This window comes from Streptomyces shenzhenensis (assembly GCF_021462265.1).
Lineage (GTDB): Bacteria > Actinomycetota > Actinomycetes > Streptomycetales > Streptomycetaceae > Streptomyces > Streptomyces shenzhenensis.
In genome coordinates this window covers 1-57,671 of sequence record NZ_JAJONF010000043.1, presented here as the reverse complement: position 1 = coordinate 57,671, position 57,671 = coordinate 1, and the positions used below count along the sequence as shown (strand labels likewise).

47 protein-coding genes and 5 pseudogenes (1 of these 52 running past the window's edge) are annotated in these 57,671 nt (G+C 71.7%); 20 read left to right on the top strand and 32 right to left on the bottom strand.

Annotated features, from left to right (window positions below; all coding sequences use genetic code 11):
* From LQ326_RS37045 to LQ326_RS37035, 3 genes and pseudogenes are all read left to right on the top strand, one after another.
* On the top strand, positions 1-492 hold the 3' portion of the coding sequence (locus LQ326_RS37045) for an SDR family oxidoreductase (protein WP_234543464.1). Its footprint begins 291 nt before the window's first position; 492 of the gene's 783 nt are visible here — the last part of the coding sequence; the start codon falls outside the window, past its left edge; its stop codon occupies positions 490-492.
* A 41-nt stretch (positions 493-533) separates the two neighbouring features.
* Positions 534-1,053 (top strand): annotated as a pseudogene (locus tag LQ326_RS37040) (SDR family NAD(P)-dependent oxidoreductase).
* A 29-nt stretch (positions 1,054-1,082) separates the two neighbouring features.
* Complete coding sequence (locus tag LQ326_RS37035; RefSeq protein ID WP_234543463.1) at positions 1,083-1,313, top strand: tautomerase family protein; 231 nt, start codon at positions 1,083-1,085, stop codon at positions 1,311-1,313.
* Between the two features lie 465 nt (positions 1,314-1,778).
* Here LQ326_RS37035 and LQ326_RS37030 read toward each other — a convergent pair whose 3' ends face one another.
* The gene (locus LQ326_RS37030; protein ID WP_234543462.1) at positions 1,779-2,075 is read right to left on the bottom strand and encodes a DUF6207 family protein; all 297 of its coding nucleotides are present in this window, start codon (positions 2,073-2,075) and stop codon (positions 1,779-1,781) included.
* Between the two features lie 9 nt (positions 2,076-2,084).
* Here LQ326_RS37030 and LQ326_RS37025 point away from each other — a divergent pair.
* A pseudogene (locus tag LQ326_RS37025) lies at positions 2,085-2,754 on the top strand (MmyB family transcriptional regulator).
* 615 nt (positions 2,755-3,369) lie between these two features.
* Here LQ326_RS37025 and LQ326_RS37020 read toward each other — a convergent pair.
* From LQ326_RS37020 to LQ326_RS37005, 4 genes are all read right to left on the bottom strand, one after another.
* On the bottom strand, positions 3,370-3,738 hold the full coding sequence (locus tag LQ326_RS37020; RefSeq protein ID WP_234543461.1) for a hypothetical protein: 369 nt from the start codon (positions 3,736-3,738) through the stop codon (positions 3,370-3,372).
* Positions 3,735-4,346: a TetR/AcrR family transcriptional regulator gene (locus LQ326_RS37015; protein WP_234543460.1), complete on the bottom strand. Its 612-nt coding sequence runs from the start codon at positions 4,344-4,346 to the stop codon at positions 3,735-3,737. The genes LQ326_RS37020 and LQ326_RS37015 overlap by 4 nt, the downstream gene beginning before the upstream one ends.
* The gene (locus LQ326_RS37010) at positions 4,339-5,166 is read right to left on the bottom strand and encodes an alpha/beta fold hydrolase (protein WP_234543459.1); all 828 of its coding nucleotides are present in this window, start codon (positions 5,164-5,166) and stop codon (positions 4,339-4,341) included. The genes LQ326_RS37015 and LQ326_RS37010 overlap by 8 nt, the downstream gene beginning before the upstream one ends.
* Positions 5,167-5,426: 260 nt before the next feature.
* Positions 5,427-6,164, bottom strand: coding sequence for an SDR family oxidoreductase (locus LQ326_RS37005; protein ID WP_234543458.1), 738 nt, complete (start codon positions 6,162-6,164; stop codon positions 5,427-5,429).
* Between the two features lie 92 nt (positions 6,165-6,256).
* On the opposite strand from LQ326_RS37005, the gene LQ326_RS37000 reads away from it, so the two are divergent.
* Both LQ326_RS37000 and LQ326_RS36995 read left to right on the top strand, forming a co-directional pair.
* A complete protein-coding gene (locus LQ326_RS37000; RefSeq protein ID WP_234543457.1) occupies positions 6,257-7,096 on the top strand; it encodes a LysR family transcriptional regulator in 840 nt (279 codons plus the stop codon).
* Between the two features lie 134 nt (positions 7,097-7,230).
* Positions 7,231-8,763, top strand: coding sequence for a hypothetical protein (locus tag LQ326_RS36995; protein ID WP_234543456.1), 1,533 nt, complete (start codon positions 7,231-7,233; stop codon positions 8,761-8,763).
* Positions 8,764-9,044: 281 nt separating this feature from the next.
* Here LQ326_RS36995 and LQ326_RS36990 read toward each other — a convergent pair whose 3' ends face one another.
* On the bottom strand, positions 9,045-9,524 hold the full coding sequence (locus LQ326_RS36990) for an SRPBCC family protein (RefSeq protein ID WP_234543455.1): 480 nt from the start codon (positions 9,522-9,524) through the stop codon (positions 9,045-9,047).
* Between the two features lie 93 nt (positions 9,525-9,617).
* Here LQ326_RS36990 and LQ326_RS36985 point away from each other — a divergent pair, with 93 nt between their 5' ends.
* Positions 9,618-10,349 carry a TetR family transcriptional regulator gene (locus LQ326_RS36985; protein WP_234543454.1) on the top strand — a complete coding sequence of 244 codons (732 nt, stop codon included), beginning with the start codon at positions 9,618-9,620 and terminating at the stop codon, positions 10,347-10,349.
* A gap of 800 nt (positions 10,350-11,149) precedes the next feature.
* On the opposite strand, the gene LQ326_RS36980 is transcribed toward LQ326_RS36985, so the two are convergent.
* Genes LQ326_RS36980 through LQ326_RS36960 form a run of 5 tightly spaced genes read right to left on the bottom strand, consistent with a single transcriptional unit; the run spans position 11,150 to position 16,635 of the window.
* Positions 11,150-12,106, bottom strand: coding sequence for an amidohydrolase family protein (locus LQ326_RS36980; RefSeq protein ID WP_234543453.1), 957 nt, complete (start codon positions 12,104-12,106; stop codon positions 11,150-11,152).
* Entirely contained in the window at positions 12,103-12,543 is a 441-nt protein-coding gene (locus LQ326_RS36975; RefSeq protein WP_234543452.1) for a cupin domain-containing protein, read from the bottom strand. Before LQ326_RS36975 ends, LQ326_RS36980 begins: the two co-directional genes overlap by 4 nt.
* A gap of 33 nt (positions 12,544-12,576) precedes the next feature.
* Complete coding sequence (locus tag LQ326_RS36970) at positions 12,577-13,767, bottom strand: FAD binding domain-containing protein (RefSeq protein WP_234543451.1); 1,191 nt, start codon at positions 13,765-13,767, stop codon at positions 12,577-12,579.
* Complete coding sequence (locus LQ326_RS36965) at positions 13,767-15,164, bottom strand: MFS transporter (protein ID WP_234543450.1); 1,398 nt, start codon at positions 15,162-15,164, stop codon at positions 13,767-13,769. Before LQ326_RS36965 ends, LQ326_RS36970 begins: the two co-directional genes overlap by 1 nt.
* 43 nt (positions 15,165-15,207) lie before the next feature.
* Complete coding sequence (locus tag LQ326_RS36960; RefSeq protein WP_234543449.1) at positions 15,208-16,635, bottom strand: aldehyde dehydrogenase family protein; 1,428 nt, start codon at positions 16,633-16,635, stop codon at positions 15,208-15,210.
* Between the two features lie 190 nt (positions 16,636-16,825).
* Between LQ326_RS36960 and LQ326_RS36955 the strand changes: the two genes are divergently transcribed.
* The 6 genes from LQ326_RS36955 (at position 16,826) to LQ326_RS36930 (ending at position 22,898) form a co-directional block, all read left to right on the top strand.
* Positions 16,826-18,586 carry a helix-turn-helix domain-containing protein gene (locus LQ326_RS36955; protein WP_234543448.1) on the top strand — a complete coding sequence of 587 codons (1,761 nt, stop codon included), beginning with the start codon at positions 16,826-16,828 and terminating at the stop codon, positions 18,584-18,586.
* A gap of 73 nt (positions 18,587-18,659) precedes the next feature.
* Positions 18,660-18,893 carry a GNAT family protein gene (locus LQ326_RS48905; protein ID WP_372497049.1) on the top strand — a complete coding sequence of 78 codons (234 nt, stop codon included), beginning with the start codon at positions 18,660-18,662 and terminating at the stop codon, positions 18,891-18,893.
* A 324-nt stretch (positions 18,894-19,217) separates the two neighbouring features.
* The gene (locus LQ326_RS36945) at positions 19,218-20,498 is read left to right on the top strand and encodes an MFS transporter (protein WP_234543447.1); all 1,281 of its coding nucleotides are present in this window, start codon (positions 19,218-19,220) and stop codon (positions 20,496-20,498) included.
* A 380-nt stretch (positions 20,499-20,878) separates the two neighbouring features.
* Positions 20,879-21,652, top strand: a complete 774-nt coding sequence (locus tag LQ326_RS36940) for an SDR family oxidoreductase (RefSeq protein WP_234543446.1) — start codon at positions 20,879-20,881, stop codon at positions 21,650-21,652.
* Positions 21,653-21,684: 32 nt separating this feature from the next.
* Positions 21,685-22,005, top strand: coding sequence for a nuclear transport factor 2 family protein (locus tag LQ326_RS36935; RefSeq protein ID WP_234543445.1), 321 nt, complete (start codon positions 21,685-21,687; stop codon positions 22,003-22,005).
* 47 nt (positions 22,006-22,052) lie between these two features.
* Positions 22,053-22,898: a MerR family transcriptional regulator gene (locus LQ326_RS36930; RefSeq protein ID WP_234543444.1), complete on the top strand. Its 846-nt coding sequence runs from the start codon at positions 22,053-22,055 to the stop codon at positions 22,896-22,898.
* Positions 22,899-23,537: 639 nt separating this feature from the next.
* On the opposite strand, the gene LQ326_RS36925 is transcribed toward LQ326_RS36930, so the two are convergent.
* The 4 genes and pseudogenes from LQ326_RS36925 to LQ326_RS36915 all read right to left on the bottom strand — a co-directional run bounded on the left by LQ326_RS36925 (position 23,538) and on the right by LQ326_RS36915 (position 24,836).
* Positions 23,538-23,681, bottom strand: coding sequence for a hypothetical protein (locus LQ326_RS36925; RefSeq protein ID WP_234543443.1), 144 nt, complete (start codon positions 23,679-23,681; stop codon positions 23,538-23,540).
* Between the two features lie 64 nt (positions 23,682-23,745).
* A pseudogene (locus tag LQ326_RS48900) lies at positions 23,746-23,943 on the bottom strand (hypothetical protein); the annotation flags it as partial.
* A 68-nt stretch (positions 23,944-24,011) separates the two neighbouring features.
* Positions 24,012-24,336, bottom strand: a pseudogene (locus LQ326_RS49155) (IS256 family transposase); the annotation flags it as partial.
* The gene (locus tag LQ326_RS36915; RefSeq protein WP_234543442.1) at positions 24,336-24,836 is read right to left on the bottom strand and encodes a GNAT family N-acetyltransferase; all 501 of its coding nucleotides are present in this window, start codon (positions 24,834-24,836) and stop codon (positions 24,336-24,338) included. The pseudogene LQ326_RS49155 and the gene LQ326_RS36915, both read right to left, overlap by 1 nt.
* 267 nt (positions 24,837-25,103) lie before the next feature.
* Between LQ326_RS36915 and LQ326_RS36910 the strand changes: the two genes are divergently transcribed.
* The gene (locus tag LQ326_RS36910; protein ID WP_234543441.1) at positions 25,104-25,499 is read left to right on the top strand and encodes a group I truncated hemoglobin; all 396 of its coding nucleotides are present in this window, start codon (positions 25,104-25,106) and stop codon (positions 25,497-25,499) included.
* A gap of 428 nt (positions 25,500-25,927) precedes the next feature.
* Positions 25,928-26,364, top strand: a pseudogene (locus LQ326_RS49150) (ISAzo13-like element transposase-related protein); the annotation flags it as partial.
* A gap of 132 nt (positions 26,365-26,496) precedes the next feature.
* Here LQ326_RS49150 and LQ326_RS36900 read toward each other — a convergent pair.
* Positions 26,497-27,312 carry an SAM-dependent methyltransferase gene (locus LQ326_RS36900; protein WP_234543440.1) on the bottom strand — a complete coding sequence of 272 codons (816 nt, stop codon included), beginning with the start codon at positions 27,310-27,312 and terminating at the stop codon, positions 26,497-26,499.
* 389 nt (positions 27,313-27,701) lie between these two features.
* Here LQ326_RS36900 and LQ326_RS36895 point away from each other — a divergent pair, with 389 nt between their 5' ends.
* From LQ326_RS36895 to LQ326_RS36875, 5 genes are all read left to right on the top strand, one after another.
* Positions 27,702-28,658, top strand: coding sequence for an ankyrin repeat domain-containing protein (locus tag LQ326_RS36895; protein ID WP_234543439.1), 957 nt, complete (start codon positions 27,702-27,704; stop codon positions 28,656-28,658).
* Positions 28,659-29,089: 431 nt separating this feature from the next.
* Positions 29,090-30,019, top strand: coding sequence for an NADP-dependent oxidoreductase (locus LQ326_RS36890; RefSeq protein ID WP_234543438.1), 930 nt, complete (start codon positions 29,090-29,092; stop codon positions 30,017-30,019).
* A gap of 592 nt (positions 30,020-30,611) precedes the next feature.
* Positions 30,612-31,466: a PaaX family transcriptional regulator gene (locus LQ326_RS36885; RefSeq protein WP_234543437.1), complete on the top strand. Its 855-nt coding sequence runs from the start codon at positions 30,612-30,614 to the stop codon at positions 31,464-31,466.
* A 148-nt stretch (positions 31,467-31,614) separates the two neighbouring features.
* Complete coding sequence (locus tag LQ326_RS36880; protein ID WP_234543436.1) at positions 31,615-32,967, top strand: alpha/beta fold hydrolase; 1,353 nt, start codon at positions 31,615-31,617, stop codon at positions 32,965-32,967.
* Positions 32,968-33,023: 56 nt separating this feature from the next.
* Positions 33,024-34,592 (top strand): MFS transporter, encoded by a 1,569-nt coding sequence (locus LQ326_RS36875; protein ID WP_234543435.1) that lies wholly within the window; start codon positions 33,024-33,026, stop codon positions 34,590-34,592.
* A 126-nt stretch (positions 34,593-34,718) separates the two neighbouring features.
* Here the strand turns inward: LQ326_RS36875 and LQ326_RS36870 are convergent, their stop codons facing one another.
* The 16 genes from LQ326_RS36870 to LQ326_RS36795 form a co-directional block, all read right to left on the bottom strand.
* The gene (locus LQ326_RS36870) at positions 34,719-35,528 is read right to left on the bottom strand and encodes an alpha/beta fold hydrolase (RefSeq protein WP_234543434.1); all 810 of its coding nucleotides are present in this window, start codon (positions 35,526-35,528) and stop codon (positions 34,719-34,721) included.
* 3 nt (positions 35,529-35,531) lie between these two features.
* Positions 35,532-36,815, bottom strand: coding sequence for a (3,5-dihydroxyphenyl)acetyl-CoA 1,2-dioxygenase DpgC (dpgC, locus tag LQ326_RS36865; RefSeq protein WP_308402096.1), 1,284 nt, complete (start codon positions 36,813-36,815; stop codon positions 35,532-35,534).
* 302 nt (positions 36,816-37,117) lie between these two features.
* Positions 37,118-37,807: an enoyl-CoA-hydratase DpgB gene (dpgB, locus tag LQ326_RS36860; RefSeq protein WP_234543484.1), complete on the bottom strand. Its 690-nt coding sequence runs from the start codon at positions 37,805-37,807 to the stop codon at positions 37,118-37,120.
* Positions 37,808-37,824: 17 nt separating this feature from the next.
* On the bottom strand, positions 37,825-38,928 hold the full coding sequence (gene dpgA / locus LQ326_RS36855; RefSeq protein ID WP_234543433.1) for a 3,5-dihydroxyphenylacetyl-CoA synthase DpgA: 1,104 nt from the start codon (positions 38,926-38,928) through the stop codon (positions 37,825-37,827).
* A 108-nt stretch (positions 38,929-39,036) separates the two neighbouring features.
* Positions 39,037-40,314 (bottom strand): aminotransferase-like domain-containing protein, encoded by a 1,278-nt coding sequence (locus LQ326_RS36850; protein WP_234543481.1) that lies wholly within the window; start codon positions 40,312-40,314, stop codon positions 39,037-39,039.
* Between the two features lie 309 nt (positions 40,315-40,623).
* Entirely contained in the window at positions 40,624-43,191 is a 2,568-nt protein-coding gene (locus LQ326_RS36845) for a helix-turn-helix transcriptional regulator (protein ID WP_234543432.1), read from the bottom strand.
* A gap of 111 nt (positions 43,192-43,302) precedes the next feature.
* Complete coding sequence (locus LQ326_RS36840) at positions 43,303-44,205, bottom strand: ParB/RepB/Spo0J family partition protein (protein WP_234543431.1); 903 nt, start codon at positions 44,203-44,205, stop codon at positions 43,303-43,305.
* 478 nt (positions 44,206-44,683) lie between these two features.
* Complete coding sequence (locus LQ326_RS36835) at positions 44,684-46,801, bottom strand: ABC transporter ATP-binding protein (protein ID WP_234543430.1); 2,118 nt, start codon at positions 46,799-46,801, stop codon at positions 44,684-44,686.
* Positions 46,802-46,847: 46 nt separating this feature from the next.
* Positions 46,848-47,072, bottom strand: coding sequence for an MbtH family protein (locus tag LQ326_RS36830; RefSeq protein ID WP_308402095.1), 225 nt, complete (start codon positions 47,070-47,072; stop codon positions 46,848-46,850).
* 349 nt (positions 47,073-47,421) lie between these two features.
* Positions 47,422-48,681 carry an ABC transporter permease gene (locus LQ326_RS36825; protein WP_234543429.1) on the bottom strand — a complete coding sequence of 420 codons (1,260 nt, stop codon included), beginning with the start codon at positions 48,679-48,681 and terminating at the stop codon, positions 47,422-47,424.
* Positions 48,678-49,400: an ABC transporter ATP-binding protein gene (locus LQ326_RS36820; RefSeq protein ID WP_234543428.1), complete on the bottom strand. Its 723-nt coding sequence runs from the start codon at positions 49,398-49,400 to the stop codon at positions 48,678-48,680. The genes LQ326_RS36825 and LQ326_RS36820 overlap by 4 nt, the downstream gene beginning before the upstream one ends.
* The gene (locus LQ326_RS48455; RefSeq protein WP_234543427.1) at positions 49,397-50,728 is read right to left on the bottom strand and encodes a peptidoglycan-binding protein; all 1,332 of its coding nucleotides are present in this window, start codon (positions 50,726-50,728) and stop codon (positions 49,397-49,399) included. The genes LQ326_RS36820 and LQ326_RS48455 overlap by 4 nt, the downstream gene beginning before the upstream one ends.
* On the bottom strand, positions 50,725-51,342 hold the full coding sequence (locus tag LQ326_RS36810; protein ID WP_234543426.1) for a hypothetical protein: 618 nt from the start codon (positions 51,340-51,342) through the stop codon (positions 50,725-50,727). The genes LQ326_RS48455 and LQ326_RS36810 overlap by 4 nt, the downstream gene beginning before the upstream one ends.
* 62 nt (positions 51,343-51,404) lie before the next feature.
* Positions 51,405-51,635, bottom strand: coding sequence for a ferredoxin (locus tag LQ326_RS36805; protein ID WP_234543425.1), 231 nt, complete (start codon positions 51,633-51,635; stop codon positions 51,405-51,407).
* Between the two features lie 95 nt (positions 51,636-51,730).
* The gene (locus LQ326_RS36800; protein WP_234543424.1) at positions 51,731-52,936 is read right to left on the bottom strand and encodes a cytochrome P450; all 1,206 of its coding nucleotides are present in this window, start codon (positions 52,934-52,936) and stop codon (positions 51,731-51,733) included.
* A gap of 7 nt (positions 52,937-52,943) precedes the next feature.
* The coding region (locus LQ326_RS36795) for a condensation domain-containing protein (RefSeq protein WP_234543423.1) at positions 52,944-57,671 on the bottom strand (4,728 nt) is incomplete at its 5' end.

Genomic DNA, 57,671 nt, shown 5'->3' with positions numbered 1-57,671 from the left:
GGTGTCGACGTCGTCGTGCACGCGGCCGGGCGGGCACACATGGCGCCGATCGCCGAGCTGGACCTGGCCGTCCTGGACGACCTGCACCGCACCAACATCCGCGGCACCTTCGTCGTCGTCCAGCAGGCCGTCCGTCGGGTGCGCCCCGGCGGTGCGATCGTGACGTTCTCCACGTCCGTGGTGGGGCTGGCCTTCCCCAACTACGGCGCGTACTCCGCCAGCAAGGGTGCGGTCGAGGCGCTGACGCTGATCCTGGCGCGGGAGCTGCGGGGCCGGGACGTCACCGCCAACGCCGTCGCACCCGGCCCCACGGCCACGGACCTGTTCCTGGACGGCAAGGACGAGGAGACCGTTGCCAGCCTGGCCGCCCAGCCTCCGCTGGAGCGCCTCGGTACCCCGGCCGACATCGCCGAGGTCGTCGCGTTCCTGGCCTCCCCGGCCGGCCACTGGATCAACGGCCAGGTCGTCCGCGCCAACGGCGGAATCATCTGAACCGCCCGCAGCCACCCCATCGATCAACGAAAGACCCTGTCATGAGGAACGACGGCACCGGGAAGATCATCGTGGTCATCGGGGCCTCCAGCGGCATGGGGGCGCTGTCCGTGCGTGCTCCGGCCCTCGCCGGTCACACCGTGTACGCGGGCATCCGCCAGATGGCGACCCGTAACGCGACCGCGGTGGCCGAACTGACGCGCTACGGCACCGACCACCAGGTCGACGTACAGGCCGTCGCGCTGGACGTCACCTCCCAGGACTCCGCCGACGCCGCAGTCGACCGGATCCTCACCGAGCGCGGCCGGCTGGACGTGGTCGTGCACAACGCCGGACACATGGTCCTGGGCGCCGCCGAGGCGTTCACCGCCGAGCAGTTCGGTCGCTGAAACCGTCGCGCGCCTGGTCGCGAGGCCACACGGCACTCGGCCGCTGCGCACCCACATAGACCCCAGCCAAGACGGTAGCGAAGTCGTCTCCGCGGTCGCCGACCGCGTCCGCGCCGACTTCTTCCGCCGCATTGGACTGGACAGCCTGCTCACCGCAGGCAGCTCCCTGTAACGCCCCACTGAGAGAAGGAACAACCAGCCATGCCTTTCGCGAACTTCAAGGTCCCCGAGAAGACCCTCACCCCGAAGCAGAAGGAGGAGATCGTCACCCGCGCCACGGAGCTGTACGTCGAGATCTACGGCGAGCGCGCCCGTAACAACACCATGGTTCTGGTCGAAGAGGTCGCCGACGGCGGCTGGGGCATCTCCGGCAACGTGCTGACCCTCGCCATGCTCGGTGAGGCGACACCGACCGACACCAGCGACGCCTGACCGCACCCACCGGCCGTCATTCGGCCAAGACAGCACCGTGAAACCGAGAGCCGCCGATCGCACCCGGCGGCCCTCGGCTGGGCCCAGCGGTACTGCGCGACCTGCTTTTGCGGCTGGTGCCCGAGCCAGGACACCCAGGGTTTCCCCGGGCGAGGGTCCACTGCGCCGGATTTCGCTCCGTTGTACCTCAACGTTCCTCGACCCCCGGGCCGGGGTGTGGGGCCGCTCACCCCACGGGCGAATACTGCAACCCTCGAACACCTGCACTTCACCAGTGGCACGCGGACACAGTCGACGCGGCCGTGGTCGGTTCACCGGCAGCATCCGGCACCCGAAGGCGCTCGCCGTACGGCTGCCTGACGGACGGGTGGCGCTTTCGCAGCGGCTGACAGCGGCGCTTGCCGCCGTCGTCGGCCATCGCCCGGTCCCCCAGACCGGGAAGGCGTCCACGAGGGCCGGCGACACTCACTCGCTCGCGGTCGGCGATGTGGTGGTGGAGGTCGTGGCGGGCACGACCCGGCACGCGGCGGTCACTGTGGTGCGGCTGCGCTGACCAACGCGTCCGGCGAGGCCGGGCTGATCGTCCGGCTGGGCCGGGTAGCAACGGCAGCCGTGCGCCGGGCTCGCCCGCGTCGCGGGTTGTGTGCGCTGCGCTGGGGATGTCGTCCATCGGTCGGCGAGCAACTGCTGGAAGGCGAGCGCGGTCGCGTCGTCGGCGACCGCGACGTCGCCGACGTTCAGGCCCGATTCGCTGTACGGCACTACGCCCTGGTGTCCAGGCGGAGGGCCGTTCATCACCCGGGTCCGCGGGGTGCGAGTCCCGGCGGACGCGCGCACCTACGGGATCTCATCGGCGTGACCACGGCGCCGGCCCGGCGCCCCCGCGGTGTCCAGCGTGTGCGCCCCGGCCTGTGTCAGCTCCTCGACGCCCGTGACGGCGAGCCCGCCCTCACCTTGGGGCGCCGCACCGGCATCCTCGCCGCCAACCGGATGGCCAAGGCACTGTTCGCCGACTTCGACCAGCTGCCCCGCCGCAGCGCAACTACACACGCTGGATGTTCCTCGACGGCGACGCACGATCCCTGTTCATCGACTGGGAGGACCAAGCGCGGGCCGCCGTCGAGAGTCCGCGGTTCGAGGCCGGCCGCGACCCCGGTGACCCGGCCACCACGTCTCTCGTCGGAGACTTGCGTCAGCACAGCCGTGAATTCGATCGATGGTGGGAGCAGCACCGCTCCACCAGCGCACCCACGGGTCCAAACGCCTCCGTCATCCCCTCGTCGGTGACCTCGCCGTCGAGTACGAAACCCTCGCCCCGCCTGGTGACCCCGACACCACCCTGTTCATCTACACCCCGGAGGCTGGATCGACCTCGAAACGGGCACTGGACCTCCTCGCGAGCTGGACCCTCACCGAGTCCAACACCGAGCAGGGGTGCTGACGTCGGGTGTGTACGTCTCACCGCCCTGCCCCCATTCGGCGGTGACGGAGGGTCGGGAGTCGTCGACACTCGCGTGAAAGAGGCGAACGAGCTTGTGCAGAGGGTGGTTTCGGGTCCCTCCCCGCTGGTCGGAGAGGGCGCGGCCGACGAAGGGGAACGGATCGGGTTGCGGGCGCCGACTCCGCAGGGCACCGCGGTCTGTCCGGTGTGCGGCGCGTGGTCGGGGCGGGTGCGTGGATCTCACCTGCGGACGTGGCCGACATGCCGGTCGGCGGGTGGTGGCGCGGGTGCGGCGGTTGGCGGCCTCACGGCCTGTTCGACCGCCTCCGCTGACGGTCTGGCGTACCGGCGAGAGTCGGGCAGACGGTCGGCGTCCGAAGCCGGTTCACCGCGGCGCTGCTGCGGGGCGGCCCGTCAGGATCCGTCCACCAGCACACGGCGCGGCCTTCCGACGTGCGCGACGACGGTGAACAAACCGCCCATGCACCGCGTCCGGTTCACGCGCCCACCGCCTGACATCAGCAAGGCCCCCACCCGTAGCCACACCAACGACCGACCCGGCCATCAGTCACGGCAAGCACCCTTGCGGTACTGAGGTGCGTATCGGGTCGTGATCTAGTGCCTCAACAGCCAACGCCAGCGAGGCTGTTCGAGTACGACCGACGTCGCGGTCAGCGCGGTCGCGACGACCGCCGCCCACGTGGGCCACGCGAACCACGGCGCCACCGCTGCGGCGGCCACTTCGAGGAGCACGAGCAGGAGCATCGCCGCGCCGGGGATCGCCACCGGTGGGTCGAAGGGGCGGTCGCCGGGTGTCCCGACGGCGGCCGGCAGTCCGATCAGCACGACCAGCGCGGCGATCGCGACCGCCCAGTCGATCCGGTGCAGCACCCACGGGGTGGCCGTCCAGCCGATCAGTTCGGTCAGGAACCGCAGTCCGGAGGCGGCGTTGGTGCGGTTCGGGGAGTCGGCGGCCTGGGTCATGATTCCTCCCCGGCCCGGAGCGGTGCGGTGTCGGGTCCGCCGTTGGCGGCCTCGGCCCGCATGCCGTTGATGAGCATGTCGACGACGAACCGGTAGCTGTCCGCGGGGTCGCGCTCCATCTGGAAGGCATCACCGCTTTCGAGGCCGAGGAAGCCGTGGATGACGGTGCGCAGGGCTCGGACCGCGTCGACGGCGCGCTCGTCGGTCAGCCCGAAGCCGGCGACCGCGTCGAACAGGATCTGCACCGTGTCGTGGGCCACGCCTTGGTATTCCTCGTCTTCGGGGCGCGGGGCGCGGACGCTGGCGGCGTACCGGCCGGGGTGGTCGAGGGCCCACTTCCGGTACGTCTCGGCGATCGCGCGGACGGCGTCCGGACCGGACCGGCCGACGGCGGCCCGGGTCAGGACGGCGCCGATGTCGCGGACGGCCTGGAGGCCGACGCCCCGCTGGAGGGCGTCCAGCGAATCGACGTGCTTGTACAGTGACGGTGTCCGCACGCCGACCCGCTCGGCCAGCAGGCCCATGGTCAGGCCGGCGAAGCCGACCTCGTCGGCGAGTTCGGACGCGGCCGCGATGACCGTGGCCCGGTCGAGTCCGGCCCTAGGCACGGGCCGTCTCCAGGAACGAGCGCACCAGGCCGACCACTTCCGACGGGAACTGGACGTGCGGGTAGTGGCCGGCCCCCGGGAGCATCTCTAGCCGGCCGACACCCCCCGGCAGCGCGGCCACGATGGCCTCCCCCTCGGCCTTCGGGTCGCCCCAGTCGGGGTCGAGGGTGCCCATGACGACCAGGACCGGGCAGTGCACGTTGCCGAGTTGGGCACCGGCGTCGGCGGCGCTGTTCATCTGCTTCTGCAGGGCCTTCATGCGGCCCGGCTCGCGCAGCATCGCGTCGGTGCGCTCCAGACTCACGGCCCAGTCCGCCGGGCGCGGTTCCGGGGTCGCGATCTCCAGGTACTTCCGCCACCGCTTGTGGCTGCCGAGCATCGCGACGGCCGAGATCGCCGTCGCGCCCCTGCGGTAGCGGGACAGGGCCAGGGCGCTCAGCGAGTACTCCGCCTTGCGGGTGAACGGCGCCAGTTCGACGACGGCGCTCACGAGCGCCGGCGCGCTGGCAGCGGCGATAGTCGCGGCACCGCCGGAGATGGAGTGCCCGACCAGTACCGCGGGACCGCCGAGGTGCCGGATCAGTGCGATCAAGTCGCCGGCGATGTCGGTCCGGGTGTAGGACGGCCACGTCGCGGTCGACTCGCCGCTGCCTCGCAGGTCCATGGCCGCGACCCGGTAACCGGCGGCCACCAGCTCCGGGACCATGAACCGGTAGGCGTCGCGGCTCTGGCCGATGCCGTGCGCAAGGACCATCAGCGGCCCGGAGCCGGTCACCTCGTAGGCGAGGGTGCCGCCTTCCACGTTCAGGAACTCAGTCATGCCGACCTCCATGGCTAATCTTGATAGCCATGAAGCTATCCGCATTAGCCGAAGCGGTCAAGGCCGGTGCGCACGGGATCTACAGGCCGGCCGATGACGGGGGTGCCGGGGCACCTCCGCGGGCGCGGAGTTCCCTATCCGCACTCTTGTTCGAGTGGGTAGGCAAAAGAACACGCTCAGGCCGTGGCAGACGGCTGCTCATGCGACGCCGGCGGGCCGTGTCGAGCGGCAGCCCGGTCGAGCGGGAACACGTCAGAGCATCACCAGGGCACGACTCCGCTGTCGTCGAACGCCTGACCGGTGGGGCCGTCGTCAGGCAGGGCCGCCAGCCTGACGGCGATTGCCGCGCCCTGCTCAGGGGTCCGAGTGCCGCTGAACCCGTTCAGGTCGGTGGCCACGTAGCCGGGGCAGGCGTTGTTGATCAGAACACTGCTGCCGCTCAGCTCCTTGGCGTACTGGATGGTGACAGCGTTGAGGAAGGTCTTCGTCGGCGCGTAGGCCCCGCTGATCCCTCCGAGGTCGACGCCGGGCGTGGTCTGCAGCGCCAGCGAGCCGACATGACTGGACTGGTTGACGATCCGCGGGTGCGCCGAGCGGCGCAGCAGCGGCAGCATCGCGTTGGTGACCCGGATGACGCCTATGACGTTGGTCTCCACCAGCCGCCGCACGGTGTCCAGGTCGATGGCCGAAGGCTCCTCCGGCCAGCCGCCCGCGACGCCGGCGTTGTTGACCAGCACGTCAAGACGTCCCGCGCGCTCGTCGATCAACCGCGCGGCGGCGGCCACGCTCTCGTCGTCGGTCACGTCCAAGGGCACGCCGAACGCGTCGGCGCCTGCCGCGCGCAGTTTCGCCACGGCGTCCGTCCTGCGCCGCTCGTCCCGGGCGCCGACACCGACGCTCCAACCCAGCGCAGACAGCCCGGCGGCGATCTCGTACCCGATTCCCTTGTTCGCGCCGGTGACCAGCGCAATCGTCTTCTCACTCATGAGACCGAGCATGGCTGCGCCTCGGCCCGGCATCAACGCCGGTCTCAGCACTGCAGCGATACCCTACCGGTATCAATCGGCCCTCCCGCGGTTACTGTGCATGTATGGAGATACGCGAGCTGCGGTACTTCGTCGCCGTCGCCGAGGAGCTGCACTTCGGCAAGGCCGCCCAGCGTCTGGAGATGGCCCAGCCGCCCCTGTCCCGCGCCATCGCCCGGCTCGAACGACAGCTCGGGGTCACGCTGCTGGAGCGCACCAGCCGCAGGGTCACGCTCACCAAGGCCGGGGCCGTCCTGCTGTCCGAGGCACGCTCGATCCTCAGCGCGGCAGCCGCTGCCGAGCGGCGTACCCGGCAGGCCGCGCAAAGCCGCCCCCGCCTCGTCCTCGCCGTCAAATCCGGCACCGCCGGCGAGCTGCTGGCCAGACTGCTCGATGCCTACCGCGCGGAGCCCGGCGCAGCCACCGTCGATCTGCTGCTCTGCGAAGCGCATCAGCAACAGGAACTGCTGCACAACGGGCAAGCCGATGTGGCTCTGCTGCACCTGCCCTTCGATTCGGCGGCCGGACTCGACACCGAAATTCTGTACAGCGAGGGACAGGTGGCGATCCTGCCCGCCTCTCACCCCCTCGCCGGCCGCTCCCAGATCCGGTTGGCCGAGGTCACCGCACTGCCGGAACTCCCGATGGCGCGATGGCCGGGCCACGGCGGCAGCTACCCGGAGGGACCAGGGCCAGAGGTACAGAACCTGACACAGCTCTTCCAGCTGATCGCGCTCGGCCACACCACCGTGGTCATCCCGGAGTCTGCCGGCGCCGACCCGCGCCGGGATCTCGCCGCCGTGCCGCTCCTGGATGCCCCGCCCGTGACAACCGTGATCGCTTGGCCGTCGCAGAGCCGACTTCGCGCAGCCGCCGACCTGGTCCGCGTAGCAACACGTCTTTGACCGGCCGTTCTGCATCCGCTCACGTGCTGCGGTGCCGATCATCCGGGCAGGCCCGAGGACACCCCCGGGTCAGTGCTCCTGGCAGCCCTCGTACGCTTCTCCGATCACGCACAGCGGAGGAGACGACGGAACCGATGATCGCCAGCTTTGTGGGGTTCCTGGTGATCCCCATGGTCATAGCCGGGCTGGCCCGGTGGGCGGCGGCAAGGAGGCGGCGTGGCCTTGGAGCGGGCCGGGCCGTGCACTTCCGCTGCCGACTCGACGGCCACAGGGGCCGGCTGCTGGTCGACCCGCGCCTCGACGGGCCGGTCTTTCTGGACCGTTCCGGGAACGTCACCGCCCTGCCACGCGGTGGCGAGGCACTGGACGCGACGGTCTCCGCCAACGGCCGGCCACCGTTGGAGAAGGTCAACCTGCGTTACCGGACACCCGAGGGCCAGGTGCTGCGGCTGCGCTTGGCCACGCATGATGCGCGGACCCTCGGCGCCTGGCTGGGCGAACAGCCCCGCCCGGTTTCCACGCCCGCCCGGCGGCTGCTTGTGCCGGCCGCACCGCCATGGGCGGTACTCGCCCTCGCGGCGTCCCTGCTCGTGGGCCTGGCCACCGCGGACGTCGCGTTGCTCGGCAAGCACACCGCCGCCGAGGTCGTCCGTGTGGACCGGGACGACGACAGCTGCACTGTCGGCTGGGACGACGGCGCACAGCGGGCGGCTGTGGACTGCGACACGACAGACGTCCGCTCCGGCGACCGCATCCGGATCACCGCCCTGCCCTGGCCCTTCCTGGGTGAGGCCGTGAACACGCGAACCGTCCTGAATGTGGCCGCCGTGCTCGGAGGAGGCCTCGGCCTGCTCGGCCTGGCCGGTGCGCTGATGGTCAACCCGCTGGCCTGCGCCCGACGCGTCCGGCTGGCGCGCCGGGCCCGGCCGGCGATCCCCCCGCGGGCGGCCGCGGGCGGCGAGGCGGGCGAGGACAGGTGGCCCGCCCTCGATGACGACCTGAGCTACGCGAGCCTCGCCGCCGCGGCCCGGCACGGCGATCGCCATCGCCCGGGCCCCCGGGTGACCCCGCCGCGCCGCGGCCTCGGCCGCACGTCCATATCGCCGCGCATCTGGGTGCTGACCACCGTCCTCGGCACCAACGCCTGGTACTCCCTGGGGTTCTCCTCCGCTGCCATCCTCGAGGACCACTTCCACCTGGGGCACTGGCGTTTTCTCGTGTTCGGTACGGTCGGCATCGCGTCCCTCGCCCGGATCGGCTGGGTCGCGACCGACCGCTCGGCCCTGTGCGGTCCGGTACTGCGTGCCGCGCGTTCGGACGCCGGGAAGGGCACATGGCAGCTCATGCGCTACGTCCGTCTGCGCCGGGATCCCGGCGAGATGGCGCTGGTCCTGTTCCGACCGGAGGGCGGCGAGGCGACAGCGCCGCTGTTCCTCCAGCCGATCTCCCGGTCCCGCGGCAGTGAGCGCCGCACCGTCGGCGGTCCCGCTCCGGTCGGCGAGGCCCTGGTGCTCAACACCGGCGTGGGGCCGCTGATCTGCGAGATCGACGGCGTCCGCTACCTCCCCAGAGGCCGTGCCACCGAAGCCGCGACCGACCCCGCACGAACCCGCGACGAACTGCGCAGCTTCGCCGAAAGCCACCTCCGATCGGTCGGACGGGGCTAGGGCGTGTTGCGAAAGTCCCGTCGTCCGCCCGAAGGGCGGGCCCCGCGGCGTCAGGTGCGTGCTCTCGGCGTGCCGGGCGGAAGCTCTCGTACTGGATGTACTTGGGCTTTCGCCCGGTGCGGCGAGAGTGCGTGCATGGCGTCGCGCGGCAGACGGGACTTTCGCAACACGCCCTAGTTCAGACGGGTGATGTGGCGTCATCCGGCCGCGCAGGCTGGAGACAGCAGAGAAGGAGCCGGAGGCCGGCACTGGCGGTGGTGCGCCCCTCTGGCCGGCCGTCTTCAGGTCTTGGGCCGGAGTGTGCTTCCGCGGCGGAGCCTGCCGGCATCGTCGAGATCGTTCAGTACGGCAGGCAGGCCGACGCGCAGCATCTTCCGCCGGACATGGCCCAGGATCTGGGACATGAGGAGTCCGCCGGTGCCGGTGAAGCCGGTGTGGTCGTAGGTGAAGCGCGTTCCCGCGACGTGCGGCTCGATCCGGTAGGTGACTTCGGTCGTCTCGCCGCCGCCGTGGTCGGTCCACGAGTAGCGCAGCAGTCGGGGCCTGTCCGCCTCCAGCACGACGCAGTCGACGATGCCGCTCCAGCCGGGCTTCGGCTTCGCGATGAACTGGAATGCGGTGCCGACGGTGGGGGTGAAGCCTTCCGGTCGTGCGCCGGCGCCGGTCGCGGTCCACAGCGGGATGAGCGTGGGATCGGTGACGGCGCGCCAGACCTTGTCGGGCGGATGCGGGTAGTCGCGGACGATGTGAATGGTGCTCATGGGGACTCCCCAAGCCGGAGGGTGCCGTGACACCCAGAAATTTCAGCCGCTGTAAAATTACAGTAGCAGTATCGGCAGGTCTACGCTGTCGTCATGAGCACGGTCGAATGGACGGCATGGCGGCCGCAGAGCGGGGAACCGGCTGCCGAGGGGCTGCGGGAGCGCAAGAAGCGCCTGATGCGTCAACGCCTGTCCGACACCGCGACCGAGATGTTCCTGGAGCGCGGCTTCGACGCCGTCCGCGTGTCGGAGATCGCCCAGGCGTGCGGGGTCTCGGAGAAGACGGTCTTCAACTACTTCCCCACCAAGGAGTCACTCATCCTGGACCTAGGGGAGGCCACGATGGCGGCGCTGCGGGCCGGCCTGGGGGAACCCGACCGCTCTCCCGTCGAGGCGGTGCTGAGGATCCTCGCCGCCGAGTTGAGCACCCTGACCTCCTGGACGGCCGCGCAGGACGACCCCGTCCGGGCCGCCGCGAGGATCAGCCGGTTCGGCGCGCTGGTCCGGTCCACACCCTCCCTGCGGGCCTACCACCACGACATGGCCGAACGGCTCGCCGGCGTCGCCGCCGAGATCCTGGCCCAGCGCACCGGGATGAGCCCGCAGGACCCGGAGCCGCAGATCGCGGCCGCTGCCCTGCTCGGGCTGTGGCCCATCCAGTTCCGCAGCCTGAGGAAACACCTGGACGGCGTCCGCACGCCCGACCAGGTCCATGAGGCGGTTACCGCCGACGTCCGCCGCGCAGCCAAGCTCATCGACGACGGTCTGGCTTCGTTCGGCAGCCACATAGGGCCCGCTCCATCGATGCCCACGAAGCGCCCCTGAAGGAGGGGAAGGGGAGGTACACATGCGCACGGCCTGTGTACCGGGGCGACGACCGGGCGCCCGATGACCGTCTGTCCGTCCGACGGCCGCCTGACCGAGTGTCCGCCGCGCCCGCATCCATGGTGACCTGAAGACAGCCGTATCCCAAAGCATTCAACTGGTCGGCATGGAGCCTCGTTGTGCCTCCGCGTCCTCGGGCCGCCGGGCTCCCACGCCTCCGAGCCGGCGGCCCCGTGGAAGTCCCGGAGGTAGGCCCTCGGGGTGACCCCGTACACCGACTTGAAGTGCTGGATGAAGTGGCTGGCGTCCGAGAAGTGCCAGCGGAGACCCGCGGAGATCGCTGCCCACTTCGGCGACGTCAACCCTGCACATCATGTACCGGCAGCCGTCCCGATGGGCCGAAACCGCGCTCATCCACAAGCTCGGACCCGGCCTCTACGCAGCAGAAGCATGGACTTCAACCCCCTTGCCACGTGCACAAAAACGCTGACTTCCCGGCCTTGGGGCAACGCCCGCCGTCCGGACAGACGGCTATGTGGTCAAGGCTGATCAAGGTGCTTTCCTGTCGTTGAAGGGGGAGCGCGCTTCGGGGCAGAACGGCCGGTCGCCGGCCTGTGAAGGTGCCGTCCCGGTCCGCAGATCGACGGCTGGCCCGATGGGGAAGAGGACGAGGCCGGACCCGTTTTCGTCGCGACGCCCTGGCCGCCCGGGCGTTCGGGCGGCCAGTCAATGGTGGCGTCGTCGCTCCTGGCGGGCCGGTGCGGATCCCGTACGCGGCTCGTGACCGCCGCCGCGGGTGCTTACGGCGCCCATCCGAGGAAAGCGCGGGCATTCGCGGTCAGTGTGTCGGTGTCCAGGCCCGCTGCCGTGGCGAAGGTGAGGGGGTCGCTCTGCGCCATGTCGAACGGGTAATCACTGCCGCACAGCACGGACTGTTTCCCCACCCGTTCGACAAGCAGGTCGAGCAGGGCCCGATCGTGTGTGACCGAGTCGAAGTACAGCTCCCGCGCCGCCTCGCCGGGTGGGCGGGCCGAGTCCCGGCGGACGTCGTGGCGCGCATGCCAGCCGTGGTCCCAGCGGCCCAGCAGAGAAGGAGCGCAGCCGCCGCCGTGCACGAAACAGATCCGCAGTCCGGGGAGCGCCTCGTGTACGCCGCCGAGCAGCAGTGCGGCTACGGCGGTGGCTGTTTCCACGGGGTTGCCGATCAGGTTGGCCAGGTAGTGGTGCGACCACTCCGGCCGGGACAGTTGCATGGGGTGCACCAGCACGGCGAGTCCGAGCCGGGTGCACTCGGTGAGCACATGCCGAAGGACGCCGGAGTCGAGCGACTCACCGCCGAGGAGCGGGGGGATCGCCACGCCGGTGATGCCGTGTGTCGCGGCGAGAGTCTCCAGCCGGGTGGTCGCCGTCGCGGCACTGTCCAGGGGTACCAGACCGAACCCGGCCAGCGCGCCCTCGGAGTCGGCGACCGCCGCGGCGAGTGAGTCGTTGAAGGCGTCGACGTAGTCGGCTGCCGGCCCGGCCACCGGAAAGGCGAAGGGCGGAGCGGACAGTACACGTACGGCGATCCCGGTTTCGGCCATGTCGGTGCGGATCGCCGAGATGTCGCTCATCGCGCGGGTGGCGATGGACAACGGGATGTCTCCGAGGTGAAGTTCGCCGTCCCGGTCCCGCAGCGGCCCGTAGGGCGCACCGGGCGGCAACCCGAACAGGTCCGCCGGCAGCCAGTGCGCGTGGATGTCGATCCCGCCGGTCATGCGGGATCCAGCGGAAGCGGCTCGTTGGCGCTGTCGAGGTGCTCGACGGTGGTGAACACCAGATCGGTGTCCCCCACGTTCTCGATGTCGTGGAGGAGGTACTGTCCGGCCGCGAAGGTGAAGTGCCGTGTCTCGCCCGCGGCGTAGGAAACGTCGCGGGTGGTGCCGTCGCTGGTGTGCTGGCGGCTTCGGCCGGCGTTCACCGCGGTCCAGAAGTAGTCCAGCACGTGCCGGTGGGCGTGCCAGCGCTCGCCGGGCGCGAGGCGGATCTCCCAGACGCGTACGCGGTCGTTCTGGCTGAGCAGCCGTGAACCGACCGCTCCGTCCTGGGCGTGGGCGTCGAACTCGGCGCGCAGTTCGGGGCTCCAGCCCTCGAAGTCGCTGCCGATGAGTTCGCCGGCCAGCGGCAGGTCGGACAGGGATGCGGTGCCGGTCATCTCGGATCCTTTCGGGTGCGGGGTGGCGGGTGTTCAGCGGCCTGGGCCGTAGAGGCCGAAGCGGAGACTGGGGTCGCCGGGTGTCCAGGTGTTGTGGAACTGGGAGCGCTCGCCCATGTCCTTGACCCGGTCCAGCAGTCTGGCGGCCAGTTCGAGCTGCGCGGGCTCCCATTTGCGCAGTGCGGCGGGAATGTCGCCCTCGGAGGAGGTCAGTGCGTCGGCCAGGGCCCATGCGTCGGCGGCGGCTTTGGCCGTGCCGGCGGCGGCGTGCGGGCGCGCGGCGGATGCCGCGTCACCGAGCAGGGCGATCCGGCCGTCCGCCATCTTCGCCGACCGGACGTCGGAGACCACCTGTATGTAGGGCTGTTCGGTGCCGAGGACCACTTCGGCGGCGGCCGGGGCCAGCAACTGCGCGGCACTCGCGCGCATCTCGTCGACGTAGCGGTCCTGGACCTGGCCGGGGTGCAGGGAGACGGTGCCGGTGAAGCCGCGCTTGTCGATCAGCAGCTCGGCCAGGTCCGGGCCGGTCGGCACGTTGCGGTACCAGACGTAGTTCATCAGCCGGTCCTGCGGGCCGGTGCCGGTCTCGCCCGGAATCGGGTAGAGCGTGATGTGCGAGTGCGGGACGACGCTGTAGGAGATGGCGTTGCCCAGCAGCGACCGCACCGCCGGCGTCAGCTGCCGCTCCGGTACGGTGCCTCGCCAGCCGACGTAGCCGGAGTACTCCATGGACGATTCCGGGTCGAGCAGCCGGCGGCCGACGGACGTGATGCCGTCGGCGAAGACCACCAGTTCGGCTTCCGCCGTCCGTCCGCTGACGAACCGGACGCTGACGCGGTCGGCGTCCTGGGTGAGGCCGCAGGCGAACTCGCCCAGGTGGTAGCGCTCGGTGCCGAAGTCGGCGAGCAGGGCGCGGTAGAAGGTCCCCCACGAGGTGTAGGTCCAGCGGCGCTGCTCGCGGTGGATGATCTCGTTGTCGGGGCCGAGGTACTGCACGTGATCGGTGGAGGTGGACAGGCTCTCGGGGTGCTGGTCGCTGCGCTCGGTGAACCATCGGACGGTGTCGGGTTGCAGCACGATCCCGCCGCCTCGCCCGTCCAGGGGCGTCGGGGTGCGCTCGAAGACGTCGACGTCGAAACCGAGGTCCCGCAGCAGCAGCGCGGTGGTCAGCCCGCCGATGGAGCCGCCGATCACGAGGGCGCGGGCGTGGGCGTACGGGGACATCAGGAAGTCTCCTCGAGTTGGGCCGCGGCCCGCGGTGCGGGTTCCGGGCCGGCGGCGGGGGTGGGGTCGGTGGGCAGGGCCTGACCGCGGGTTTCGGGGGCGAACAGGAGGCCGAAGGCGCCGAGCAGGCCCACCGCCACGACGCAGGTGGTGGCCAGGCCGAGGTCGCCGCCGAACCAGGACGCGGCGATGACGCCGGCGACCAGGGGACCTGACGCGGTCAGGTACCGGCCGATGCCGTTGTAGAGCGCTATCCCGGTGGCGCGTACGGACGGCGGGAAGAGTTCCGGTCCGTACACGAGGATTCCGGACAGGGCGCCGTAGAGGCCGAAGCCCGCTACGGGGATGACGGCCAGGAACGTCGCCCAGGTGTGGTCGAAGGGGAAGAGGAATCCGACGCCGGCCGCGGAGACCGCGAAGCTGGTGAGGAACGCCCCGCGGCGCCCGATCGCGTCGGCGAGGAAGCCCCAGGTCGCGTAGCCGAGCACGCCGCCGGCGTTGAACAGCATGGAGGCGGTTGCCACGCGGGAGTTGGCCACGTCCGGGGACAGCGCGGCGGCCGCGGCCGTCTGCCGGATGATCTGCGGGTACCAGGTGGACACGCTCCAGAACGCGACCAGGGAGCCGGTGGCGAGGGCGGTGCCGACCAGGGTGGGCCGCAGCAGGGGCGGGGTGAGCAACCGGGCCAGTACGAAACGGTCCTGTTCTGCGCGGTGGCCGCGGGATCGCCGGGCGCGACGCGCGGTGATCGTGCTGCGGATCTCCGGCGGCTCCGGTACGTGCCGGCGGATGAAGTACACCAGCAGTGCCGGCAGGACGGCTATGCCCATCATCAGGCGCCAGCCGTGTTCGCCGATGAGCGCGTAGGACAGCGCGGCGAGGAAGAAGCCGATCGCGTAGCCGGACATCATCACTCCGCAGGCGCGGGCCCGGTAGCTGTTGCGCCACACCTCGGCGACCAGTGCCGCGCCGACCGGCGCCTCGACACCGGAGCCGAGCCCGGCGATGAAGCGGAGCAGGCCCAACTGCCACCAGGTGTCGGCGAATGCGGCGAGTGCGGTGAACACGGCGTAGGTGACGATGCCCGCGGACAGGACCCGTACCCGGCCGAAGTAGTCGGCGAGGATGCCGAACAGGATGCCTCCGGTGCCCCATCCGAACAGGAAGAGAGCGACGGTCAGGCCTCCGTAGAGGCCGATGGCCTCGCCGGCGGGGGCGATGCCGCTGTGCGGCAGCAGTTCGGTCATCGCCGGACCGAGGATCAGTGCGTACAGGCTGCCCGCGAACCCGTCCAGGGCCCAGCCCATCGTGGTGCCCGCCAGGACCAGCCACTGGGTGCGGTTGATGACGGTGCGCCAGGTTGCGGGCGGCGCGATGGTGGTTCCGGAATTCGACATGGTCGGCTCCTTTGCCAGCGGTCGAACGTGGTTGTGGGTCGGGTCAGTTGAGGCGGCCGGGGACGTCGGAGCCGTACCAGTCGACGTCGTCGTCCGCGGTGCGCACCACGACGGTCTTCAGCCAGGTGAAGTCGTCGAAGGACTCGGTCCCGGCGTCACGGCCGGTACCGGATTCCTTGATGCCGCCCCAGGGCAGGGACGGTTCGAGCCGGTGGTGGTCGTTGACCCACACCATTCCGGCCTGGATCCGGTCCGCCACCCGGTGCCCGCGGGCCAGGTCGCGTGTCCAGACGCCCGCGCCGAGCCCGAACCGGTTGTCGTTGGCCTTCGCGATCGCGTCGGCCTCGTCGTCGAACGGCACGACGACGGCGACCGGGCCGAAGATCTCCTCGCGCGCGACCTGCATGTCCATCGTCGCGTCGGCCAGCACGGTCGGACGGACGAAGAACCCGCCGTCCAGGGGCGCGGGCAGGTCCGGGGCCCCGCCCCCTGCGGCGACGCGCGCCCCCTCGGAGCGCCCCTTCTCGATCAGAGCCAGGACCTTGTCGCGCTGGACCGCGCTGACCAGGGGGCCGATCTGGGTGGCCGGGTCGGACGGGTCGCCGATGCGGATCGCGTCGGCCCGCCGGGCCAGCGTCGCGACGAAACGGTCGTAGCTCGCACGCTGGACCAGGAAGCGCGAACCCGCCACGCAGGACTGCCCGGCCGCGACGAACGCGGCGAACGCCGCCCCCTCGGCCGCCACGACAGGATCGATGTCGTCGAAGACGACGATCGGTGTCTTCCCTCCGAGCTCGGCGGTCACCCGCGCGAACCGCTGCGCGGTGGCGACGGCGGCCGCGCGCCCGGCCTCGGTCCCGCCGGTCAGGGTGATCTTGGCGATGCCCGGATGCCCGGTCAGCCGCTCCCCCACCGCGCGGCCGCCGGTCACCACGTTCACCACGCCGTCGGGGACACACGCCTTCTGCAGCAGTTCGGTCAACGCCAGAGTGGACAGGGGCGTGGTCTCCGACGGCTTGACCACCACGGTGTTGCCCGTGGCCAGCGCCGCGGAGAGGCTGCGGGCCAGGATCAGCAGCGGGTGGTTGAACGGCGTGATGATTCCGCAGACACCGAGGGGCGCCCGGCGCTGGTAGGTCAGGTAGGGCCCGTCCGAGGGCAGTACGGCGTTGCGCTGAGCGGCCAGCAGTCCCGCGTTGTAGCGGAACCATTCCGGCACTCTCGACAGCTGCGCCCGCGTCTCGGTGACCGGCCGGCCGTTGTTCTGTGTCTCCAGCCGGTAAAGACTCTCGGCCGCGTCCTCGATCACATCCGCGACCCGCAGCAGCAGCCGGCCGCGCGCCGTGCGGCTCATCGCGGGCCACGGACCGTCCAGGAAGGCCGCACGGGCACGGGTGACGGCCGCGTCGACCTCGGCGATGGAGCTGTCCGCCACGGTGCGGATGATGCTCCCGGTGGCCGGGTTGATCACGGGGCGCTCCTGGCCCGCTGCGACGTTCGCGTAACTGGGCGGCGAAGAAGTCATCATCGACATTCCGGCCCTTTCTGGGACTGATCCGACGGGGTGAGTCCTCGGAGTCTGACCCATGCGCGAGGGCGTCTGATATGTCACAGCCGACACAGTTCGACAGTGGGAGTGTTCTCGGCGACACTCACTGGCCGTGGAGGATGAACAGGAGCTGCACAGCTGGCTTACCGCGATCGGCACGCTGACCTCGGCCGTGAACGCCGGCCGGGGACTCCGTGAGGTCCTCGACCTCGTCGCTTCGACCGCCCGGCATTTACTGGGCCTCGACTTCTGCGGCGTCCTGCTGCCCGACGCCGAGGAACGCAACCTCGTGATCGCCGCCTGGAGCGGGTTGTCGGCCACCTACGTCGCCCGGGTCAACTCCGATCACCCGGTCCCGCTGGAGGACGACGCGCTCACCGGCGCACCGTCGAGCCGGGCCTACCGTTCGGGCCGTCCGGCCGCGGTCAAGGACATCTCGCGCGAGCCCGGCTTCATCTGGGGCGGCGTCGCACACGACCAGGACTACCGTTCCATGCTGTCGGTGCCCCTGGTCACCGCGTCCGGTGTGATCGGGACGCTCAACAGCTACCGGTCCGCGCTGCACACATTCGGTCCCGAGGAAATCGGGCGGCTGCAGCTGCTCGCCGAGCACGCGGCGATCGCCATCACCTCCGCCCGGCTCGTCGAGGACCTGCGCCGGCAGCACGACCTCGTGTCGCGCTCGGAGGAGATCCACGAGCGCCTGCTTCGGGTGGCTGTCCGCTCGGGCGGCATACAGGGGATCGCCGCCGCCCTCCATGACCTGCTCGACACGGCAGTGCTCCTGCAGGAGGCGCGGGGTGAGGTGCTCGCCGCGGCCGGCCCCCCGGCGGAGCCTCCTGTCGCCGGCTGGCCGGCGACCGCGCCGGGACCGGGCACCGACCTGGTCCGCGAGCAGGACGGCCACATCGTGGCCGATGTCGTCCTGTTCGGCGAGGTGCCCGCGCGGGTCTGGCTACCCGGCCGTCGAGGGCCCCTGGCGACGCTGGACCGCCGGGCGCTGGAGCATGCCTCGGTGGTGCTCTCGCTCGAACTGCTCCGGCGGCGCACGGCGCTGGAGGTCGAGCAGAACCTGCGCGGTGAACTGCTGGCCGAGCTGCTCACCGGCGCCGACCCGCGCTCGGAGGCCCTCCTCCACCGCGCCCGGCTGCTCGGCCACGATCTGACGCGCACCCACTGCGCGCTGGTCGCACGCATCGACACCACCGGGCAGGGCAGCACGGCCCGAACCCTCCGGCGCGCCGCGGACGAGGCGAACCGGCTGGCGTCCACCATCACCCCGCGGCCCCTCGTCAGCCAGCACCAGGAGGCGATCGTGGCCCTGTGGCCCGTGCCCGCGACCGGTCCCGATCAGGGGCCGCAGATCGCCGAGACCCTGCGCAGAGCCATCTCGACGACGGCGGGAGTCTCCTCCGTGACCATCGCCGTTTCCGAACTCACCGACAGCAAGTTCGCCGAGGCCTACCGAACGGCCCGAGGCGCCCTGGCCGTAGCCGGCCGCCAGGAGCACAACGCGGGCGTGATCACCCTGGAGGGGCTGGGCGTGGCAGGCCTCCTCCTGCAACTCGGCGACCCGGCCCCCCTGCGCAGTTACGCCGACCGCACACTGGGCCCCCTCATCCGGCACGACGACCAGCACGGCACCTCTCTGATGGCCACCCTGCGAGCGCACCTGGCGCATCGCCTGGACCGCCAGGCGACCGCACAGGCGCTGATGGTGCACCCCAACACCATCAGCCAGCGGCTACGCCGCATCGAAACACTGACCGGGATGGATCTGCGCGACGCGGCATCAGCCGTAGAGGCCCGGTCGGCACTGATGGTGCTGGACGTCGCTCACGGAATCGCATGGAACGTCCCGCGCACCGAGTGATACGACGCCGGCTACGAGAAGTGGGGCGAGGACCTCGGTCCCTCCGCCGCGCACGAGAGGACGGCGCGCGTTCATCGGCTGGTTCGTCCTGCGTCCCGAGCCGGAGGGCCCACTGGACGAGGTCGAACTCGGCTACCGGCTGCGGCAGACGGCTCGGGGCAAGGGTCATGCCATCGAGGGCTCGCGGGCGTTGCCGGACAACGTGTTCACGGAGCTGGGGGCCGACTCGCCTCCAGGGCGGCAACGTGACGAACGGTCCTTCGGCATCAGTCCTGATCCCACAACAGAGGAACCAGCGTGGTACTGACCGCCGCTCCGGGCAACCCGTCCGAAGAGGCACTTCGGATCCTCGCCTGGTGGGGTGCGGAAGGCATCGCGACAGGCCACGCGTAATACAAGGCCCCTCACGCCACAAGACCCGCACCCTGTTCGTTTCTGCGTGCCGTTCCTCTACGCTCGAAGAAGGTCAGCAACTACCGCATGACATCTGCCCGGTGACGGAGTCGGTGTGGGGTGCGCGTCCCCGCTCCACGCCGCTACTGGACGGCTTCAGGCGCAGCCGCGGGTCGCCGTATCCGGACGCCGACGACCCCGCATGGCGCGTCCCGCCGGGCAGCGAAAGGGATGCGCCGTGCCCTCGGCGTCTGTGAAGTACCGGACCCTGCTGCGCACTCAGGGTGCCGCGGCCTTCTTCCTCCCCTCCGTTGTCGGGCGTGTGGGTATCGCCATGACGGGGATCGGCATCGTCTGGCTGGTGCACGCCCGCACAGGGTCGTATGCCGCCGCCGGTCTCGTCACCGGCGGATTCGCTGTCGCGGACGCCGTCGCCGGGCCCCAGATCGGACGACTTGTCGATCGGTTCGGACAGGCACGGGTGCTTTACTGCGCGCTGGGCGCACATGCCGTGGCCGTGGCGCTGCTGCTCGCCGCCACCGTTCCGGACCTCGTCGCCGGGGTACTCGTCGGGGCAACGCTGCCCCAGCTCAGCGCCCTGTCCGCCGCTCGCTGGTCCGCCCTGCTGGCCGGCGAACGGGCTGCCGCGCTGCCCACGGCCTTCGCCCTGGAGGCCCTCGCCAACGGCGTGTCCTACCTGGCCGGCCCGGCCCTGGTGAGCGTCCTCGGCGCGGCGGGCCACCCGGGCGCCGGGATGCTGCTCGCCGCCACACTCGTCGTCGGGGGCGGGCTCGCCCTCGCCGCCCAGCGCCGCACCGTGCCGCCCCTCACCGGCCGCGCCGAACGCCGGCACGCCAAACGCGCCCTGCTCCGCTTCCCGTTCCTGCGGCAGGTCGCGCTCGGCCTTGCGCTCGGGGTGTTCTTCGGCGCGATGCAGGTGTCCGTCACCGCGTACGCCGTCGGACGCGGCACACCGGACACGGCAGCACTGCTCTTTTCCGCCTTCAACTGCACCAGTCTGGTGGGCGGCTGGGCCTATGGAGCATGGCGTCGCGGCGGCTCGCCCCAGCGCCGCCAGGCCGCAGCCGCCGCCTTCCTCGCCGTCGCGATCCTCCCGCTGACTCTCATCGATGCCCCTCTCACGGTCGGCGCCACCCTTGCCGTGGCCGGACTCGTCGTGCCGGTCCTGCTGATCCTTTCCTCCGTCCGCATCGAGTCGGCGGTCCCGCGCGCCGCCCTCACCCAAGCGTTCACCTGGGGCAACTCCGCAAGCGCGGCAGGAACAGCAGGCGCCGCGGCGGTCGCAGGTCGAGTGGTGGACGCCGGTGGCGGCGCGCACGGCGGTTTCGGTGTGGCGGCGGGGGCCGCGGTGGCGATGACGGTCCTGGCGCTCGGCGGCCTGCGCGACTCCTCACCCGACATGTCAGCCAAGTCCACGCCAACGAGTTCACCGAGTGTGAAGGGAAACAGGTCGCGGCATCAGGCGGAACCGTATCGGCCACCCCGACGGTCGACATGACCATGGGGCTGGGCTTCCACTCCGCCTCTGGTGCCGCCCTGGAGCGTTGGATACCGCGGGCAAGACACCGCTCTTCGACCCCAGCCGGCGGCGGAGCGCCTTCAGGCGCCCCGCCCGTCGCAACGGGAGCCTGGGACGCCACAGGCAGGAGACGGCCTCGGCCATCTGATCGGCCCCGCTGACAGGGCTCGGCCGCGGAAACCCTGCCAGCGATCGGCCGTGACGGGGTTCCACGTCGGCCGACCCGCGCCGCCGTGTGCCTCCGCCAGTTCCCGTGTCTCGCCACGGCGGGACGAAAGTGACGATGTTCGCCGCTGCCTGAACGCGGTCATGCGGCCCGTCTTGACCCTCTCCCCGAGGGAGGGTCCAAGGTCGCAGACATGAACAGCAATGATCTCGATGGACGTCGCGCCGTGGTGGCGGGCGGCAGCAAGGGAACCGGGCTGGCGACAGCGCGCCGGCTCCGAGACGCCGGGGCCGAGGTGGTCACCATCGCCCGTACTCCGCCGAAGACCGCCGACGTTCTCTTCGTCCAGGCCGACCTGAGCACCCCCGACGGAGCCGCGTCGGCGGCCACGGCAGTGGCCGAGCTCATCGGTGTCCCGGACGTCCTGGTGCATGTCACGGGCGGCTCCCGCGCCCCGGCCGGCGGGTACGCGGCTCTCGACGACCAGTCGTGGGAGGAGGAACTCGCACTCAACCTGCTCCCGGCGGTCCGGCTGGACCGAGCGCTGGTCCCCAGGATGGCGGCCCGCGGGTCAGGCGCGGTCGTCCACGTGACCTCGATCCAGCGCCGCATGCCGTTGCACGACTCGACACTGGCGTACGCGGCGGCCAAAAGCGCCCTGGCCACCTACAGCAAGGGGCTCGCAAACGAGGTGGCGCCGAGTGGGGTCAGAGTCAATTCGGTCGCCCCGGGCTTCATCCGCACCGACGGTGCCGAGCACCTCCTCGCACGCCGGATGAGCGAGGGAGGCATCACCCGCGAGGCTGCCCTCGACAACCTGATGCAGGTCCTCGGCGGCATCCCGCTGGGACGGCCCGCCGAGCCGGACGAGGTGGCCGAGCTGATCACCTTCCTGGTCTCGGACCGGGCGAGTGCGATCACCGCCGCCGAGCACATCGTCGACGGCGGCACCATCCGCACCCTCTGACCAGCAAATCCTTCACCCCACGGGAAAAGACCATGCAAGACGTCCAGGAATTCGCCGAGGAGTACTTCGCCGCGGCGACCGATCCCGACCGCGCGCGCTACTTCGCGCTCTTCGACGACGACATCGTCGTACACGACGACGGCCACAGCCATGAAGGGCTCAGAGCGGTACGCCGCTGGCGCACCGAGCTCCCGCCCGTGCGCTACGGCCTCCGCGACGTCAGGGGCACAGCCACCGCATGTCAGGCCGTCGCCGAGGTTTCCGGCGCCTTCCCCGGCAGCCCGGTCACCCTCCGCTTCACCTTCGAACGCGACGCACAAGGGAAAATCACACTGCTGGACATCACACCCTGAAATCCGAGGCGCGAGTCGGCCAGGATGGATACGACGAGGAGGACAGCGTGACGGAGCAATGGACGATCGGGGAGTTCTCCCGGATCACTCACCTGAGTATCCGCACACTCCGCCGCTACCACGAGCAGGACCTCCTCGTCCCTGCACAGGTCGACCCGGCCACGGGCTACCGCTACTACACGCCCACACAAATCCGGCCGGCACTGACCATCAAGCGGCTGCGCGAACTCGACCTCCCGCTGGGGAGCCTCCGGAGCTTCCTCCAGGCCGAATCCGGCGACGCGGGTGGGGAAGACCGTCATGCGGCGCAACAGATCGTCGCTGCCCACCTGCGCCGTCTCGAAGACCGGCTCGGTCGCACTCAGCGAGCGGTCCAGGCACTCCGGGAACTCCTCGACCCGCAGGCCGAACGGACCGTGAGCCTGGAGGTCCTTCCGCCGCAACGCGTCCTCGCGGTGTCCCTCGACGTCCCTCCCGGATCCGACCTGAGCTGGTACGACTCCGCGATGCACGACCTGGACACGGCGGCCGGCCGACGCCCGGTGCTCCCGCCTGGCGGCCGCTATGAGCACGCCCTGTTCACCGACGGGCACGGCCGCGCCACCGTCTACGTCCCGGCTGAGGCACCGCTGCCGCCGGGAGCACCGGCCACGGTAAAGCCGCTCCAGCTGCCCCAGCGCACCGCCGCTGTCGCCACCCACTGCGGCCCGCACGACGACCTCGACCTCACCTACGCCGCCCTCGGCTCCTTCGCCGCGCACCGCGGTCTGCGCTCTCAGGACCTCGTCGAGGAGATCTACCTCATCGGGCCGCGCGACACCGACCAGCCCGACCACTGGCGCACACTCGTCGCATGGCTGATCGATCCCGGTACCGGCCGATCGACGCCGTAGCTGCAGCGACCCTCATCCTGTCCACCGCACCTACCGTCTCCCCCGCCTGCCGACGATCGGGCCTGGGGTGATGGCCGCTGTCACAGCCACAACCGGGCGACATGTCCGGCCGGCCGGGGTCGGCATCCGTTCGCAGGCACCGAAGCTCGTGCCCCTCTCGTCAGGAGATCGCGCCTCTCGTCTGTCGGCGAACCGATGTCATCAAGGCGAGGCGGGTGGACTGGCTGGCTTTGTTCGTGCTCTCCCGGCTTCGTCGCGATGAGTGCGGACACTGCCGATCGCGACCTCAGGCGGACAGTGCGACTGGGGACCGTCAGCCGGAGCGCAACCTCTTCCACCGCCCGGACCGTCAGCCCACCCCCCCTTTGACCTCCCCTTTTTTTGGCGACTTCGGATACCGACCCGAGACCCTCAACCGTCACTCAGAGTGGCTAGTGCACAGCAGTGGGACCAGAGCCACCACTCGTGAGAGATCAATCGAGTTTCAATGCCCATCACGTCTTCTGCCCGTGGGTCTCAGCCTTGCTGTCAGCTGACGTGACATCACCGTGTCCTCGTGCGCGTCTGTGTGTCTTCAGCGGACCCCAGGTCATTGAGGTTGAGGTGGAAGATGGGCCTCCGCCCCAGCCCGTGTGAGTGTCAAGACCCGTGGATCAGGCCCGGCTGAGGCGGCTTGGCCGACATCCTGGTCTTGATGTTGTTCTCGCCGTGACGGGTGACTTCGTGCAGGCCCAGCCGCCGGTAGAGGGCGTTGGCCCGCTGATTGACGACGAGGACGTCCAAGGTGAGCTCCTGCCCCCTGCAGGCGGGCCTGGTCGAGGAGGCTGCGGATGAGCTCGCGGCCGATGCCACGTCCCTGGTAGTCGGGGTGGAGATCGATCCGCGCCAGGTAGATCGCCGTCGGCCGGTGCTCGACGTGGAGCATGCCGGCGTCCGCTCCGTCGGCGGTGATGATCTGCCATTGGTCCGGTGTGAACACGCGGGCGTGGAAGTCACGTCGGAGCTGCTCGTCCCAGCCCCAGATGGCCGTGACGTAGGCGCCCATGGCGGCTTTGTGCAGCTGGAAGCAGTACTCGCTGTCCGCGGAGGTCACCGGCCGCAGGTCGATGACCGTCATGCCGCTCGCTCCGTGGGCCGCTCGACCAGTCCGCTGCCCTTCGAAGCGTGCTCCGGCGCGGACGAGGACGACGAGGTGGGGTGCGGTCACGGTTCGCCGCTGTTGCCGGGCGGACTCGAAGAGCTTGAAGACCATCCCCGGGGCGGCGGTGCGGGAGCCGGCGCGGCGGGTGACCTTGGTCCGCAGCCGGACCGCGAACGTCTTGATCGCCGCCTCGGCGTGGTCGCGGTCCTCGGCGTTGCAGATGTCCTGGACGGCCTTCTTCGCGTCGGGCTGCGCGGTCTTCGGCATGGAGTCGAGCACATTTGCGAGATCGCGGACTACGGCTGGAGTGCCAGGTCGCGCTGATACCAAGTGCCCGGCTTACCGCCGAGGTCGGCCGGGTCTGCCGGGCCGACCGGGACGAACCCGGCCTTGGCCAGCACCCTCTGGGACGCGACATTGGCGTGGGAAGTGGCTGCGCGCAGTGTGCGCAGCCCGTGCCGTGCCGCCGCCAGCTGGCACAACTCCCGGACGGTCGCGGTCGCAACGCCGCGGCCTGCGACATGCTGCGCGACCCTGTAGCCGAGATTGGCAGTGCCGTCCTTGAAGTCGTACAGGTTGAACCGGCCCAGAACCGAGCCGTCCGCGGCGACCAGCACATAGAAGGCGCAACCGCCGGCCTCTTGCTCGGCCAACATGACGCTGTGCCGGTCGGCGAAGTGGTCGTAGAAATCGTCGCCCCGGTCGGAGATCGAGGCAGCGAAGTAGGCGCGGTTCGCCAGCTCGAAGGCCAGGACCTCCGGGGCATGGCCGGCATCCAACTGCTTCAGCTCGGGCACGGCGCGACTCTACCCGGACCACCCGCCGATGCCACCTGAGTTTCCATCAGCGGCAGACAGTCCAAGACCATGGCACACATCGCGATCTACAGCTGGATCATTTGAAGATCCCCGGACGCACCGAGGCGGTGTTTCAGGCGTCCACTCGGCACGTGAGAAGCCCGTTGCGAAAACTTCCCTGCGCCCGGATTCGCTGCTGAGGGCGTTCTGACAGCCTGGTAACCGCTCCCTCACACTGTGGCAAGACGGTGCGGCAATCCTGACGCCATGACCGACATCACCGCCGGCACGCCGGCCCCGGCAGCCACCCCGACCCTCTTCGAACAACTCGGAGGAGAGGAGGCCGTCGGGGCCGTCGTCGACATCTTCTACGACAAGGTACTGAGCGATCCGGACCTGCAGCCGTACTTCACGGGGGTGGATCTGGACCGGCTCAAGCAGCACCAGCGTCGTTTCATCGGGCAGGCCCTCGGGGCCACCCGCCCCTACTCCGGGCGTTCGATGCGCAAGGCCCACGAGCACTTGGCCGTCACGGAGGAGGCCTTCGGCCGCGTGGTGACCCATCTTGCCGGGGCGCTCACCGAGGCGGGTGTGGACGAGGAGACCATCGGCACGATCGCGCAGACCCTGCTGCCACTCAAAGAAGACATCGTCACCGCCTGATGCTTCAGGGGCGGTCGGCCTGGCCCGCCTTCCCGCGCTTCGCCGAGGCCTGGCTCGCCGCCAAGGCGGACAGCCTCGGTGTATATCGCCCAGGCCGGCCAATGGGCATCGGCCCGGACCGCATCTCGTTCGTCAAAGTCCCTCAAGCCCGCCCGCCGCAGCGTGGTCCGCCAACGTACCGACACCCCTACGAAGATCCGGAAGTTCCTGGCCTCGCCCGCCGCGAAGGTCCGCCGGAAACTCGACAACGGCGTCCGTCGGCCGCGAGAAGCGGACCGGTTCCTCAAACGCCTCAACTCGCTGTAGCGCTACCGGCCGAAGGACCAGCCACGAGCCCCGGGCCGCCGCGTGCCGGTCAAGAACATCACCCTGCACACCACGACAGTTCACCAGTCAGACGACGGCATCGTCCGGGTGCTTCGAAATGACACAGCGTTGAGCACCGGCTATTCTTCCACATCACCATGAACTGGCGCGGAAGGCCCTTGGCAGTCACGAAGTCATCGTCGAGAGCATCACCGGGATCACCACCACAACAGGCCTGACGGTGCACGTCGGACTCGACACCAATCCATACCCCACCGGCATCCAGGTGAGCGACGACGAGATCGCCGCCCTGCCGATCACCCGGCGCCGCTTCCACGGCGACTGGAACTACACCCTCCGCCCCTGACATCCGCTGGACGCGACGGCGACCACCAGCACGTCAGACCAGGGCCCGGCGGACGGGTCGGCATCGCCCCAAGACGCATTCACTGCAGGACCCGGAGCTGACCGGGATGACCCGCCAACAGCTCAGCGAGAGCTCATCGGCGCATTGACTCCCGCACTGGAGGTTCAACGCGAGCGAGTGCTCCGCCCCCGTCACGGTCACGGTCACGAACGCCTGGTGGCCCCCGGTACAGGCTCCAAAGCCAAACTCACTCCAGCCGCCCGGATCCTGGTCACCGTGCTCGCCGAGTAGCAGGGGGAGTCTCTTCCCCCGTGAAGCGAGGGATCACGGCTTCAGCGCCACGGCTCCCAGCTGGGGTACGACCGTGGGCTCTTCGCCGGGCTCCGGCCGCCACAGCGAGCAGGACACGAGTCCGGGCTCCAGGAACGTGAGCCCGTCGAAGTACTGGGCGACCTCCTCGCTGCCGCGGGCGGTGACCGGCGGTTTGGCGTTGGCGTTCCAGAACTCCATCGCCTCGAGCTGGAGGTCTCCGCCGAGTTCGGGCTCCGTGGTGGGATGGGTCAGTACGAGGAAGCTGCCGGGGGAAAGCGCCTCCACGAGCCGACGTGCGATGGCCCGTGCTTTGTCACCGTCGAGGACGAAGTTGAGGATGCCGAGCAGCATGAGTGCGGTGGGCTTGGTGAGGTCCAGTGTCCGTCCGGAGATGCGCAGAATGGTGTCCGGGTCGTGCGCATCGGCGTCGATGTAGTCGGTTGCGCCTTCCGGGGCACTGGTCAGCAGGGCGCGGGCGTGCGCGAGCACCATGGGGTCATTGTCGACGTACACGATCCGCGACTCGGGGGCGATCCGCTGGGCGATCTCGTGGGTGTTCTCCAGGGCCGGCAGGCCTGTGCCGATGTCGAGGAACTGACGGATGCCGTGCTCCTGTGCCAGACAGCGCACGGCGCGGCCAAGGAACGCCCGGTCGGCGCGCGCGATGTCGCGGATGACCGGGATCATTCCGGCAACGTGATCGCCCACCTGCTGGTCGACCTCGTAGTTGTCCTTGCCGCCCTGCCAGTAGTTCCACACGCGAGCGTTGTGCGCCGTCCCAGTGTCGAGGCGCTGCACTGCGGCGTCGGCGCTCCGGTTCTCGCTCACGTCTTCCTCTCCTTCGCACGCCCAAGGACCGCATGAAACAGGGCACTTGCGATCACAGCTGGGCCATGGCACATCAGCGGACGTCATTCTGCCGCACACCGCCGTCGTCGCGCCCCCGGAACAGGCGGGCCGGAGGGGACTTGGGTCTACGGCGCTCTGCTTGCGGCTGTCGCCACTTGGGTCGGTCCGCCCCTGCCGGACGATGAGATCCACCATGCGTCCTCGTGATCCGCTCCCGGCCGGCCAGCTGATGCGGAACTCGGCTCACCGTGGGGCCTCGGAGTTGCCCGACTTGGTTCTTTTGGCGGATGCGCGCCGGCCGGCCTCCGGTGTCGGACCCGTGTGCGAGCGTGTAGCGCGAGAGCCTGCGGCATGGTGAAGGGGGAACGGTGGCAGCAGTGGGTGACGGCTGGTCCGGGATGGGCTGGGACTGGACGGATGTCGACGACATTCGCCGGCGTCTCGACGAAGGCGCCGATCCAGAGAAATGGAGCGGCGGTCGGCCGCTGCATCGCGCAGCCGTGTTCGGGTCCCCGGAGGTCGTCGCCGAGCTGGCCGCCCGAGTTGCGGATGTGGACGCGCTGGAGAACGGGGTGACGGCGCTCTGGGAGGCCGTCGTGTCCAGGAAGCCGGACAACGCACGGGCACTCGTCGCCGCCGGGGCCGATCCCTGGCGGCTGTCGGTCGGCGGCTGGTCACCGGGGCGGCTGAGCCTGGCCGGACCGACGCCGGATCTGTTCCCGGTACCGGAGGGGGTACGCCTGACCGGCGCGGAGCGTGCGGCAGCGGAAGAGGCCAGACGGCTCACCACAGCACTGGGCACATTCCACTACGACGGTACGGGGCCGGCCTGCGTGACGGGCATCGACGCGGCCGAGGCGGTGCGCCGGCTGGAGGCGGGGCCGGTGGCGGACGACGTCATCGGTGAACTGCCGGAGGACCCGTACGCGTACGACATGGACGAGAGCTTGCAGATCATCGGCGTGACGTCCGTGCCGGGCGGCTGTGTCGTGACACAGCCCTGGGGGTACGCGCCGCAGATGCCCGGCGTGCTGACCCGGCTGTCCGCCGGCACAGCCTGCTACGGCCTGTACGCCAATCCCAAGAGCGGCGACCAAGGCAGTATCGCCCGTCATGGAAGCATCGAGGGCCGGGACCTGCACCCGGGCGGAGGACCGTACGAGAACGACACCCCTGAGGAAGCACTGACTTCGTATCTCTACCACTACAACGCCGTGGCCTACTGCTGCGCCGTTGCAGGACTGCGCCTGGCCGACCGGCGCGCCGTGGTCGGGCCTCCCGACATGTGGGTTGAACTGCCTCGCCGCGACTACTGGAGTCACTGACTCACGCAGACCACCGCCGCCGTGCTGAGACGCCTCAACCACGCGACGGCACGACACACCTGAGCGAGCACCGCGTCTCGCGAGCCGGGTGTGGAACGGTGCAGCCGGGTAGCGGTGATACGGAGGATTCGTTTCACCGGTGAACTGCCCCCTGCCGTTGGGGAGACAACGCTCCGCCGTACCAGCGTGCGTGCGCAGCTCGTCCTGGTGGCCGCGGCAGCCGCCGCACTCCGTTCCACGATTGGCCCACACAGTCACTCTTCAAATGGACCAAACGGGTAGGGCCACCAGCTGCATAGGCTCGACACCGGCGCGCCCGAGACCCCGAGTGACCTCTGCAGGGGATCCCGAGGTCGAGACTGGTGCCCGTTTCGGGGTTCCGGACCGTACCTCCCGGGGCGGCCGGACCGAGTGAGAGGAAGGAGTCTGCTGTGAAGGCGTGCGGAGTATCCGGGGCCGGGAAGGAAGCCGTCCTGCTGGAGTTGCCCGAACCGTCACCGCCCGGGGCCGGTCAGCTCCTGGTGGCGGTTGAGGCGGCCGGGGTCGGCCCGTGGGACGAACTGCTGAACGGCTCCGGCTGGGACGTGGGGCTGCGCGCCCCGGCGGCGCTGGGAGTGGAGGGCGCGGGCAAGGTACTGGCCGTCGGCGCGGGTGTCGCCGGGTTCGCCGTGGGCGACCGGGTGCTCGCACACGAGGCCCCGCTGCCCGGGGGAAGCGGCTTCTGGGCGGAACGTGTTCTGATCAACGCGGATCACACGGCAGCCTGCCCACCCGGACTGGACGCCGTGCACGCGGCGGCGCTGCCGGTCAACGGGCTCACCGCCTTGCAGTCCCTGGAGAAACTGGACCTCAGCCGCGGACAGCGGCTCCTGATCACCAACGGCGGCGGGGCCACCGGAGCCCTGGCCGTCCAACTCGCCGCGGCCGAGGGAATCGAGGTGACCGCGACCGCGTCTCCTGCCGCCGCAGAGCGCCTGCTCGGTCTGGGAGCGAGGGAAGTCGTCGACTACCACGACCCGAACTGGCCGGCCAAGGTACGCGGCGGGTTCGACGCCGCCCTCATCGTCGCCGCCGGCACGGCGAACGCCGCCCTGCCCTTGGTGCGGGACGGCGGCCGACTGTGCTCCCTGACCTCGGACGCGCCTGCGGAGGAACGAGGCATCACGAGTTGGGACCTCTACCTCGAGCCCAACGCCACGCAGCTTGCCCGGCTGGCGGAGCAGGCCGCCGCGGGAACTCTGGAACTGGCACCGGAACCCCTGCCGTTGAGCCAGGGACCTGCCGCGTTCACCCGGGTGGTCTCCGGACGGGCCGGCGGCAAGAAGATCGTCCTCACCCCAGAGGCCGGCAGCACCGTGTGAGAGCCAGGGGCCTCATGCTCCGTCGTCGCGGGCGGGCGGCCAGGCGCAGGCCGGAGATCACCGGCGTGCAGTTCTCCTGCGCGGGTCGCGATCGGGACAGGCCGGACTCCCAGTGGGATGTAGCCCCGGGTCGACGGCGACCTGGGAGCGCTGGTACCGGCCGCGGCGTTCGGTCGCCCACGTCCGCCGGGGCGTCCACCCGCTTGGTACGCGGTGCCCGGACCGCTCCGGGACGCAGGCGTCGACCCGCGCATCCGGCACGACCACATCGCCCTCGTCGCCGACAGGCTCGGCGCTGCGGTCGTCCCCGAGCCGGTGACCGCGACGGACCTCGCGAGCGTCGCTACCGGCCACTGGTTCGTGCGGAAGCCGCCGTTGCCCCAGCCGTCGCCCACCGGTCGACCGCGTCGAGCCGCACCTGCCCCGAGCGATCGACGTCATCCGGAGGCCGCCCCAGCCCCGCCTGCGGCATGGTGTCCCGCTGTCCGGGAACACACACGTCGGGCATTTTTGTTGTGGACGTCACTAAAGTGACGCATGTTTCTGCCCTGCGGGAGCGATACGTTCTCGGCCCGGGGCCTACGCTGTCCCGGTGACCAGTGCCGATGTCGACGCCGGGCCCGCCACCGAGGGCGGCCCCGAGCCGCGTACCCAGTCCCTGATGCTGACCTTCTTCGGCATTCATGTGCTGGGGCGGCCGATCGCTGTGTCGTCGGGCAGTGTGATCGCCGCTCTCGGGCGGCTGGGCAGCACGGAGGAGGCGGTGCGCACCACCTTGAACCGGATGGTCAGACGCGGCTTGCTGGAGCGCCATCGCCAGGGCCGCAAGACCTACTTCGGGCTCACCTCGCACGCCGTTGAGGTGCTGACCGACGGCAGGGACCGCATCTGGCGCACCGGCGCCGTGAACCGGGACTGGGACGGCCGGTGGACCATGGTGGGCTTCTCGCTCCCTGAGGCGTGGAGTCGCGAACGGCACGACCTGCGCTCCCGGCTGATCTGGGCGGGCTTCGGGCCCCTGCAGAACGGCCTGTGGGTGGCCCCGGCGCGTGTCGATGTCCGGGAGATGGTCGCGGGTCTCGGCCTGGAACCGTACCTGCGGGTGTTCCGGGCGGAAGTGGAGTCGCCGACCGACGTCCGCGAGGTGCTGGAACAGGCCTTCGACGTGCCGGCGATCGGCGCGCGGTACCGGGCCTTCCTGGAGCGCTGGGATCGCACCGACCCGCTTCCCGCGGCCTTCCGCGGCGACGAACTCGCAGGCCAGCTCCTTCTGCACACCGACTGGCTGGACCTGGTGCGGCGTGACCCGCATCTGCCGGCCGAACACCTTCCGGGGGACTGGCCCGCCGCCGACGCGGAGACCGTCTTCCGCGGCCTGGCCCGCCGCTGGGAACGCCCGGCCGTACGGGCGGCCGCCCAACTGCTCGACACCCTGACGCTGGGCTGATCCGCGCCCGAGCCCGGGCCCCCAGACGCGGAGCCCCCTGCTCCAATATTGGGCAGAGGATTGACTGCCATGAAAAAAGAGCCATACATTCGCTGCGCTCTTCCAGCTCGCTCCTCTCCGGTCCCCCTCGACTCGCGGAGCCGCCGTCATGCCTCGTCCCCCCTTCCCCACCCTCGCCGCCACCTGTGCGACCGCCCTCGCCACCGCTCTGCTCGGGCCGGCGGCCGACGCGCGGGCCACGGCCGGCGACCACTACTCCGGGACGCTGTCCGACGGCGCCACCTGGATCGCGGACAGACCCGCGCAGTGGAACGGCAGCCTGCTGCTGTTCAGCCACGGGTTCGGACCGACCACCGCCGCCGACGCACCGTCAGCCGCGGTACGCCAGGCCCTGCTGGACGCCGGCTACGCCCTCGTCGGCTCCTCCTACGACCCGAACGGCTCGATGTGGGCGCTCGACTCAGCCGAGCGGGACCAGTTCGCGGCGCTCAGCGCCTTCCGCCGGCAGATCGGAACGCCGACCCGGGTCATATCGGTGGGCCAGTCCATGGGCGGCCTCGTCAACGCTCAGATCGCCCGCGACGGCGCGGGACGCGTCGACGGCTCCCTCGGCCTGTGCGGCCTGGTGGCGGGCGGTGTGGATCTGGACAACTACCAACTGGACGCCGAGTACACGCTTGCCACGTTCTTCGACCCCGCCGACACCGGCCAACTCGTGAACCTGGACAGCCCGGCCGATGCTGTCGCCCTGGCCGGCCGGCTCACACAGGCCGTGGAAACGGCACAGCAGACCCCAGCGGGACGCGCCCGGATCGCCCTGGCCGCCGCCTACCTCAATCTGGCCGACTGGGCTCCGGGCCGGCAGCCGCCCGCGCGTGGCGACTTCACGGGCCAGGAGGAGCAGCAGTACGCATGGCTGGCCCAGGGGCTGCTCGGTTTCATCGTCCCGGCGCGGTGGTCGGTGGAGCGGTCCGCCGGCGGGAACACGTCCTGGAACAAGGGCGTCGACTACGCCGGCCTGCTGCACAAGTCCAGCCACACCCCGCAGGTCAAGGCGCTCTACCGCGACGCCGGACTCGACCTGCGAGCCGATCTGAACACGCTCACCCGCGGCGCGGACATCTCGGCCGACCCGGCCGCGGTGGCTCATCTGAAGCGGACCTCCACGGCCGGACAGCGACTGGCCGTGCCGCTGCTCGACATCCACACCACCGCCGACCAGCTCGTGCCGGTCGAGCAGGAGTCGGCCTTCGCCGCCCGCGTGCGCAGGGCCGGAGACTCCGTGCTGCTGCGACAGGCCTACGTGGCACGCCAGAGCCACTGCAACTTCACCACCGCCGAAGTGCTCGCCGGGCTGCACGCCGTGGAGCACCGGCTGGACACCGGGCGCTGGGACGACTCCGCCACCCCCGCCGTTCTCCAGCACGACGCCGACGCACTGGGTCTCGACGGCGCCGCCTTCACCGACTACAGGCCGCATCGGCTGACCGGCACCCGCTGATCCCGAAACCTCTCCCCCTCGCCCCGAGTTCGCGCATCTCAGGAGCCCCCGTGTCCATGACGACCGAACCCTCCACCACAACCGCCGTCGGCCGTGGCCTGACCACCGGCACCCTGGTCGCCGGTCTCCTCGCCGTCTGCCTCGCCCAGGTCGGGCTGGCCATACCGGCGACCCTCAACGGACTGTTCCAGTCCGACCTGCACCCGGTCGGCTCTCAGCTCACCTGGATCTCCGACGCCTTCTTGTTGCCGGTCGCCGTACTGGAGTTGACCTTCGGCCTGCTCGGCGACCTCTTCGGCCGCAAACGGCTGCTGATCGGCGGCGCCTCGCTGCTGGCCGTGGGCGAGCTGGTCAGCGCCACCGCCTCCGGCGTCCACCAGCTCTGGACCGGACAGGCCCTGGCAGGGCTGGGCGCCGCGAGCCTGTTCCCGACCTCGCTGGCCGTACTGGCCGCCGCCACCACCTCAGCCACCCAACGGGCCCGGGTCATCGCGATGTGGGCGGCCCTGCTCTCCACCGGCGGATTCCTCGCCCCCCTGCTCGGCGGCATCACCGCCACCTACGGCTCGTGGCGGTGGTCCTTCGTCGTGGTCACCGCCATCGCCGCGGTGAGCGCCGCCGTCAGCGCCCTGTTCACGGTCGACTCCAGTGCCCCCGAGGGGCGTTCACTGGACGTGGCGGGCCAACTGACCATCGGTCTGGGCCTGTTCGCCCTGCTCTACGCCATCATCCAGGGGCCCACCGACGGCTGGGCCTCGCCCTCCATCGTCATCGCCTTCGTCCTGGCGGCCGCCTTCCTCGCCGCCTTCGTCCTCGCCGAGAAACACGCCAAGTCCCCGCTCCTGCGCCTGGACCTGTTCCGCAACCGCGCCTTCGCGGTGGCCTCGGTGGTGGCCGTGGTGGGGATGTTCGCCTTCCTGGGCACCGCCTACTCCGTCAGCATCCGGCTCGGCCCCGTGCAGGACCAGGCCCCGATGCGCACGGCCCTGGCCTTCGTCCTGCTCAACGGCGTCGCGCTGGCGATGCTGCCGCTGACCGAGAGACTGCTGAGAACGGTGGCGCCGGGGCTGCTGCTGGGCGCGGGGCTGCTGTTGATGGCGGCGGGCGACTACTGGACGGCGACCCTGCCGATCACCGACACCGCGTTCACCTCGCTGATCCTGCCACTCGGTCTGGTCGGCCTGGGCTTCGCGATCACCGTCTCGTCGATCACAGCGACGGCCGTCAACACCGTGCCGGTGCGCTTGGCCGGCATGGCGAGCGCCACCACCAACCTGCTGCGCGACTTCGGCTTCACCCTCGGGCCGGCGGTCATCGGCGCCGTGGCCCTGAGCCGCGCGGCAAGCAGCTTCTCCGACTCGCTGACCGACTCCGCGCTCCCGCAAGCGCTGAAAGGCGCGGGCGCGGCCGTACTGGAGGAGGGCGGCCCGCTCGCTGTGAACGGTGCCTCGGCGGCGTCACCCAAGCTGGCAGACCTTCACCCACTCGCCCTGGACGCCCTCGGCCACGGCTACTCGATCGGCTTCGTCGTCTGCGGCTCGGCCGCACTGTTCTCGGCCCTGCTGGCACTCGTGACGCTCCGGGGGCGGGCTGCCTCGCGTGACGAGTCCTCGGAGCAGCGGTAGCGGCCGATCCTGAACTCGACGGCACCGGCGTGCTCCTCGCGGTCGGCGCGGTCTCCTTGCTGACGGGGCCCTCCGCCCGAACGACCGACCGACTGGTCGGAAAGCAGCGGGTCCCGTGGCACGGCGTCACACCCGGGTGCCCGCGAGATGGCCGAGGAGTTCGGCGTTCACCTCCTCGGGCCGCTCCAGATAGCCGAAGTGGCCGCAGCCGGGGATCTGGGTGTACCGGCAGCCGGGGATGGCGTCGGCGAGTTCGCGGGTCAAGCGGGGGCGGACCACCAGGTCGTCGGCGAAGGCGACGGCCAGACACGGCCGCGTGATACGGCGGTAGGCGGCCAGCCGGTTCGGGATGAGCTCCAGGCCCAGCTGGGCGCGGACGGCGGCGGGATCGGGGAGGGTGAGCTCGAACAGGCCCAGCCAGTCGGTGAGCCGCGCGTCGTCGTCGAGGGTGCGGGGTGAGAGGTTCTGCAGGGCGTGCCGGTGGGCCGCGACCGCGGGCGGCAGCCGGACCCCGCCGTCGGCGAGCGCGAGGTCGGCGGCGGAGGCGGCAGCGATCAGCGCGTCCGTGCGGCCGCCGCCCGCCATCAGGACGGCCCGGTCGACGAGTTCGGGCCGGGCCAGGACCACCTCCTGCACGATGATCGCGCCCAGCGAGTGCCCGACCAGCCGGCACGGCGCCGCGCCGAGGTACTCGATCAGCGCGGCGACATCGGCGGCCAGGTCCGCGAGGGTGAAGGAACCGGCCGGCTCCGGGCCGAGCCCCCGGTTGTCGAGGGTGACGACCCGCAGGCCGGCCCGGCGCAGCGCCGGCACCTGGTGGGCCCGCCACACCCGGCCGGGGGCGCCGGTGCCGGCGACCAGCACCACGGCCGGGGCGCCTGCGGCGCCGTACTCCTCGTAGGCGAGGTCCCTGCCGTCGATCCGTGCGTACGGCACTCGTCACCCGCTTCCCGCCGCGAAGCGGCCGACCTTGCCGATGACGTCCTCGCCGTAGATCCGCAGGGCCTGCTGGAGGGCGAACTCGGCCATGTAGGCGCGGAACGCGTCCTCGGGTTCGTCGGCGAGGTTGAGCATCCGGCGGTTGGCGAGCACGGCCTCGCCGTCGAGCCGGTCCAGGCCGCGTTCGACGGCGGCGTCCATCTCGTCGGGCTCGGCGACCTCGTCGACCAGCAGCCGGGCCGCCGGCTCCGCCGCCCTGATTCTGCGGCCGCCGAGGATGACCTGCCGGGCGAGCCGGGGCCCGGTGAAACGGCCGAGGCGGAAGTTGCCGGCGCCGGGGACGATGCCCTCCTTGGCGGCGGGAAGGCTGAAGTACGCGTCCGAGGCGGCCACCACGTGGTCGAAGACGAACAGCATCTGCATGCCGCCGCCGATGGCGAAGCCGTCGACCGCGGCCAGCCACGGCTTGTCGGCGTACCTGGTGTGCCAGGTGGCGGCGTCGCCGAGAGACAGGCCGCGGGCGAGTTTGCGGAGATAGCCGAGCTCGCGGCGGAGCAGGAAGCCGACCAGCGGGATACCGCCGGAGCTGAGGCTCTTGAGGTTGATGCCGGCGCTGAAGATCCGCCGGCCCCGGTAGCGGGGGTGGGTCATCTCGCCGCCGCGCACCAGCCCGACCCGGACGCCGGGGTCGAGCAGGGCCAGGTCGACGGCGGTCTCCATGTCGTCGACCTGCTGCTCGTCCTCGGCGTTGAGCCGGTCGCCGCGGCAGAGCGTCAGCCGGGCGACGCCGTCCCGGCGTTCGAGCCGTACGGACTCCGTCTCCAGCACGCCCGTGCGCCGGAACTCCGGCAGCAGCCGGATCGCGCGGGCGGTGGGCCGGAGCATCGCATCGAGCAGGTGCGGGCCCGCGACCGGCGAGCGCAGCACGGCCCGCAGCAGGATGCCCTGGTCGATCTCGTGCCCCTCCTTGTCGGCCTGCGGCCGGGCCCGCTCCTCCGCGATCCGCTCGGGACCGGGGACGAGACCGGGAAAGGCACCGGCCGCCGCCTCGACCAACTCGTCGAGGCGAAGCGAACGGGTACGGCCGTCGGTCAGCCGGTCGTAGACGGCATCGGCATGCATGTCGAGGAACCGGGACCGCGCGGCTCGCGCCGCGTCCTTCACCGCCTCGGCGGCCTCCCGCGCGGCGACCCCACGTCCCGCCGGCCGCACCAGCCCGGCCAGTACCCGGTCCACCTCGGCCGACGCCGCCACGACGTCCTGCCAGCCGGCCGGCTCCGCCACGGCGGCCGGCGGGCCATGGAGGTCCGGTGCCGCGGCGGCCCGCCCCGTTCCCCCGGCCTCCTCCGCAACGGACCGGAAGCCCTGGAGAACCGGCTGCCCTGTGGCCTCCACGAGAGACCCCTGGGACCGAAGCTCCGATGCTCCGGGGTTCTCCACAGCGGACGCCGGGCCTGGGAGCCCTTCTTCCCCAGAGCTCCCCGCGACCGACACCTGACCCGAAGGCCCCGGCTCCCCGGGACCCTCCACGGCAGGCCTCCGGCCCGGAACGCTCGGTCCTCCCGAGGGGTCCGGTGAGGTGGTGGTCATGCCGGCTCCTGGGTGGGGTGGCGGCGCAGGGCGCGGTCGCAGGCGGCGAGGTGGGAGCCGAGGGCGTCTTCGAAGGGGGTGGTGGCGGCGTCGAGGAGGAGTTGGCGGCGGACGGCGAGTTCGGTGCCGGCGTGCGCGGCGTAGCGGGTGGTCAGGGCGGCGAGGGTCGCCTCCGGGGCGGCGGTGAGGGTGTCGGCCAGGCCGAGGGCGAGGGCCTGTTCGGCATCGATCGGGTCGCCGAACAGGACGGCCCGGCGGGCGCGGCCGGCGCCGAGGAGGCGGACCAGGCGGAGGACGGCCATGCCGGGCCAGGTGGCCTCGCCGTCGGAGGGCAGCACCAGCCGGGTGCCGGGCGCCGCCAGCCGCAGGTCGGCGGTGAGGAAGGCGTCAAGGGCGGTGCCGCCGGTGTCCCCGGCGGCGACGGCGACGGTCACCGCGGGCAGCCGCTCGAAGCGGCGCAGGGTCCGTTCCCACTTGGTGACCAGGGCGGTGTCGAGACCGTCCGTCCAGTCCGCGGCGGGCGCGCCGGTGACGCGCAGCACGGCGACGGCGGGGCCGCCGTCCTCCACCCGGTCGCAGAGCGCGGCGAGTTCCTTCACGGCCACCGCCGTCGGCGGCCGGCGGCCGTCCACGTCCAGGGCCGGCGCTTCGTCCACGGTCACGTCCACGTCTCTCACGCCTCTCACGTCTCGCGCCTCTCCCGTCACCACTGCACCAGTACCGTCTCGAGGGTGGATCCCGGCCCCATCGTCATCAGCACGCCGTAGTCGCCGGGTTCGGCGGCCTTCTCGTCGAGCAGCCGCTCGTAGGAGAAGAGGAACGAACCGCTCGACACATTGCCGTAGTCCCGCAGCACACCGACCGTGTGGCGCAGGTCGTGGCGGGTGAGGCCGAGATTGACGACGACCGAGTCGATGACCTTCTTGCCGCCGGAGTGCACCAGCCAGTGCCGGATGTCGCTGCGGCGCAGCCCGGTCCCGGCGAGCAGCCGGTCGATGACGATCTCGGCGTGCGCGCCGACCACGTACGGCACCTGCGGGTCGAGGTAGAAGCTGAACCGGCCCAGGTCGCGGTCCCAGTCGTAGCGCATCGCGCCGACCGCCTCGGGGATGATGCAGCTGGCGAACTTGAGGAGGGTCGGGCCCTCCTCGGCGGTCACGGCCTCCTGCGGGCCGGAGAGCAGCGCGATCGCGCCGGCGCCGTCGCCGAAGAGGCTGTTGACGACCGCGGTGCGCATGGAGGAGTCCATGGCGTAGGCGGCGGAGCAGGCCTCCGTGCACAGCAGCACGGCCAGTTCCCCGGGGTGCGCGGCCGACCAGCCGGACACCAGGTTCAGGGCGTTGAGGCCGGCGTTGCAGCCCATGCCGACGATGTCGCTGCGCGAGCAGTGCCGGTCGATGCCGAGCTCGCGGATGAGCAGCGCGCTGATGCCGGGGGTGAGGAAGCCGGTGGAGGTGACGCAGCACAGATGGCGCAGGTCGGACAGGTCGGCGCCGGCCCGCTTGAGGCAGGCGCGGAGCGCCTCGGCGCCCATCTCGACGGCCGCCCGTTTGTGTTTGTCGAGGAGGTCGCCCTGGCTCTCGGGGCCGCGCACGCCGTCCGTGCCGGGCTCGGGCAGCCGGAGGTGGCGCCGGTCGATGGCGCTGTTGCGGAAGACGGAGGTGATCTTCGGGTCGCTGATCGCGAAGGCGTCGAGGACGTCCTGCTGGGAGTAGGAGGCCGGGGGCACCGCGGTGCCGACGCCGGTGATGCGCGGCCGGTGCGCCGCGGTGACGACGCCGTCGCCTGCCTCGAGCGTGATGGTCATCGGAAGGTCCACCCCCACATACGGGACTTGCTGCGCGGTTTTTGACGTGATCGCGGAGTCGTGCCGACATCGCGCACGGATTCCACCTTTCGGGAACGTTCGGGAAATTCAGCGCTGCGGGCTGTTCACGGGTTCGGGAACGAGGTCCTGGTCCGCGGCCGTCTGTGCCTCGATGAAATCGGCGAGGCGCGCTGTGCCTTCCTTGATCTCGGTCTTCGTCAGATAGCTGGTGGAGAGCCTCAGTGCATGCTCTCCGCCGCCGTCCGGATAGAAGTAGCTGAGGGGTGTCCAGAGCACCCCGAATTTCTCGGCGGACCGGGCGAGTGCCGCGTTGTCGGCCCGGAAAGGGACCCGGACGGTGAGGAAGAAACCACCGGCGGGCCGGTTCCAGCGGACGCCCAGCTCCGCGCGGCGCGCGGCCGGCAGCCGGGCGTCGAGGCAGCGCAGGGTGGTCCGCATGGCGTCGCCGTAGTAGGCGGCGGGCTCCTCGTTGAGCGTGGAGATCCGGCCGTCCGCGGCGAGCAGGGCGCCGGCCACCACGGCCTGGCTCAGCGAGGAGGTGTTGACCGTCACCATGCTCTTGATCCGGGTGAGTGCGTCGGCGAGCAGGCCGGTGTGCCCGTCCTCGTCGACGACTTCCTGGTCGGCGACGGCGAAGCCGACGCGCGCGCCGGGGAAGACGGTCTTGGAGTAGGAACCGAGGTGCACGACGGTACGGGACCGGTCGAGCGACTTGAGGGTGGGCAGCGGGGTGCCGGGGCTGACCCGCCGGTAGGGGCTGTCCTCGACGATCAGCAGGCCGTGCCGCTCGGCGGCGGCCAGCAGCCGGTGGCGGGTGTCCCGGTCCACCGTGTTGCCCGAGGGGTTGGAGTGGTCGGGGATGACGTAGAGGGCGCGGGGCCGCCGGCCGGCCGCTCGTTCGCGCGCGATCACGGTCTCCAGCTCGGTCAGCGAGAAGCCGTTCTCGTCCTCGTCGACCGGGACGACGGTGACGCCGAGCAGCCGGGCGGCGCCGGTGATGCCCGAGTAGCAGGGGCTGGCCACCAGGACGACGTCCTCGGGGCCGGCGACGAGGGCGCGCAGCACCAGCAGCATGGCCTCCTGGGCGCCGACGGTGACGACGACCGACTCCGGTGGTACGTCGATGCCCTCGTCGGCGCGGAGCGAGTCGGCGATGATGTCGCGGATCTGGCCGGCGGTGGGGCCGTACTGGTAGAGCGCGGTGCGCACCTCGGCGGGGGTGCGGCCGAGGGCGGCCAGGTGGTCGAGATAGCGGCGGAGATGGCCGAAGACCTGCTCGATGTCGAAGAATCCGTCGTAGGGCCGGCCCGGCGCGAACGAGATGGCGTCGGGATAGCGGTGGGTGATCTCGTTCAGGAACGTCATGGTGTCCAGGACGGGATCGCGGACGCTGGCGTGCAGGTCCCCCCTGCTCAGCACACGGCCGTCGGGCGACCTGTTCGGGAATGCGGTGGCGGACACAGAAACGCATCTCCCCCGGTGAGAATCGACGGCGTCCATGGCCCTGAAATCATCAGGTGGGTCGCGCCGTTTTCCCGGTCAGCATCACATGATTCCGGCCGCCCCAACAACGTGTCCAAGAGGCCGGAAGGCCGGTTGGACGGGTTCCGGAAGGGCATGCGGAAGACACCGCCGAGCAATGGCCAGAGATTTACGGAGGAACGCCGTCGAAGGCTAGACGTGGCTTTCTTCGACCATGTGCAGAACTTCCCCGGAGAAATGCGCGAGAGGTTTCGGAAGATCCGCCCGGCGGCGCACCTTGAGTTTCCGGTACACCTTGGTGAGATGTTGCTCCACCGTGCTCACGGTGATGCTGAGCAGGTCGGCGATCTCCCGGTTGGTGCGGCCGGCCGCGGCGAGCGCGCCCACCCGCCGTTCCGATTCGGTGAGTTCGGGGAGCGGTGCGGGGCCGGCGGCCGTGGCGGCCGGACGCGGGGAGCGGCGCAGTCGTACGGCGCCGCGCTGGCGCCAGTCCACGAAGCCCGGGCCGTGCAGCCCCCAGCGGACCGCGAGTTCCCGGCAGCGTTCGAAGTACCGCAGTGCTTCCGGGGTACGGCCGCGGGCGGCCTCGAACCGGCCCAGGGCGTAGCGGTAGGGCAGCGCGAACGGGGTGCCGGACATCGCGCCGGGGACGGGCACGTCGAGGGCGGCGCGGGCTGCGGCGGGGTCGCCGGCCTCGGTGGCCGCGAGCAGCGCGGTGGCGAGGGGCGCGCCGATCGCGATGCCCCAGGCGTCGGGGGTGAGCGTGAACAGCCCGGCGCGGGCGAGGCGTCCAGCTTCGTCGGCCTGGCCGCGGCGCAGCGCGGTGGAGGCGGCGACGGTCAGCAACAGGGCCCGCCGGACGGGGACATGGCGGTGGCCGGGCTCGGCGAGCAGGTGTTCGGGCCAGCGGTCGGCGCCGGTCAGCCGGCCGTCCTCCAGCAGACAGGCCAGGAGCAGCAGGGTGGCCGGGAGGGGGCCGTCGACGCGGGTGCCGCGCAGCGTCCGGTCGCCCGTCCGGTCGTCGGCGCCGTCGCCACCGTCCCCGCCGTCCCGGATGTCCCCGGCCCCTCCGCTGGCGCGGGCGAGCAGGGCGCTGGGAGCCGGGGTGGCGCGGGTCCGGGTGTGCGCGTCGGGGTCGGGGCGGACCAGCCGGAGCCAGTCGTCCAGGACGGCGAGTTCCGCGCGGGCGCCGGGGGCGCGGTCGGCGACGTTCCGCAGGACCGCCTCGGCCTGGGTGAACTGCCCGTTCCACAGCAGTTGTTCGACGACCGGGCGGGCTTCGTCGAAAGTGACCCGGCCGGTGCGCGCGGCGCGGATGAGCGGGGGCAGCCGGCGGGCGGCCGCGACGGGGTCGACGAGCCACTCGGCCTTGGCGAGGGCAGCGGCCGTCTCCTCCTCGCAGGGGGTGCCGGCGGTCAACTCGGCCGCGCGGCGCAGGTAGTCGACGGCGGGCCGGACGTCACCCGCGGCCAGTGCCTCGTGTCCGGCCGTCCGCAGCACGTCGGCCTGCCAGCGGGAGCGGGCGGTGCCGCGGGCGGCGAGCAGGTGCTCGGCGACCGCCCGGGCGGGCACCCCGTCCCGGTGCAGGAACTCGGCGGCGCGGACGCGGAGGGCGGCAAGTTCGTCGGCGCGCAGGTCCTCCAGGACGGCCGACCGGGCGGCCTCGGTACGGAATCCGGTGCCGTCCGCGAGCAGACCGGCCTCGCAGAGGTCGTCGGCGGTGCGCCGGACGCCGGCGATGTCCTCGTCGAGGAGGGCGGCGAGCAGGGCGGGATCGGTGACGGGGCCGGTGAGTACGGCGGCGGCGCGCGCGACCGCGAGGGCCACGGGGCCGGCGCGGTGCAGGCAGCGCAGATAGGCGTGGCGGAAGGCCGGGCCCGGGACCGGGTGGGTCGGCAGGGTGCCGGGGTGGTCGTCCCGGGTGGCGTCGGCGAGGGCCTCGACCAGCAGCGGGTTGCCGCCGGTCGCCAGGTGCCAGACCGTCGCGTCCACCCGGCTGACCGCGCCGTCGGCCGGCGCGGCTCCGGTCCGGACGTCCCGCGCGTCGTCGGCGAGAGCCTCGACCAACAGCGGGTTGCCGCCGGTCGCCAGGTGCCAGGCGGCGGCGTCCACGCGGTCCGCCGCACGGGCGCCCACGCGGTCCGCCAGCCGGCGCCGCACTCCCGTGGCGGACAGCGGCGCGAGCCTGATCCGGTGACTGTAGGGCAGGTAAAGGGTCTCGGCGTGCGAGGAGACCAGCGCCCGCTCGTGGCCGACGCATTCGGCGAGCACGACGAGCACGGCGGACGCGTCGATTCTGCGCATCAGGTAGCGGAGACAGGCGAGCGAGTCCTCGTCGGCGACATGCACGTCGTCGACGAGGAGCAGCACCGGTGCCCGTTCGGCGAGGCCGGTGACGGCCTGCGCGAAGCGCCTCAGCAGAGCGCGGGAGGCGTAGCCGCCGGCGGCCGCGGCCGCGGCGATCACGCCGCAGTTGTCGGCGGCCGGGACATCGACGGACCGGGCCGCCGCCCGCAGTGCGGTCATCAACTGTTCGATCAGGCCGAGCCGGTCGTGCCGTTCGGCCGGCGACGCCGTCGCCGACGCGCACAGCGCGCCCTGTCCGGCGGCCCACTCGGCGAGCGAGCGCAGCAGCGCGGTCTTGCCACAGCCGACGGGTCCGTCGGCGAGGACGACCGCGCCGCTGCCCGCGGCGCACGCCCGGTAGAGCTGGTGGAGCTGTTGGACTTCCCCGTTCCGTTCCTGGAGGTTGTGCGGCACCTGGCCCCCCGACTCACTGTTCCCCCGACAGCTTGCTTCCAGGGTAGTCGTTCATCGGTTGGTCCTGCGGTCGTTACCGCGACGGGTATGTCCGTTCTGCCGCTACGGCGGTCAGCCGACCGACGCCGTCACGTCCCGCCGGACGCGGGTCGCGAAGTCCGCCCACATGTCGGCGAGTTGGACGGCGAGGTCGGCGACGATGCCGCTGCAGTGCGGCGGCACGTTGCCGATGATCGCGTCCCACTCCTCCTCGCGGACGGCGTGGATCGCGAGAAGCCGCAGCAGGCTGCGGCCGGTCTCGGAGAAGCGCAGCGCCGGGTCGGCGGTCAGCCGCTTCACCAGGACGACCCGGTCGGGTCTGACGTCCACGCGGGTTCGGGTGGCGGGACGGGCCAGCCGCAGGGCGGTGGGTTCGCCCGGCGGCACCGGGACGGGCCTGGAGCCGGCCCCCTCGGCGGCGTCGGATCCGGCGCCGGCCTCGGTCGTGATGTCGTGGACCGGCTCGGCCTCGCGGTCGCGCCGCCGGGACCGGGGCAGTGGATCCTCCCCGTTGCGCAGGCGGTTACGCACGTCCCGGGCGGTCTCCGGGGAGATACCGGCCGCCCTGGCGACCTGGCGCAGGGACAACTCCGGGTTCTCCGAGAGCAGTTCGCCGGCGCGGATTCGGCCGGCGGCGCCGTCCAGCGGGCGCATCCGGCCGTCCTGGCCGAGCCTGCGCTCGTCCGGGGCGGTTGCACCGGGGCCCAGTCGGCGGCGGATCTCGCCGACGGTTCCGGGGGCGATGCCGGTCACGGTGGCCACTCTGCGGTCGGACCAGTGGGGGTGGGAGACGATGATCCGTTCCGCGGCGCGCTGCCGGTCGGCGAGCGCGAGTGGCAGCCCGTGGGTGACGTTCAGCTGGACCGCGAGGACGAACGCGGCCGATTCGTCGCCGTCGAAGAAGCGGGCGGCGATGGTGGTGTCCCCGCGCAGCCGGGCCGCGCGCAGCCGGTGAAAGCCGTCGATGACCCGCATCGTGGGACGGTGGACGATGATCGGAGGCAGCGCGTCGGGCGCCGCCGCGAGTATCTCGATGTGCTCTTTCCGTTCGCCCGCCAGCCGGGGAGACCCGGCCAGGCATAAAGCATCGATTTCCACTTGAACTACGGACTGTTGCTCGATTACTCCCCCGTGCTCCACCCCGACTCCTTGTCCGCCCCCCGCCGTCACGACGGGCGGCTTGCTTTCGCTCTCGAAAGAAGAATCTTCTTCCGAACCCTCCGTCCCGCGGGCTTTCCGCCGCCGATGCCGGACTACGCTGATATCTTGCTTATTTCGGCACCTAGCGCCATAAAGACACCCGCCGTGGACAACACCGAACGTAACAGTCCTCCTGGGCGTTCGTAACCCCTGTCACCCAGGGCGACCGGGCCGGCGTAGGGGTTCGACGGGTCGACGCAGCGGTGCCCGCGACGCCGTGGGACGTCGCGGGCACCGCTGCCGGGGGACGGATTCAGCGCGGTCGGGGGCCTCCCGACCCGCCGGGACCGCCGGGACCGCCCGGTCCGTCGGGACCGCCGGGACCGAAGAACACCGGTCGTGGCCCCGGTCCGGCCATCCCCGGACCGGGCATCCCCGGGCCGCCGGGTCCGGGACCGAAGCCGACCTGCCGGGGGCCGGAGCCCACCGGTTCCGGGACCCACTGCGCCGGCAGCCCCTCCGGGTCGTCCTCGGCCTCGGCGGCGAGGGCGCGGCCTGCGAACTGGGTGCGGTGCAGCTCGGCGTAGAGCCCGCCGAGTTCCAGCAGTTCGTCGTGGGTGCCGCGCTCCACGATGCGCCCCTGGTCCAGGACGATGATCTGGTCGGCGTCCCGGATGGTCGACAGCCGGTGCGCGATCACCAGCGAGGTCCGGCCCGCGAGCGCGGTCTTGAGGGCCTGCTGGAGGGCGGCCTCGGACTCGGAGTCGAGATGCGCGGTCGCCTCGTCGAGCACGACCACGGGCGGGGCCTTGAGCAGCAGCCGCGCCATGGCGATGCGCTGCTTCTCGCCCCCGGAGAGCCGGTAGCCGCGGTCGCCGACCATGGTGTCCAGCCCGTCGGGCAGGGAGGCGACCAGCTTCCAGATCTGTGCGGCCCGGCAGGCCGCGACCAGGTCCTCCTCCGTGGCGTCCGGGCGGGCGTAGAGCAGGTTCTCCCGGATGGTGGTGTGCAGCAGGTGCCCGTCCTGGGTGACCATGCCGACCGTGTCGCTGAGCGACTGGAGCGTCAGGTCGCGCACGTCGCGCCCGTCGATGAGGACGGTGCCCTCCTCCGGGTCGTACAGCCGGGGCACCAGGTGGGTGGTGGTGGTCTTGCCGGCTCCGGACGGGCCGACCAGCGCGGTGAGTTTGCCGGCCGGCACGGTGAAGCTGAGATCACGCAGCGCCCAGGTGTCGCCGTCGCGCTCGGGTGTCGGCGTGGCGAAGGCCTCCAGGGAGGCGAGGGAGACGTCGGCGGGCCGGGGGTGACGGAACGACACGCCGCGGAACTCGACGGCGGGGGCGGTGTCGCGGGCCGCGCCGGCGGGCAGTGCCACCGCGTCGGGCTTCTCGGTGACCAGCGGCCGCAGGTCGAGGACCTCGAAGAGCCGGTCGAAGCTGACGAGCGCGGTCATGGCGTCGGCCTGGGCGTTGGCCAGCTGGCCGACCGGGGCCATGAGCCGGGTGAGCAGCGTGGTGAGGGCCACCAGGGTGCCGATCCGGAAGGCGCCGTGCACCGAGAGCACGCCGCCGACGCCGTAGACCACGGCGGTGGCGATCGAGCCGATGAACATGGTCGCCAGGAAGAGCATCCTCATGGCGACCGAGTTGCGGACGCCGATGTCACGGCCGCGGGCGGCGAGCCGCGCGTAGCCGACGGTCTCCCGGTCCGGGCGGCTGTAGAGCTTGGCGAGGAGGGCGCCGGCGACGTTGAACCGCTCGTGCATGAGCGAGCCCATCTCGGCGTTGACGTTCATGTGCCGGCGTGCCAGGCCCTGCAGGCGGCGGCCGATGAGGCGGCCGGGGAGGATGAAGAACGGGACGAGTGCCAGCGAGATCAGGGTGATCGTCCAGGACAGGTAGAACATCGTGGCCAGCACGAAGACCACGGTCAGTCCGGCGGACACCACGGTGGAGAGCATCTGGGTGACCGCCTGCTGGGCGCCGACCACGTCGGTGTTGAGGCGGCTCACCAGGGCACCGGTCTGGGCGCGGGTGAAGAAGGCGAGCGACTGGCGCTGCACATGGTCGAAGACCTTCACCCGCAGGTCGTAGACGAGGCCCTCGCTGACCTTGGCGGAGAACCAGGTCTCGCCGAATCCCACGAGGACGGCGAGCAGGGCGACGGCCGCCACCGCGACCGCGAGTCCGACCACGGTCCCGGTGTCCCCGGCCGCGATGCCGTTGTCGATCAGGTACTTGAGCAGCAGGGGCGGGGCGACCGCGCAGGCGGCGTTCAGCGTGGTGCAGACCACGAGGACGCCGATGGAGCGGCGGTGCCCGCGGGTGTACGGGATGATCCTTTTCAGCGTGCCGGGCTTCGCCCGCTGGCTGTCGTTCGAGGAATCCGGCCCGTCGGATCGGATTATGACCGGGCCGGGTCCGCCCATCATGGCCACAGGTACTCCCTGGGTCGTGTCGCTGCGGTGGGGCCGGCCATCAGCGGGCCGCCTCGGGCTCCCTCATCGCGTCGATGAGGCTCTGCGGACGGAGATCCGTCCAGTTCTCCTCCACATAGGCGAGGCATTCCTTGCGCGTGGCCTCCCCGAAAACGAGCCGCCAGCCATTCGGAATTTCCGCGAACGAAGGCCACAGCGAATGCTGGTTCTCCCTGTTCACAAGCACCAGAAAAGTCCCGTTTTCATCGTCGAACGGGTTCATGATCGCCCCCACGGATTGCGTTCCTCGACGGAAGGAAGATGGATGGGAAAACCTTAGCCGACCCTTATGGAGCGAACAAGGCTGACCAATTCCAGGGGCAATCCACGGTTATGGGTATTGTTCTGATTATTGCTCTTGGCATCGCTCTGGATATTGCTTTGCGCCGGGATGTGCGCAGTCGGGTCAACGGTCTCACGTGTCGGACACCCGTCGCGACAGGGTCGTCCAACCGACCGGCCCGAGCACTTGGACACCGGGCGGGCCGGGGTGCGGCGCCCCCGCCGGCGGGGGCGCGTGTGTGCGTACGGCGGGGGCGCCGCGGTCCCGGATGTCAACCCTCGGACGAGGTCGGTCAGTTGGTCGCGAGAGCCTCCGTCGGGGGCAGCCGGGCCGCTCGGACCGCGGGGTAGAAGCCGGCCAGGCCCCCGATGACGAGGGTGGCGGCCAGGCCGCCGACCATCGCCCACAGCGGCACCAGCACGGCCCAGCCCTGGTAGGTGGCGTAGCCGCCGGTGACCCCGATGCCCAGCAGCACCCCGCCCACGCCGCCCAGCCCGGACAGCAGCAGCGCCTCGGCGAGGAACTGGATCCTGATCTGGCCGCGGGTGGCGCCGAGCGAGCGGCGCAGACCGATCTCCGAACGCCGCTCCAGCACCGAGATGACCATGGTGTTGGCCACCCCGACACCGCCGACCAGCAGCGCGACCCCGCCCAGGCCCACCAGCAGCCCGCTCAGCGCGCTGTCCGTGGCCTGCTTGGCGGCCAGTGCGTCGGAGGGACGGGAGACGTTGACCTCGTTGGGGTCCTCGGGGGAGACCGTCGGGCCCAGCACCGCGTGCACCTTCTCGACGTCCGCGTCCTTCGCCCGCGTGTAGACCGTCGTCGGGTAGCCGTCGAAGGACAGTTCCTTCTCCGCCACCTGCCAGCCCACGAACGCCTGCGTGTCAAGGGCCGGCAGCAGCTGGTTGTGCGCCAGCAGACCCACCACGGTGAACCAGCGGTTGCCGAGCCACACCTGTACCTCCGGCCCGGCCTGGTGGATCCCGAGGCTCCGCGCCGTCTCCGAGCCCAGCACCACGGCCGGGAAACGGCTGGTGGCGCCGTTGAGCCAGCGGCCGTCCACGATCTGGCCGCCGATGGAGCGGAGCAGGTCGGTCCGGGCCGCGCTGACCGTGAGGCCGCCGGACTCCACCGCCGGAATATGGTCGTTGCGGTAGATCTTCACGTCCGTGGTGCCCGTCGCGGAGGCCGAGATCACCTCCGGCCGGTTCGCGATCATCGCGACGGCGTCCTTGGACAGATGGGCGTTCGAGCCGTTCATGGTGGTGCCCGGGGCGACCGTGAGCAGATTGGTGCCGAGCGCGGACAGCTTCTTGTTCAGGTCGTTCGTCGACGAGGTGGAGATGCCCACCACGCCGATCATCGCGGCGATGCCGATCGCGATGCCCAGCGCGGAGAGGAAGACCCGCATGGGCCGCGAGCGCAGGCCCCAGCCGCCCACCCGGGCCACGTCGGACAGGCTCAGCCGGGCTGCCCGGGGCCGCGGCGGCGGGGGCGACTCGGCCCACGGACGCTCCCGTCCGGCCGGCAGCGACGCCTGCGTCGTACTCATCGCGCCACCCCCGCCCGGACCAGCGCCCGGGGCTCCGGCGACCCCGCGTCGTGCTCGATCCGGCCGTCGCGCAACCTGACCTCGCGCGGCAGGGACGCCGCGATGTCCCGGTCGTGGGTGATGACGACCACCGTCGTCCCGGCCTCGTGCAGTTCGTGGAGCAGCTCCATCACCACCGCCCCGGAGCGGGAGTCGAGGGCGCCGGTCGGCTCGTCGGCCAGCAGCAGCGGCGGATCGCCGACCACCGCGCGGGCGATCGCCACCCGCTGCTTCTCACCGCCGGACAGCTGCTGCGGCTCGTGCAGGAGCCGGTGTCCCAGGCCCACCCGGCGCAGCGCCGCCTCGGCGACCCGGCGCCGCTCACGGCGCGGCCGTCCGCTGTACAGCAGACCGTCCGCCACGCTGTCAAGGGCGGAGACCCCGGACGCGAGGTGGAACTGCTGGAAGACGAAACCGATGGTGCCGGCCCGCAGCGCCGACAGCTCGCGGTCGTTGAGGGAGTCCACCGCGTGGCCGGCGATCGCCACCGTCCCCGAGGAGGGCAGGTCCAGCGTGCCCATGATGTTGAGCATGGTGGACTTGCCGGAGCCGGACGGGCCGACGACCGCGAGCATCTCGCCGCGGTGGACCACCAGGTCCGCCTCGACGAGCGCGGCCACGTCCCCGTACAACTTGCTGACCCCGGCCAGCTCGATCACCGGGTGGGCTGCGAAGGTCACTTGGGAACCCCCACGACCGTGCCCGCGGTGATCCCGGTGCCGGAGACCTCGACCATGCCGTTGCCGAACATCCCGAGCGTCACCTTGCGGTACTCCGTCTTCGTCCCGGTCACCACCTCGACCGCGTAGCCGCCGTGCGGCAGCGCGTACAGGGCGCTGATCGGCACCGCCAGCACGTTCGAGCGCACGCCGGAGGCGAACTCGACGCTGACGGCGGCGGCCTGGTAGGAGCCGAGCTTCTTGGTGTCCTTGACCTTCAGCTCGACCGGGAGGGTGGCGTTGGAGGAACCCGAGCCCGCGGAGCCCGACGAACCCCCGGAGTCCGAGGAGCCCGAACCGGAGGCGTTCCCCGACGAGGTCGGCGTACCGATGTCCGTCACCACCGCGGTCACCGTGGAGTTGTCCGGCAGCGTGACCGTGGACTCCCCGCCCTTCTTCGCCAGGTCCGCGTACTGCACGGGCAGGTCCACGGAGATGACCCGGTCGGTGCCCGTCCAGGTGAGCACGCTCCCGGCCAGGGTGTCGCCGATGGCGAGCCCCGCCTTGGCGACCCGGCGCGCGCCGGAGGCCACCACCGCGTCGCCCACCTTCACCTCGCCCGTCTCCGTACGGCCGAGGTCGCCCTGCCACTTCTCGACGGCGGCGGCGGTGTCCGAGTCGTAGGTGCTGTCCACCGTGAAGCCCTTGTATCCGAGGGCCCGGAGGTTCTGCTCCAGCATCTTGACGTCGCTGCCGCTGCTGCCCGGACTCAGTGTCCGGTACAGCGGCACCGAGCCGTAAAGGAGCGGCACCGACTGCTGGTTGACCTTGTAGACCGGCTTCCCGCGGGTGATGGTGTCGCCGTCCGAGGGCATCCAGGTGACGATCCCGGCGGCGGACGCCGAGCCGCCGCCCTGCGCCGACTGCCCAGACTGGGACGAGCCGGAGGCTCCGGAGGAGGGGGCCTGCACGGCCGAGGTGTCGCCGTACCCGAGCTGCCCGTCCATGGTCTGGGAGCTGGTCAGCGTCGTCCGCTGTACCTTCGCCGTGGCCGGCGGTCCGGTCGGCGCCGAGGCGTCGGCCTGTCCGCCCCCGCCGCCGAACGCGCCCGAGGCGGCGCCGACCGCGGCCGCGGCGATCACCACGGCGCATGCGGCGATCAGCGCGGTACGCATACCGCGGCGCCGTCCGCGCGGGGCCGGCTCTGCCGCCGGCTCCACCGCCCCACCGCCACCGCTCCCGTCGAAGGAGGGGAGGGTCTCGGCCCGGGGTTCCAGCTCCCCTCCCCCGGCGTCCGCCGCCTCCTGGGCGGACACCCGCTCGACGGTGCCCTCTTCCTGGCTCGTCACTGCTGCGGCCCTCCCATGAAGGCGAGCGTGCCGCCGGGCCGGATGCTGTAGCACGCCTCCGCGGCCTTGGAGAACTTGGGATCGTCCCGCCCGGACAGACCGGCCGCGTTGGCATCGATGATGATGGTGTTCCCGTTGACCTGGGGGTCCTGGAAGTTGGGCACGCCGTGCTCACGGATGCACTTCGCCCACGCCGCGACCTTCGTGGCGTCGAAGGCGCGGCTGCCGGCGGCGTCACCGGTGTCGCCCTGGTACAGCAGGCTCTGGCAAGCCGACTGGGCCGACTTGAACGTCGGCGAATTCTGGTCGACACCCTGCGGGATGACCAGCTTGACACCGCCCCCGCTGTCCTCCGTCGGGTCGGGGAAGTTCGAGACGCCGTGCTCCCGCATGCACTTCGCGTACGCCACACCGGCGCTGCTCGAACTGCCCGACGAACCCGACGAACCCGATGAACCCGATGAACTCGCGGAAGAGGGATCCGAGTCCCCGACCGAGGTGGACGCGTCGCTGGAGCCCGAGTCGGAGCAGCCGGCGACGAGCGCTCCGGCTGCCACCACGGACAGGGCCAGCAGGAGGGGCCGGGCCATGCGCTTCTGATGGTAATTCGGCATACCAGCAGTTCTACGGGGGGCCCGGTCACACCGGGGTTGCAACGGGCGTCCCCTGCGACCGTTCAGTCAGTCCGGTCCCTCGCGCCGCCGGCCGGCCCGTCGTGCCCGTCGAGAGGCACCACGGAGATGGCCCGGGCCGGGCAGCGGGACGCGGCCGCACGCAGCGCCGGAAGCGCCTCCGGCTCCGCCTCACGGACGCGTGGCAGCACCAGGCCGTCCTCCTCCGACTGGTCGAAGAACGCCGGCTCGAACAACGCGCAGGCTCCCGAGCCGACGCAGCTGTCGCGGTCCACGCGTATCCCTACCCGCGCCGTGCTCCGCGCGGATCCCTGTGCCGGTCCGTCAACCGGTCCGTCGACCGGTCCGTCAGCCGGTGCCTCCGTCGGTCTCACCAGAGGACCGGCAGCGTCTCGACGCCGAACTGCGGCGCCAGCACCCGGAACCGGAGCTCCTCCACCCCGGCGCCGAGCCGCAGGTTCGGGAAGCGCTCCAGCAGCCCCGTGAAGGCGACGCGCATCTGCAGCCGGGCCAGCGCCGCGCCCAGGCAGAAGTGGACGCCGTACCCCAGGGCCAGGTGGTTGGCGGGCTCGCGCGCGATGTCCAGTCCGTCGGCGGAGCCGCCACCGCCACTGTCACCGTTGCCGTCGGCGTCGCCGTCGCCTTCGCCGTACGGGCAGCGGTTCGCGGCGAACACCGAGCACGACACCACCTCACCGGCCTTGATCACCTCGCCGCCGATCGCCACGTCCACCAGCGCCGTGCGCGGTGAGACGGCGGCCACTACCGAGACGTGCCGCAGCAGTTCCTCCACCGCCCGGTCCATCAGCTCGGGCCGTTCCCGCAGCAGGGTCATCTGCTCGGGATGGCACAGCAGCGCCAGGGTGCCCAGGGCGATCGTCTCCGCGGTGTTCTCGATCGAACCGTTGGCGATGCTCTCGCAGATGCCGGCGATCTCCTCGTCCGACACCGCGTTTCCGTGCTCCCGGATCAGCGCCCCGGCCAGCCCTTCGCCCGGATTCCGGCGCTCCGCCGCGACCAGCTTCCGGAAGTGCCCGACGTACTCCGAGGTCGCCGAGTGCCGGCGGGGGCTGTGCCCGGAGGCGCGGTGGTCGCCGAGCCGGGACAGCTCGGACAGGTCGTCACGGGGCAGGCCGAGGATCTCCGCGAGGATCAGACCGGACACGGGCCGGGCGAAGTACCGCATCAGGTCGGCGGGTTGACCGGCCCGCTCCAGCACGTCCAGGCGCTCGGCCACGATCCGCACCATCATCGGCTCCAGCGTCTTCATCTGCCGCACCGTGAACATCGGTGCCACCAGCCGCCGCAGCCGGGCGTGCACCGCCCCGTCGGTCTGCAGCAGGCTCCCCGGATGCGGATCGGGTTTACGGCCGTCCTGCTCCGGCGGCGGCATGCTGGAGAACCGCTCGTCGTCGGCAAGGATCTGCCGTACCAGCTCGCGGTCGGTCACGATCCAGTGGGGCATCCCGCCGGGCGGCCTGAACAGCGGCGTCCGCGCGCTGATCTCCCGGAGCTCCGGCACCGGGTCCAGCACGTTCCGGCGCTTGTCGATCGGAATCTCGAACGACTGCGTCATGCGCTTTCTACCTCTCTGAGACGGGCTTGTCGTCGGACACGGGCCGCTCGGGGGTGGGACGGGGTGTGCCGTCGGCGGGCTCGGGCTCGGGCTCGGCGGTTACGAGTCGTTCCGCGACCGTCCGTCCGATGGCCGCGGCGTGCTCGCCCCGCAGCATCCCCACGTGGTCGGCGGCGATCTCGAACGCTTCGATGCGGTCGTCGATGTACCGCTCCCAGGTCGTGCGCGCCGCCGCGAGCGACATGTGGGCAAGACCGCCCTCGGTGGCCAGGAACAGCAGCGCACCGCCGCCGAAACGCCGGGGCGTGTGCTCCTGCGCCAGCCGGATCATGTGCTGCTTCGTCTCCTCCATGTTGAGCGAGAACGAGTCGGCCGGCGGGTTCGACGCCCCCGGACCGTCGAGCAGCGCCCGCCCCTCCTGGTCCGCCCCGCCGTCGATGCGGACCAGCGTGCCGTCCGCCGGGTCGCCGTCGCCCTGCGGACCGGTGTCGTCCTCCCTGTGGTGCCCGCCCGGGAATCCGTCCAGCAGTGCCAGCAGCGCGACCTGCTCGCCCTGCGCCTCCAGCTCCGTCGCGATGGCCTGGGCCAGTACCGCGCCGAAGGACCAGCCGAGGAGCTGGTACGGCCCCTCGGGCTGCACCGTGCGGATCCGGGCGACGTAGTCGGCCACCAACTCGTCCACGCTGCTCGGCATCGCCCTGCGGTCGGTGAAACCGGGCGTCTGCAGGCCGTAGACCGGCAGGTCCTCGGGCAGATGCCGGAGGAGCGCGGCGTAGGACCAGGCCAGGCCCGTGCTGTGGTGCAGGCAGAACAGCGGCAGTCGGGAGCCTCCGCTCTGCAGCGGCAGCAGCGCGTCCAGGTCGTCGCGCCGGCGTCCGGGACGCCGCGGCGCCGCCAGACCGGCGCCGGTCTCCGCGGCACGCGGCTGCACCAGCCCGTCCGAGGTCCACGCGGCACGCCGCCCGGTACGCAGCATCAGGTCACCGCCGGGCCCGAAGGGGTCGGGGACGAGGCTGCCCGCGGTGCGGGCCGGCGCGCCGAGGTAGGCGCGGGCCAGCGACGGCCCGGCCACATACAGGTCGCCCGCCACTCCGACCGGCACCGGACGAAGCCACTCGTCGAGCACGTAGGCGCGGGCGGTACGGGGCAGCCGGACACCGTCCGACACGGGCTCACGCTCCGGTCGCCCGTCCGCGGCCACGGTGGCGGACGCGATGGCGGACGTGGTGGCGGACGTGGCGGAGGGTGCGGTGGCGGAGGGTGTGGCAGAGGATGCGGCGAGAGACGTCGTGGCATGCGTGGCGGCCGGGGCGGTGGCGGACAGCTGGGTGGGCGCGGCCGCCGGGACCGTCGCGGACAGCTGGGTGGGCGCGACGGCCTCCAGTATGACGGTGCGGCCCCCGCGCAGCGCGGCCAGCAGCCCGACGAGCAGCTCGGTGACGGGCGCGTTCGTATCCAGGAGGGTCGCTTCCCTGGCCGACTCCGCCGACGGGGAGGCCGCCTGACGGTCGATGACACGGCCGAGCAGCGACCGGTGGTCCACCAGCTCGCCCACGAGCGTGCCGTCGGACGCCCGCGCGGGCAGCACTACGGCCGGTTGGGACGGCAGCGGGTCCGAGACGGCGACGGTACGACGCAGGCGCCTGCCCCCGGCCCGGATCGCGTCCTCCACCCGCAGCACCGGCACCGCGTCGGGCCCGGAGCCCGTCCCCCGCGCACCCGACGGGGCGCGGCCCGCCGCGACCCCGCCCGCCACGACGAGCGCGGCCACGTGGGCGCAGCCCAGCGCGGCGGCCGCCGCCAGCGGCCCTCCGGGCGCGTCCGGGTCGGCGATCAGGCATACGGCACCGGACCGGAGCACCCCGAGCACGGCGACCGCCCAGCCGGTGCCGGGCCGAGCCGCCACCACCACGGTGTCGCCCGCGCCCGTCCCCAGTCTCTCCAGCCGCGCGGCGAGCCACGCCGTCGCCCGGTCCAGAGCGCGGCGGCTGAGGAGGCCGTACCCGTCCCGGACCGCCACGGCACGCGGGTCGCGGGCCACCGATTCGGCGAGCGCCGCAAGCACGGTGCCGTCCGGGACCCGGGCGGCGCCGCGGTTCCAGTCCTCGGTCAGCCGCCGGAGCTCCGACTCACCGAGCAGGATGTCGATCTGGCTGAGCCTCAGCTCCGGGTCGGCAGCCACCTGCCCGAGCAGGCGCACCAGCCGCCGCGCCAGGCCGACCGCGGTGGCCCGGTCGAACAGCTCCTCGGCGTATTCCAGGCTGCCGTCGAGGCCGTCCGGACCGCCGTCGTCCCGGTGCCGGTCGGTCAGCCGGACCGTCAGATCGAACCCGGACGCCTGGGCGCCCAGGCCGACGAGCGAGGCGTCCAGCCCCGGGACCGCCGGGGTGTCCCACTTGGCCGCGGTGTCGTCCCGCACGTCCAGGAGGACCTGGACCAGCGGATGCGGGTCACCGGGTGTCTCGTCCGCGAGCCCCAGGGCCTGCGTGATCCGCGCGAACGGCACGTCCCCGGACCGCTCAGCCTCCTCGCTGGTCTCCCGGACCCGGCCGAGCAGTTCCCGGAACGTCGGATCACCCGAGACGTCCGTACGCAGCGGAAGCAACCCGGCGAACGGCCCCATGACGGCCTCGAGTTCGCCTTCGGCAGCCGGCCGCGCCACCACGGCGCCGAGCACCAGGTCGGTGCCGGCCCCCATCCGGGCGAGCAGCATCGCCAGCCCGGCGTGCACGACGGCGACCGAGGTGGCGCCGAGCGGCCGGGCCGCCTCCATCAGACGGTCGTGCACCGTGGCCGGCACCTGCAACGGCACCGCGCCGGCCCGATGGCTCGGCCGCGCGGGTCGCGGCCGGTCCGCGGGGAGCGTGGTGGCGGGCGGCGCGTCCGCCAGCACCTCCCTCCAGTAGGCGATCTGGTCGCCGGCCACGCTCTCCTTCGCCCCCGTCGCGTCCTCCGCGGAAGCGTCCGCCTCCGCGAGCAGCCTGCTCTCCCACACCGCGTAGTCGGCGAACTGCAGCGGCAGGGCCGCACGCTCCGTGGCACGCCCCTCGCGGCGCGCGCCGTAGGCCACGGAGACGTCCCGCACGAGGGCATCCCTCGACGCGTCGTCACCGCCGATCCGGTGCAGTACGAGAAGCAGGACATGCTCGGTCTCGGAGAGCGCGAACAGGGCGGACGCCCACGGCGTTTCGCTCTCGAGGTCGAATCTGCGGGCGGCGCCGGCGGCCAGCAGCGCGGGAAGCGCCTCCTCCGTCGCCGCGACGGCCGTGAGGTCGGTGAGATCCGCGAGGACGGCCGGGTCGTCCGCGGTGAGGATCCGCTGGACCAGGCCGCCGTCCGGTGCCTCGGCGAAGACCGTCCGCAGGATGTCGTGGCGCGCGGCCACGTCCGCCAGGGCCGCCCGCAGCGCGTCCCGGTCGAGTTCCCCGCGCAGCCGGAGGGCCACCGACGACTGAAGGGCCCGCGTGCGCGGGTTGGCCGCGGCACGCCGCCACACGAGTCGCTGTCCGGCCGTCGCCGGCGCCTCACCGCCCTCGTGCTCCACCGGGACCAGCGACGGTCGTGACTTCGTCCCCAGGATGCGCGCCGCGCCGATCGGCGTGGGGTCACCGAAGAACTGCTTCAGGTTCAGCTCGGCTCCGGTCTCCGTACGGACCCGGCCGGCGAGGTGCATCGCGAGCGCCGAATTGCCGCCCAGGTCGAAGAAGTTGCCGTCGGCGGCCACCCGGTCGACGCCCAGCACCGTGGCGAACAGGGCGCACAGCATCGCCTCGGTCTCGGTCCGGGGCAGGAGACCCGAGCCGTCGTTCTCCGGGTCGGGGACCGGGAGGGCGGCCCGGTCGAGCTTCCCGTTGACGGTGAGGGGCAGGGCGTCGAGGACCACGACGGCGGAGGGGACCATGTAGTCCGGCAGCCGGGTCGCCGCGAACTCGCGCACGCCGCCGGCCTCCACCTCGGCCGCGGGGCCCTGTTCGTCGAAGCCGGCCGGAAGGACGTAGCCGACGAGGCGCGGGTTGCCCGGCCGGTCCTCGCGGACCATGGCCACGGCTGTCCTCACCCCCGGGTGCGCGGCGAGGACGGCTTCGACCTCGCCGAGTTCGACCCGGAACCCGCGGATCTTCACCTGCTCGTCGGCACGTCCGACGAACTCCAGCCGCCCGTCGGTCGTCCAGCGGGCGAGGTCGCCGGTGCGGTACATCCGCCCGCCGCCGTCACCGTCGTCGCCGTCGCCGAAGGGGCAGGCGACGAACCGCTCCGCGGTCAGGTCCGGCCGGTTCACGTAACCGCGGGCCAGGCCGTCACCCGCGACATACAGCTCGCCCGTGACGCCTGCGGGGACCGGTCGGAGGTAGGTGTCCAGGACGTAGGTGCGGACGTTGGGCAGCGGACGGCCGATCGCCGGCGCGGCATCCTCGCCGGTGATGCCCTCCTCCAGGAGGACGGCGGTGGTGATGACCGTGGCCTCGGTAGGACCGTAGGTGTTCCAGACCCTGGACCGTGCCCGCCACTTGGCAGCCAGACCGGACTCCAGCCGCTCGGCGCCCAGCACCCAGTTGCCGATACCGGCGACGTTCCCAGGCTCCAGCACGCCAAGAAGCGAGGGGACGACACTGGCGACCTGAACACCGCAGGCCTCGACCATCGCGGCCAACGCGGAAGGGTCCAGCCGCTCATCGGTCGAGGCGATGGCCAGCGTGCCGCCCGCGGCCAGGGTCACGGCGACGTCCAGGACGGC

What these genes read in the sequence shown, in the direction of transcription:
- LQ326_RS37035 (WP_234543463.1), top strand. Translation starts at nt 1,083, where the DNA reads ATGCCTTTCGCGAACTTCAAGGTCCCCGAGAAGACCCTCACCCCGAAG.
- LQ326_RS37020 (WP_234543461.1), bottom strand. Translation starts at nt 3,738, where the DNA reads ATGACCCAGGCCGCCGACTCCCCGAACCGCACCAACGCCGCCTCCGGA.
- LQ326_RS37010 (WP_234543459.1), bottom strand. Translation starts at nt 5,166, where the DNA reads ATGACTGAGTTCCTGAACGTGGAAGGCGGCACCCTCGCCTACGAGGTG.
- LQ326_RS37005 (WP_234543458.1), bottom strand. Translation starts at nt 6,164, where the DNA reads ATGCTCGGTCTCATGAGTGAGAAGACGATTGCGCTGGTCACCGGCGCG.
- LQ326_RS37000 (WP_234543457.1), top strand. Translation starts at nt 6,257, where the DNA reads ATGGAGATACGCGAGCTGCGGTACTTCGTCGCCGTCGCCGAGGAGCTG.
- LQ326_RS36995 (WP_234543456.1), top strand. Translation starts at nt 7,231, where the DNA reads ATGATCGCCAGCTTTGTGGGGTTCCTGGTGATCCCCATGGTCATAGCC.
- LQ326_RS36990 (WP_234543455.1), bottom strand. Translation starts at nt 9,524, where the DNA reads ATGAGCACCATTCACATCGTCCGCGACTACCCGCATCCGCCCGACAAG.
- LQ326_RS36985 (WP_234543454.1), top strand. Translation starts at nt 9,618, where the DNA reads ATGAGCACGGTCGAATGGACGGCATGGCGGCCGCAGAGCGGGGAACCG.
- LQ326_RS36980 (WP_234543453.1), bottom strand. Translation starts at nt 12,106, where the DNA reads ATGACCGGCGGGATCGACATCCACGCGCACTGGCTGCCGGCGGACCTG.
- LQ326_RS36975 (WP_234543452.1), bottom strand. Translation starts at nt 12,543, where the DNA reads ATGACCGGCACCGCATCCCTGTCCGACCTGCCGCTGGCCGGCGAACTC.
- LQ326_RS36970 (WP_234543451.1), bottom strand. Translation starts at nt 13,767, where the DNA reads ATGTCCCCGTACGCCCACGCCCGCGCCCTCGTGATCGGCGGCTCCATC.
- LQ326_RS36965 (WP_234543450.1), bottom strand. Translation starts at nt 15,164, where the DNA reads ATGTCGAATTCCGGAACCACCATCGCGCCGCCCGCAACCTGGCGCACC.
- LQ326_RS36940 (WP_234543446.1), top strand. Translation starts at nt 20,879, where the DNA reads ATGAACAGCAATGATCTCGATGGACGTCGCGCCGTGGTGGCGGGCGGC.
- LQ326_RS36935 (WP_234543445.1), top strand. Translation starts at nt 21,685, where the DNA reads ATGCAAGACGTCCAGGAATTCGCCGAGGAGTACTTCGCCGCGGCGACC.
- LQ326_RS36910 (WP_234543441.1), top strand. Translation starts at nt 25,104, where the DNA reads ATGACCGACATCACCGCCGGCACGCCGGCCCCGGCAGCCACCCCGACC.
- LQ326_RS36880 (WP_234543436.1), top strand. Translation starts at nt 31,615, where the DNA reads ATGCCTCGTCCCCCCTTCCCCACCCTCGCCGCCACCTGTGCGACCGCC.
- LQ326_RS36875 (WP_234543435.1), top strand. Translation starts at nt 33,024, where the DNA reads ATGACGACCGAACCCTCCACCACAACCGCCGTCGGCCGTGGCCTGACC.
- dpgA (WP_234543433.1), bottom strand. Translation starts at nt 38,928, where the DNA reads ATGACCATCACGCTCGAGGCAGGCGACGGCGTCGTCACCGCGGCGCAC.
- LQ326_RS36850 (WP_234543481.1), bottom strand. Translation starts at nt 40,314, where the DNA reads ATGACGTTCCTGAACGAGATCACCCACCGCTATCCCGACGCCATCTCG.
- LQ326_RS36840 (WP_234543431.1), bottom strand. Translation starts at nt 44,205, where the DNA reads ATGCGGGTCATCGACGGCTTTCACCGGCTGCGCGCGGCCCGGCTGCGC.
- LQ326_RS36835 (WP_234543430.1), bottom strand. Translation starts at nt 46,801, where the DNA reads ATGATGGGCGGACCCGGCCCGGTCATAATCCGATCCGACGGGCCGGAT.
- LQ326_RS36825 (WP_234543429.1), bottom strand. Translation starts at nt 48,681, where the DNA reads ATGAGTACGACGCAGGCGTCGCTGCCGGCCGGACGGGAGCGTCCGTGG.
- LQ326_RS36810 (WP_234543426.1), bottom strand. Translation starts at nt 51,342, where the DNA reads ATGCCGAATTACCATCAGAAGCGCATGGCCCGGCCCCTCCTGCTGGCC.
- LQ326_RS36800 (WP_234543424.1), bottom strand. Translation starts at nt 52,936, where the DNA reads ATGACGCAGTCGTTCGAGATTCCGATCGACAAGCGCCGGAACGTGCTG.